This window comes from Chryseobacterium sp. Marseille-Q3244, assembly GCF_940807095.1.
Taxonomy (GTDB): domain Bacteria; phylum Bacteroidota; class Bacteroidia; order Flavobacteriales; family Weeksellaceae; genus Chryseobacterium.
On the sequence record NZ_CALNWX010000004.1, the window covers coordinates 1 to 57,671 of the forward strand.

The 57,671-nt window shown below is 35.3% G+C and carries 62 protein-coding genes (1 of these 62 running past the window's edge); 13 read left to right on the forward strand and 49 right to left on the reverse strand.

Annotated elements, in window-relative coordinates; translation table 11 throughout:
- Positions 1–3: 3 nt before the first annotated feature.
- Positions 4–138, forward strand: coding sequence for an MBL fold metallo-hydrolase (locus NBX25_RS08135; protein ID WP_284346220.1), 135 nt, complete (start codon positions 4–6; stop codon positions 136–138).
- A 74-nt stretch (positions 139–212) separates the two neighbouring features.
- On the opposite strand, the gene NBX25_RS08140 is transcribed toward NBX25_RS08135, so the two are convergent.
- Positions 213–896: an SMODS-associated NUDIX domain-containing protein gene (locus NBX25_RS08140; protein ID WP_002978680.1), complete on the reverse strand. Its 684-nt coding sequence runs from the start codon at positions 894–896 to the stop codon at positions 213–215.
- A 181-nt stretch (positions 897–1,077) separates the two neighbouring features.
- Here NBX25_RS08140 and NBX25_RS08145 point away from each other — a divergent pair, with 181 nt between their 5' ends.
- From NBX25_RS08145 to NBX25_RS08165, 5 genes are all read left to right on the forward strand, one after another.
- Positions 1,078–2,565 (forward strand): MFS transporter, encoded by a 1,488-nt coding sequence (locus NBX25_RS08145; RefSeq protein WP_047096974.1) that lies wholly within the window; start codon positions 1,078–1,080, stop codon positions 2,563–2,565.
- 29 nt (positions 2,566–2,594) lie between these two features.
- Entirely contained in the window at positions 2,595–3,926 is a 1,332-nt protein-coding gene (locus tag NBX25_RS08150) for an MFS transporter (protein WP_002978678.1), read from the forward strand.
- A 39-nt stretch (positions 3,927–3,965) separates the two neighbouring features.
- The gene (locus NBX25_RS08155) at positions 3,966–4,430 is read left to right on the forward strand and encodes a hypothetical protein (RefSeq protein WP_002978677.1); all 465 of its coding nucleotides are present in this window, start codon (positions 3,966–3,968) and stop codon (positions 4,428–4,430) included.
- Between the two features lie 7 nt (positions 4,431–4,437).
- Positions 4,438–5,724, forward strand: coding sequence for an alginate export family protein (locus tag NBX25_RS08160; RefSeq protein WP_002978676.1), 1,287 nt, complete (start codon positions 4,438–4,440; stop codon positions 5,722–5,724).
- Positions 5,725–6,022: 298 nt separating this feature from the next.
- Complete coding sequence (locus NBX25_RS08165; protein ID WP_002978675.1) at positions 6,023–6,460, forward strand: RrF2 family transcriptional regulator; 438 nt, start codon at positions 6,023–6,025, stop codon at positions 6,458–6,460.
- 9 nt (positions 6,461–6,469) lie between these two features.
- On the opposite strand, the gene NBX25_RS08170 is transcribed toward NBX25_RS08165, so the two are convergent.
- The 34 genes from NBX25_RS08170 to NBX25_RS08330 form a co-directional block, all read right to left on the reverse strand.
- A complete protein-coding gene (locus NBX25_RS08170) occupies positions 6,470–8,272 on the reverse strand; it encodes a hypothetical protein (RefSeq protein ID WP_002978674.1) in 1,803 nt (600 codons plus the stop codon).
- A 260-nt stretch (positions 8,273–8,532) separates the two neighbouring features.
- On the reverse strand, positions 8,533–9,654 hold the full coding sequence (locus NBX25_RS08175; protein ID WP_041461449.1) for a hypothetical protein: 1,122 nt from the start codon (positions 9,652–9,654) through the stop codon (positions 8,533–8,535).
- An 87-nt stretch (positions 9,655–9,741) separates the two neighbouring features.
- Positions 9,742–10,008: a hypothetical protein gene (locus NBX25_RS08180; RefSeq protein WP_047096971.1), complete on the reverse strand. Its 267-nt coding sequence runs from the start codon at positions 10,006–10,008 to the stop codon at positions 9,742–9,744.
- 169 nt (positions 10,009–10,177) lie between these two features.
- Positions 10,178–10,801, reverse strand: coding sequence for an ATP-binding cassette domain-containing protein (locus tag NBX25_RS08185; protein WP_002978671.1), 624 nt, complete (start codon positions 10,799–10,801; stop codon positions 10,178–10,180).
- Positions 10,798–11,481 (reverse strand): molybdate ABC transporter permease subunit, encoded by a 684-nt coding sequence (gene modB / locus NBX25_RS08190; protein WP_002978670.1) that lies wholly within the window; start codon positions 11,479–11,481, stop codon positions 10,798–10,800. The genes NBX25_RS08185 and modB overlap by 4 nt, the downstream gene beginning before the upstream one ends.
- A gap of 18 nt (positions 11,482–11,499) precedes the next feature.
- On the reverse strand, positions 11,500–12,231 hold the full coding sequence (gene modA / locus NBX25_RS08195; protein WP_228464178.1) for a molybdate ABC transporter substrate-binding protein: 732 nt from the start codon (positions 12,229–12,231) through the stop codon (positions 11,500–11,502).
- 156 nt (positions 12,232–12,387) lie between these two features.
- A complete protein-coding gene (locus NBX25_RS08200) occupies positions 12,388–12,600 on the reverse strand; it encodes a hypothetical protein (RefSeq protein ID WP_002978668.1) in 213 nt (70 codons plus the stop codon).
- Between the two features lie 51 nt (positions 12,601–12,651).
- On the reverse strand, positions 12,652–13,020 hold the full coding sequence (locus NBX25_RS08205; protein ID WP_002978667.1) for a DUF488 domain-containing protein: 369 nt from the start codon (positions 13,018–13,020) through the stop codon (positions 12,652–12,654).
- A gap of 24 nt (positions 13,021–13,044) precedes the next feature.
- Positions 13,045–13,497: a hemerythrin domain-containing protein gene (locus NBX25_RS08210; protein WP_002978666.1), complete on the reverse strand. Its 453-nt coding sequence runs from the start codon at positions 13,495–13,497 to the stop codon at positions 13,045–13,047.
- Positions 13,498–13,586: 89 nt separating this feature from the next.
- Positions 13,587–15,836: a nitric-oxide reductase large subunit gene (locus NBX25_RS08215; protein ID WP_002978665.1), complete on the reverse strand. Its 2,250-nt coding sequence runs from the start codon at positions 15,834–15,836 to the stop codon at positions 13,587–13,589.
- Between the two features lie 18 nt (positions 15,837–15,854).
- Positions 15,855–16,580: an iron-sulfur cluster repair di-iron protein gene (gene ric / locus NBX25_RS08220; RefSeq protein WP_002978664.1), complete on the reverse strand. Its 726-nt coding sequence runs from the start codon at positions 16,578–16,580 to the stop codon at positions 15,855–15,857.
- Positions 16,581–16,831: 251 nt separating this feature from the next.
- Positions 16,832–17,257, reverse strand: a complete 426-nt coding sequence (locus NBX25_RS08225; RefSeq protein ID WP_002978663.1) for a c-type cytochrome — start codon at positions 17,255–17,257, stop codon at positions 16,832–16,834.
- A 19-nt stretch (positions 17,258–17,276) separates the two neighbouring features.
- A complete protein-coding gene (locus NBX25_RS08230; RefSeq protein ID WP_002978662.1) occupies positions 17,277–17,840 on the reverse strand; it encodes an SCO family protein in 564 nt (187 codons plus the stop codon).
- Between the two features lie 5 nt (positions 17,841–17,845).
- Entirely contained in the window at positions 17,846–18,682 is an 837-nt protein-coding gene (locus NBX25_RS08235; protein ID WP_002978660.1) for a formylglycine-generating enzyme family protein, read from the reverse strand.
- 41 nt (positions 18,683–18,723) lie between these two features.
- Positions 18,724–19,761, reverse strand: coding sequence for a copper-containing nitrite reductase (gene nirK / locus NBX25_RS08240; protein WP_002978658.1), 1,038 nt, complete (start codon positions 19,759–19,761; stop codon positions 18,724–18,726).
- Between the two features lie 83 nt (positions 19,762–19,844).
- Positions 19,845–20,276, reverse strand: a complete 432-nt coding sequence (locus NBX25_RS08245; protein ID WP_002978656.1) for an RrF2 family transcriptional regulator — start codon at positions 20,274–20,276, stop codon at positions 19,845–19,847.
- Positions 20,277–20,354: 78 nt separating this feature from the next.
- Positions 20,355–21,311, reverse strand: a complete 957-nt coding sequence (locus tag NBX25_RS08250; protein WP_002978654.1) for a DUF438 domain-containing protein — start codon at positions 21,309–21,311, stop codon at positions 20,355–20,357.
- A 168-nt stretch (positions 21,312–21,479) separates the two neighbouring features.
- On the reverse strand, positions 21,480–22,385 hold the full coding sequence (gene moaCB, locus NBX25_RS08255) for a bifunctional molybdenum cofactor biosynthesis protein MoaC/MoaB (RefSeq protein WP_002978652.1): 906 nt from the start codon (positions 22,383–22,385) through the stop codon (positions 21,480–21,482).
- A 4-nt stretch (positions 22,386–22,389) separates the two neighbouring features.
- Positions 22,390–22,830, reverse strand: coding sequence for a molybdenum cofactor biosynthesis protein MoaE (locus tag NBX25_RS08260; protein ID WP_002978650.1), 441 nt, complete (start codon positions 22,828–22,830; stop codon positions 22,390–22,392).
- Positions 22,827–23,912: a HesA/MoeB/ThiF family protein gene (locus NBX25_RS08265; RefSeq protein WP_002978648.1), complete on the reverse strand. Its 1,086-nt coding sequence runs from the start codon at positions 23,910–23,912 to the stop codon at positions 22,827–22,829. Before NBX25_RS08265 ends, NBX25_RS08260 begins: the two co-directional genes overlap by 4 nt.
- A gap of 12 nt (positions 23,913–23,924) precedes the next feature.
- Positions 23,925–24,158 (reverse strand): MoaD/ThiS family protein, encoded by a 234-nt coding sequence (locus NBX25_RS08270; RefSeq protein WP_002978646.1) that lies wholly within the window; start codon positions 24,156–24,158, stop codon positions 23,925–23,927.
- An 11-nt stretch (positions 24,159–24,169) separates the two neighbouring features.
- Complete coding sequence (locus NBX25_RS08275) at positions 24,170–24,592, reverse strand: TonB-dependent receptor (protein WP_164465341.1); 423 nt, start codon at positions 24,590–24,592, stop codon at positions 24,170–24,172.
- Complete coding sequence (locus NBX25_RS08280; protein ID WP_002978642.1) at positions 24,549–25,034, reverse strand: Plug domain-containing protein; 486 nt, start codon at positions 25,032–25,034, stop codon at positions 24,549–24,551. The genes NBX25_RS08275 and NBX25_RS08280 overlap by 44 nt, the downstream gene beginning before the upstream one ends.
- A gap of 2 nt (positions 25,035–25,036) precedes the next feature.
- Positions 25,037–25,600: a molybdenum cofactor guanylyltransferase gene (locus tag NBX25_RS08285; RefSeq protein ID WP_002978641.1), complete on the reverse strand. Its 564-nt coding sequence runs from the start codon at positions 25,598–25,600 to the stop codon at positions 25,037–25,039.
- Between the two features lie 222 nt (positions 25,601–25,822).
- Positions 25,823–25,957 carry a hypothetical protein gene (locus tag NBX25_RS24675; RefSeq protein WP_002978637.1) on the reverse strand — a complete coding sequence of 45 codons (135 nt, stop codon included), beginning with the start codon at positions 25,955–25,957 and terminating at the stop codon, positions 25,823–25,825.
- A complete protein-coding gene (locus NBX25_RS08290; RefSeq protein ID WP_002978635.1) occupies positions 25,945–27,141 on the reverse strand; it encodes a molybdopterin molybdotransferase MoeA in 1,197 nt (398 codons plus the stop codon). The genes NBX25_RS24675 and NBX25_RS08290 overlap by 13 nt, the downstream gene beginning before the upstream one ends.
- A gap of 71 nt (positions 27,142–27,212) precedes the next feature.
- Positions 27,213–27,821 (reverse strand): molybdopterin-dependent oxidoreductase, encoded by a 609-nt coding sequence (locus tag NBX25_RS08295; protein WP_002978633.1) that lies wholly within the window; start codon positions 27,819–27,821, stop codon positions 27,213–27,215.
- A 70-nt stretch (positions 27,822–27,891) separates the two neighbouring features.
- The gene (gene moaA / locus NBX25_RS08300) at positions 27,892–28,890 is read right to left on the reverse strand and encodes a GTP 3',8-cyclase MoaA (RefSeq protein WP_041461448.1); all 999 of its coding nucleotides are present in this window, start codon (positions 28,888–28,890) and stop codon (positions 27,892–27,894) included.
- Positions 28,874–29,158, reverse strand: coding sequence for a DUF6755 family protein (locus tag NBX25_RS08305; RefSeq protein WP_002978629.1), 285 nt, complete (start codon positions 29,156–29,158; stop codon positions 28,874–28,876). Before NBX25_RS08305 ends, moaA begins: the two co-directional genes overlap by 17 nt.
- Positions 29,159–29,324: 166 nt before the next feature.
- Positions 29,325–29,852 carry a QcrA and Rieske domain-containing protein gene (locus tag NBX25_RS08310; protein WP_002978627.1) on the reverse strand — a complete coding sequence of 176 codons (528 nt, stop codon included), beginning with the start codon at positions 29,850–29,852 and terminating at the stop codon, positions 29,325–29,327.
- 10 nt (positions 29,853–29,862) lie between these two features.
- Positions 29,863–30,438, reverse strand: a complete 576-nt coding sequence (locus tag NBX25_RS08315; protein WP_002978625.1) for a 4Fe-4S dicluster domain-containing protein — start codon at positions 30,436–30,438, stop codon at positions 29,863–29,865.
- Positions 30,439–30,451: 13 nt separating this feature from the next.
- Positions 30,452–32,683, reverse strand: coding sequence for a molybdopterin oxidoreductase family protein (locus NBX25_RS08320; RefSeq protein ID WP_002978623.1), 2,232 nt, complete (start codon positions 32,681–32,683; stop codon positions 30,452–30,454).
- 13 nt (positions 32,684–32,696) lie between these two features.
- Positions 32,697–33,752, reverse strand: a complete 1,056-nt coding sequence (locus tag NBX25_RS08325) for a hypothetical protein (protein WP_029292686.1) — start codon at positions 33,750–33,752, stop codon at positions 32,697–32,699.
- 278 nt (positions 33,753–34,030) lie between these two features.
- Positions 34,031–34,711 (reverse strand): Crp/Fnr family transcriptional regulator, encoded by a 681-nt coding sequence (locus NBX25_RS08330; RefSeq protein ID WP_041461447.1) that lies wholly within the window; start codon positions 34,709–34,711, stop codon positions 34,031–34,033.
- 535 nt (positions 34,712–35,246) lie between these two features.
- On the opposite strand from NBX25_RS08330, the gene NBX25_RS08335 reads away from it, so the two are divergent.
- Positions 35,247–35,825 (forward strand): hypothetical protein, encoded by a 579-nt coding sequence (locus NBX25_RS08335; protein ID WP_002978616.1) that lies wholly within the window; start codon positions 35,247–35,249, stop codon positions 35,823–35,825.
- A 225-nt stretch (positions 35,826–36,050) separates the two neighbouring features.
- Here the strand turns inward: NBX25_RS08335 and NBX25_RS08340 are convergent, their stop codons facing one another.
- The 5 genes from NBX25_RS08340 to NBX25_RS08360 form a co-directional block, all read right to left on the reverse strand.
- Positions 36,051–36,272, reverse strand: a complete 222-nt coding sequence (locus tag NBX25_RS08340; RefSeq protein ID WP_002978614.1) for a hypothetical protein — start codon at positions 36,270–36,272, stop codon at positions 36,051–36,053.
- 468 nt (positions 36,273–36,740) lie between these two features.
- Positions 36,741–38,453, reverse strand: coding sequence for a hypothetical protein (locus NBX25_RS08345; protein WP_002978612.1), 1,713 nt, complete (start codon positions 38,451–38,453; stop codon positions 36,741–36,743).
- A gap of 122 nt (positions 38,454–38,575) precedes the next feature.
- The gene (locus tag NBX25_RS08350; RefSeq protein ID WP_250253404.1) at positions 38,576–42,841 is read right to left on the reverse strand and encodes an NACHT domain-containing protein; all 4,266 of its coding nucleotides are present in this window, start codon (positions 42,839–42,841) and stop codon (positions 38,576–38,578) included.
- Between the two features lie 149 nt (positions 42,842–42,990).
- Entirely contained in the window at positions 42,991–44,085 is a 1,095-nt protein-coding gene (locus tag NBX25_RS08355; RefSeq protein ID WP_002978609.1) for a putative phage abortive infection protein, read from the reverse strand.
- Positions 44,086–44,145: 60 nt separating this feature from the next.
- Positions 44,146–45,189 (reverse strand): hypothetical protein, encoded by a 1,044-nt coding sequence (locus tag NBX25_RS08360; RefSeq protein ID WP_002978608.1) that lies wholly within the window; start codon positions 45,187–45,189, stop codon positions 44,146–44,148.
- A 1,837-nt stretch (positions 45,190–47,026) separates the two neighbouring features.
- On the opposite strand from NBX25_RS08360, the gene NBX25_RS08365 reads away from it, so the two are divergent.
- From NBX25_RS08365 to NBX25_RS08380, 6 genes are all read left to right on the forward strand, one after another.
- On the forward strand, positions 47,027–47,779 hold the full coding sequence (locus NBX25_RS08365) for a helix-turn-helix domain-containing protein (RefSeq protein WP_002978605.1): 753 nt from the start codon (positions 47,027–47,029) through the stop codon (positions 47,777–47,779).
- A gap of 31 nt (positions 47,780–47,810) precedes the next feature.
- The gene (locus NBX25_RS08370; protein WP_002978604.1) at positions 47,811–48,893 is read left to right on the forward strand and encodes an FAD-dependent oxidoreductase; all 1,083 of its coding nucleotides are present in this window, start codon (positions 47,811–47,813) and stop codon (positions 48,891–48,893) included.
- A gap of 27 nt (positions 48,894–48,920) precedes the next feature.
- Complete coding sequence (locus tag NBX25_RS24680; protein WP_002978603.1) at positions 48,921–49,298, forward strand: MFS transporter; 378 nt, start codon at positions 48,921–48,923, stop codon at positions 49,296–49,298.
- On the forward strand, positions 49,183–49,560 hold the full coding sequence (locus NBX25_RS24775; protein WP_237730167.1) for an MFS transporter: 378 nt from the start codon (positions 49,183–49,185) through the stop codon (positions 49,558–49,560). The genes NBX25_RS24680 and NBX25_RS24775 overlap by 116 nt, the downstream gene beginning before the upstream one ends.
- Positions 49,561–49,571: 11 nt before the next feature.
- Positions 49,572–50,114, forward strand: a complete 543-nt coding sequence (locus NBX25_RS24690; protein ID WP_198418454.1) for an MFS transporter — start codon at positions 49,572–49,574, stop codon at positions 50,112–50,114.
- 204 nt (positions 50,115–50,318) lie between these two features.
- On the forward strand, positions 50,319–50,600 hold the full coding sequence (locus NBX25_RS08380) for a hypothetical protein (RefSeq protein WP_002978600.1): 282 nt from the start codon (positions 50,319–50,321) through the stop codon (positions 50,598–50,600).
- 550 nt (positions 50,601–51,150) lie between these two features.
- Here the strand turns inward: NBX25_RS08380 and NBX25_RS08385 are convergent.
- The 9 genes from NBX25_RS08385 to NBX25_RS08425 form a co-directional block, all read right to left on the reverse strand.
- Positions 51,151–52,335, reverse strand: coding sequence for a type II toxin-antitoxin system HipA family toxin (locus tag NBX25_RS08385; protein WP_228370518.1), 1,185 nt, complete (start codon positions 52,333–52,335; stop codon positions 51,151–51,153).
- 41 nt (positions 52,336–52,376) lie between these two features.
- On the reverse strand, positions 52,377–52,682 hold the full coding sequence (locus NBX25_RS08390; protein WP_041461446.1) for a helix-turn-helix domain-containing protein: 306 nt from the start codon (positions 52,680–52,682) through the stop codon (positions 52,377–52,379).
- 629 nt (positions 52,683–53,311) lie between these two features.
- The gene (locus NBX25_RS08395) at positions 53,312–54,007 is read right to left on the reverse strand and encodes a VIT1/CCC1 transporter family protein (protein ID WP_002978596.1); all 696 of its coding nucleotides are present in this window, start codon (positions 54,005–54,007) and stop codon (positions 53,312–53,314) included.
- Between the two features lie 67 nt (positions 54,008–54,074).
- A complete protein-coding gene (locus tag NBX25_RS08400) occupies positions 54,075–55,265 on the reverse strand; it encodes a DUF3570 domain-containing protein (protein ID WP_002978595.1) in 1,191 nt (396 codons plus the stop codon).
- A 35-nt stretch (positions 55,266–55,300) separates the two neighbouring features.
- Positions 55,301–55,657, reverse strand: a complete 357-nt coding sequence (locus NBX25_RS24880) for a DUF4266 domain-containing protein (protein ID WP_002978594.1) — start codon at positions 55,655–55,657, stop codon at positions 55,301–55,303.
- On the reverse strand, positions 55,654–56,580 hold the full coding sequence (locus NBX25_RS08410; RefSeq protein ID WP_002978593.1) for an FAD:protein FMN transferase: 927 nt from the start codon (positions 56,578–56,580) through the stop codon (positions 55,654–55,656). Before NBX25_RS08410 ends, NBX25_RS24880 begins: the two co-directional genes overlap by 4 nt.
- 6 nt (positions 56,581–56,586) lie before the next feature.
- Complete coding sequence (locus NBX25_RS08415; protein ID WP_002978592.1) at positions 56,587–57,033, reverse strand: thioredoxin family protein; 447 nt, start codon at positions 57,031–57,033, stop codon at positions 56,587–56,589.
- 66 nt (positions 57,034–57,099) lie between these two features.
- Entirely contained in the window at positions 57,100–57,489 is a 390-nt protein-coding gene (locus tag NBX25_RS08420; protein WP_002978591.1) for a hypothetical protein, read from the reverse strand.
- 41 nt (positions 57,490–57,530) lie between these two features.
- A protein-coding gene (locus tag NBX25_RS08425; protein ID WP_002978590.1) for a cation-translocating P-type ATPase crosses the window boundary here: on the reverse strand, positions 57,531–57,671 show its final stretch. The gene runs 2,367 nt beyond the window's last position; 141 of the gene's 2,508 nt are visible here — the last part of the coding sequence; its start codon lies beyond the right edge, outside the window; it ends in the stop codon at positions 57,531–57,533.

The window sequence follows — 57,671 nt, forward strand, 5'->3', positions numbered from 1 at the left end:
GAGCTGGATGGAGAGAAATTTAAAATTTATCACGATCCTGGACATTCTCCGGGAAGTGTTGTTTATCACAACGAAAATCAGAAATTCATGATCTCCGGTGATGTATTGTTTGAAGGCAGTATCGGCAATAATTGTTAAAAAAAAGAGTTACATAGAAAAATCTTTAAATAAAAGTATTTAAAGGTTTTTCTATGTAAATGGTAGTTGATGTTTTATTTACTCCATTTTAAGTTTTGTGCATACTTTGTATGTGGTCCAATTTCATGTGGAAAAGATTTCGAACCCCTCTCATCACCTAGTGTTTGAATAACTTCATCCGTAACCCAGATGTAATTTTCAGATGTTTTATTCTTTAAATCTTTAAGTAATGGCATTTGGTCATCATTAATTACTAAATCAAAAACTTCATAAATAAAAAGACCTTTACCTCCCATATCCAAATCAATTATAGGTGATTGACTTTTTTTCTTAAATCTATAGTCGATGTATCTAAAAGGCCGCCAGTTTAAAATTTCTGTTGCAATTAATTCTTCACAAAATTCTCTCCAAGGCGAACAGACATCATCTCCCCAGTTCTGACTTTTAACAACACTGATGAGCTTTGCTTCAATCTGTAAAGCGTTATCATACTCGGCAGTTACACCATTTGTTCGCAGGTATAGCTCACAGCGTGGAATACCATTTCCCCTATCAGGATGAGGCATAAAATCCTTCAGAATTTTTACAATACCATCATTGGGCATCAATCCTAATTTGCAGTGATCAGATAGGATAAATTCTGTCATCCCCGGAACATTAATATGAGGCTTCCTTCGAAATAAGGCAGTATAGAATTCTGTGCTTCTTTTTTGATCATGTACATATAGTATGATTTTGATTCCGACGATTTGCATCATATTTAAAGTTTTAATGGAGACATTACACACAATAAACAAAATCCTGTATCAGCTTCCTGTAGGATAACGAGCAGTATGATTTATGACACAAAAATAGAAAAAAAAATCAAAATAAGACAAAAATGTCTTATTTATAATATCTTTGCTGAAGAAATAATAAACATCTAAAAAAAGACAATCAATGGATGCAAATTTATCTTCCGCTCACAAAATTCTAGTATTAAATACACTGGCTTTTACCATTTGTTTTGCTTGCTGGACATTGAACGGAGTTCTCGTAACTTATCTCGTAGATAATAATATTTTCAATTGGTCAGTCGTCGAAACTGGCTGGCTGCTCGGAATTCCCATTCTTACGGGCTCCATTATGAGATTACCCTTGGGAATTTTAACTGATAAATACGGTGGAAAACCTGTATTTTCAACCCTACTACTTCTTTGCAGTGTTCCATTGTTCCTACTCTATTTTGCAGATTCCTATTGGATCTACTTTCTGCTAAGTGCCTTATTCGGAATGATTGGGACAGGTTTTGCCGTAGGAATTGCCTTTACATCAGCTTGGTATCCAAAAGAATGGCAGGGACGTGCCTTGGGAATATTTGGGATGGGAAATTCAGGCGCTGCCTTAACCACATTTTTTGCCCCCACTCTACTTAATTATCTATCTGCCGAAGACCCAGAGAATGGATGGAGAATGCTTCCCATACTCTATGGAATTACATTGGTCATCATAGGATGCATCTTTCTACTCTTTGTGAAAAATAAGAAAGTTACCGCACAAAACAAGTCTACAAAACAACTTCTCGAACCTCTCTCGAACATGAGAGTCTGGCGATTTGGTCTTTATTATTTTTTAGTATTCGGCTTATTTGTCGCTTTCTCTCAGTGGTTGATGCCTTACTATGTGAGTGTCTACAAAACCTCATTGGTTTTAGGAGGACTTTTGGCATCAGCCTTCAGCTTACCCAGTGGCGTTATCCGCGCTTTTGGCGGTTATCTTTCAGATAAATTCGGTGCTAGAAAAGTGATGTACTGGGTCTTATACTCTTCACTGATTTTAAGCGGACTTCTGATGCTTCCGAAAATGGAGATTCTAACTCCCGGAAAAGGCATCACAGCAAAAAAAACAGGAATCGTAAAAAGTTTTGGAAATGAAAAGATCATTCTTGATAATGCCGAATTTGCTATTAGTGCAAAACCAGAGATTCCCCAACAAACTTCAGTATTACCCGAATCCTTTTCATGGCAGGAAATTTTAGTAAAACAAAACGAGCGCGTACAGAAAAAGCAGCTTTTGGCACAAGGTGTCACATTGATCAAATTTGAAGCACACATCTGGGTTTTCTCAATCTTGGTGATTCTCATCGGCATTATGTGGGGAATCGGTAAAGCAGCAGTTTATAAACATATCCCTGAATATTTTCCGAATGAAGTCGGTGTTGTCGGCGGAATGGTTGGATTAATTGGTGGTCTAGGCGGATTTATTGGTCCTATCCTTTTTGGATATTTATTAGATTTTTCAGGGTTATGGACCAGTTCATGGATTTTCGTATTTCTCATTTCCGCTATCTCATTGTTCTGGATGAATCAGGTTATTAAAAAAATGACAAACAATGCTGCACCGCATCTTAAAGACAGAATTGAGCACGTCAACAACAACAAAGATTAAAATAAACTAAAAGAATAAATTACTACAATATGAACGAGTCAAATTGGTTAACGGACTACGATCCGTCAAATGAAGAATTTTGGAAACGCAGTGGGAAAAAGATAGCTTGGAAAACTTTGGCCATCACCACAGCTGCACTTACTTTCTCTTTCGCAACCTGGTTTCTTTACAGTGTTATCGTTATCAAACTTCCGCACATCGGTTTTCAATTCACAGATGACCAGCTCTTCTGGATGGCCGCTATGCCCGGACTGGCGGGTGGTATTCTAAGAATCGTCAATACATTTCTAATTCCCATATACGGAACAAGAAAAGTTATTTCAATCAGTTCACTGATCAAAATAATTCCTCTTTTAATGTTAGGATTTGCTGTGATGAATCCCCAAACATCATTCACTTATTTTATGCTGATAGGATTCTTATTAGGGATTGGAGGTGGAGATTTTTCATCCTTCATGCCGTCTACTTCATTATTTTTCCCTAAAAAGGAGGTAGGAACAGCACTCGGAATCCAGGCAGGTGTCGGTAATTTTGGGGTAAGTCTGGTACAGCTACTCTCTCCTTTGATTATGAGTCTTACACTGTTCTCATTTTTAGGCGGCGGTGAAATCATCGTGGAAACCGGAAAAACGATCTACCTGGAAAATACTGCATTTATCTATGTGATTCCTTTATTGATCGTTGGAATTTGGGCTTGGTTTTCATTAAAAAGTATTCCCGTAAAAGCTTCTTTCAAAGAGCAGCTGGATATTTTCAAAGACCGTCACACCTTGTATTGTACGATGACCTACATAATGACCTTCGGAATTTTTGCAGGATTTTCTGCGGCCTTCCCCCTGATGATAAAAAATCTTTACACGCCTTTGGATAAAAGCATTGACCCTTTGCAGTTCGCTTTCTACGGTCCCCTTATCGGTTCAGCATCCAGAGTTATTTTTGGAAAAGTTGCGGACAAGATCGGTGGAGCATATCTGACCCATTTTACAGGAATATCATTGATAATTTTAATTTCCAGATTGATTCTTGGCGGTTACCTGACCCCAACTTCACCGGATCAATTTCAGGGATTTCTTCTCATAGTATTAGCCATATTTTTCTTCACAGGTATAGGTAATGCAGCGACTTTCAAACAGTTTCCAGTTATTTTTTCAGAATCACCGAGAAAAGCAGCAGGTGTTATCGGCTGGACAGCAGCAGTGGCTGCATTTGGTCCTTTCGTATTTAATATTTTGATCACACAATCCAGAGCATTGACTGGAGATTCCAGATTATTCTTTTGGTTTTTGGTGGTAGGATGTGTTTGTGCAACCGCCGTCAACTGGCATTTCTATACAAAAAAAGGATGTGAAAGACCTTGCTAGTATTTCCTTTAAGCTCGTTTATTAATTTAAAAAATTGTAATGCAAAAGAAAATAACTTCAGTTTTACTGTTGATATCTATCGCTCTGAATGCGGGATTGATCTATCAATTTTTTTACAAGGGTGAAAAGGTAATTGCTGAAAAAGAGGGAAGATATGAAATCAAAATGGCAAAAGAAAACCGGGAGTTTGTTATGGCAGAAATGAGAGGTTTTCTGGAAAGCGTCCAAAAGATCAACGAAGGAATTGCTAAAAATGATCCTGAAATCATTGCAAAAGTCGGACAACAATCCGGAACCTGCAAAGTGGATGCGGTGCCACAAGGTCTTGTAAAATCTTTACCGTTTGAATTTAAACAAATGGGCTTTCAAACTCACGAACTTTTTGATGTGATGGCAAAAATGGCAAAAAAGAAATACGACCGCCAACTAACTCAGGAAAAGCTCAATCAATTGCTCAACAACTGTGTTGCTTGTCATAAAACCTATAAAATAACCACCGAATAATAAGAAGATGTATAAAACTAAAATCGCCATCAGCTTTCTGGTCTTTGCTTTTGGAATCACAAATGCACAAGTCGACAGCCTGAAAATGAACATTGACCTCAGAACAAGAGCCGAACTGGATAACGGAGCAAGAACGCTAATCCCAAAAGGAAAATCAGCAGAAACGACGGTTGTATCAAGAGCTCGTTTCGGAATTAATTATTACTATAAAAATCTGGAAGTTTACATTTCTGCACAAGACGTAAGAACTTGGGGTGAATCCTCTTCTACTGCAAGTAAAAATCAGAATTTTATTCTGAATGAGGCTTGGGCCAATTATCAATTTTCAGAACGATTTGCCTTAAAATTGGGACGGCAAATTCTTTCTTACGACAACGAACGATTAATTGGGGCATTGGATTGGGCAATGCAGGGACGAAGTTTTGATGCTTTAAAAGGTATTTTCAAATTAACTCCGAGTTCAAAATTAGAAACCGTTATTACTTACAATAATGACGACAATGACGCGAATGACCTTCCCGACAAAGAAGTTTATAATATTACAGAAGCCGGAGAAATCACAAAATCTCTACAAATCATCCATTACCAATACACAGGAAAAAACAAGTTACAGTTCTCCGCAATCGCTTTGAACCAGGTTTTACAAAACCCGTCTGGTACACATTACGATATGTTGACCGTAGGAATTAACTCAAAAAAATATTTTGAAAATTTCGGTTTTTTTGGTTCTGCTTATTATCAAACCGGAAAAAATACAGCCGCTCAAAGTAAATCTGCTTATCAATTTTCTGTAAATTCAGACTTCATCATCATACCGAAATTTAACGTGGTTTTGGGAACAGAATGGCTTTCCGGAAGAAGTTTTGATACGGAAGCCGGCAAGAATAGATCTTTCAGTCCTCTGTACGGAACTAATCATCTTTATAATGGTTTTATGGATTATTTTTATTTCGGGACAAATCATTTCAACAGTTTTGGCTTGAACGATTATTATCTGAAATCTACTTATAAATTTAACTCAAATTCTAATCTTCAAGCCGATTTTCACGCATTTACATCCAATGGAAAATTGGGCTTAAATAATTTGGGAGAAAAATATTCCAATTATTTAGGAACCGAATTAGATTTGGTTTTCACGCAAAAAGTTGGGAAAGTCATCACAGCTAATCTAGGACATTCGTTTATGTTTTCAGGAGAAAGTATGAAGTTTCTTAAAAATGTTCCGGAACCAAAAAACTTACAAACCTGGACTTGGATCGGTTTGAAGATTGCACCGAATTTCAGGCTGAAATAACCTTTATTACATTCCTTTCTTTCAACAAAAAAATCGACCAAAAGTTTTGGTGGATTTTTTTGTTATCTAGTGTATCGATTTAAGATCCGTATATAAATTTACCATCACATTCTTAACATCGAAATTATATGCGGAATTAAAATAATGTTAAACATGCTGAAGATTCGTTCAATTGATTTAAAACTTTACTCACATCTAACAAACAGGAAAATCATAGATAAAGATTTTGTATTTTTACATTCTATTCTGTTCAGAGTAATAAATCCGAGGGTCTAGATTAAATTATTAATTAAAATCAATGTTGATATTTTCCAATACTTGTCAATACGCAATTAAAGCCTGTATAGTTCTTGCAACCGAGAGGAAAAAGATAGGAATTATTGATATTTCAGAACAAATAGGAACGCCCACTTATTTTACTTCAAAAATTTTGCAGCAGCTGACCAAAAAACAATTGATTTCTTCAGGAAAAGGAAAAGGGGGCGGTTTTTTTCTGACTGATGAACAATTTGAAAACCTGACAATCAAAGATATTTATGAAAATTTCGAGGGAAAAGAAGTTCTTACTTCCTGCCTCTTAGGACTTAAACAGTGTAATGGAGATAACCCTTGCCCTATCCACCATCTTGCGGTTGCTGTAAAAGAAAAGGTACTGATTATGTTCAAGTACAAAATCAAAGATTTAAAAGATCTTGGAAGCGTGATGCAGATGATGGGTGTGCCAAGTGATTTATGAATTCAGTTATTATAATTGAGGAATTTTGATTTGATTCAATTTCAGTTTGAAAGATTTTAAGTCAGAAAAAATAGAATCTAATTTTGGTTTGAAATAATTGGTTTCGGCAAAAAGTTCTTCGTAATAAGCAATTCCTTTCAGCAAATTTCCTTTGAAAATCTCCCACTTTTTCACCTGAGATTTGGTGATTTCTTCAGAGAATTCCAGAATTTCATTCTTAAAATAATCGACATATAGTTTCAATTCATTGATGAATAAATGAGGACGTCGATCATCTGATAAAACATTCTCATAACCATAAATATGACGAACCATTTTCGAAAGTGAAACCTCTTTATCAAAAAAACTAAGATTCGGTCCCGGACAAATAACAACAACTTGCTTCTCCCCTTTTACCAGGATATCTAACTCCAAATATGCAGAATTTGCAAGTCCAACACAAAGACAAGATTTTTCTGTAATGTTTTGCTTCTGTTTCTCGTATTGTTTATCAGTCAATTTTAACCTGTTAGTTTTCAATTCACTCAGTTTTATATCCTGATATTTTTTGGAAGCCGTACAAGTTCCTTTAGGTGTAAATTCTTTGCTGAGCGCCAAAAATTTCTTTGGACAAGAACTCCCAAATTTTTGATTTGAAATATTCATATCCTTGATTTCATCATTGCTCGTGCCTCTGATTGTGTTAAACGGAACTCCCAATGGCGACATATTGCTCAGGTAATAATCTTCTTCTTTTGCATTTATCAAAAGGTTCCTGGTCTCCTGATCCACAGAAGTTGCCTCTGGAACCAGCAAAAATGGCGAACCCCAACCCACACTGTCCGCATTATATGTGGTCAAAAGAAACTCGTGTTCTTCAGAAGTTCCAACACCACCTTGCACAGAAATTCCGGTTTCCAAAGGTTCGGAAGTTGTCATTTTCCCTTTCTGCTCCAAGGCTGATTTCCAGAGAGCAAAAGCCGAAGCTTGAAGCTCGTTTTTCTTTTGTTTGAATTCTTCCATAATTGGCCCCATAAGAAGTCCGTCGGTTGCGAAGGCGTGTCCACCGCAGTTTAGTCCAGATTCAATTCTGTATTCTGAAACCCAAAGTCCTTTTTTCGCAAGAAAATTCCCCTGAATCATCGCAGAGCGAAAATCGCTGACTTTAAGAATGATTTTCTTTTTCAATTCGCCATTTTCATTAGGAAAAAAATCTTCAAACTCTTCCAGATAACTATACAATCTTGGATTCATTCCGGCAGAAAAAATGACGGATGACGACAATTTGCTATTGGCAAAACCTCGCAAAGAAGAGTGTGCATCATTATAAATAGTCGAAAGCTGAACATTTTTCACAAAATTATCCTTGTCTACTTTCGTCATAATATTCACATCTATTTCACCTGGATTTAAATGATTATCAACGAAATTTTTGATGCTTTCCGCCAGATTATCTTTTTTGTTGAGGATATTTTGCAAACCATCTCTCAAGCCAGAAGTACTTGGCAACATTCCGATAAACTGTTTGAGACTTTCTGTATTTTTTGAAATTTCATGTTTGAAATCTTTAAATTTTTTGGTCACAATTTCATCCATCATATCCAGATAAGCCGTGATTCTCTCCGCTCTGTGGTCTTCAGATTTAATTGAAATTTCTTTAAAATCGAAATTGAATTTTTTACTGTAAAAATCTCGCATTCTCTCAACAATTTCGTCATCTATAATTGAAACTACAGATGAAATCCCAAATTGAGCAACACGGATTGGACTATCGATTGTGTAAGCGAGTCCCATCACAGGAATATAAAAGTTGTGTGCAGGTTTTTTGTTCATTATTTATAAATTGAATTAATTGTTTGAGTTCCGAGATTTCATAGTAGTTACAAGAGAAAATAACCGTGCTGAAAGTCCTAACAAATTTAAGATTTTCAGAGGTTGTTATGTCAAGAATAGCAACATTTTTTAAGCACGAAAAAAAGGATTTATATCATACTAATTTCACCATCAAAACCATCGATAATTCAATAAAAATAATATGAGAAAATTGACGATAACATCAATGAGAATCAAAAGATTATGAAATTACCAAAAAGTTAGTCTACTTTTAAAGATTTGATAAAAGAACCGATTGAAATCATAATGATAACTGAGGCAAATAGCAACCAATATTTTGCACTCAAAAACGGAATATAAAAGATGGAAAAAATAGCTGCGAATGACAAGATGATTTCATTTAAAACAATACCGAAAACCATTAATAAAATACCACAATTCACTGTTTTATCAAATTTAAAATAGTCCAAATCTACTATTTTCCATATTAGAAAAAGACTAATTCCCAATAGTAAAACCAAATGCAAATACGCAATGACAATATTGATGCTGTTGAATGCATAAATGCCTAAAGACGGGATAGCAGAAGCAATTTGCAAGATAAACTTCATTAAAAAAGAAAATCCGACAACTGCCAATAATAATTTTTGAATGAAATGATTTTCTGAGAATTTCGATCGATTTTTCCAAACAAAACTCCAAAGTTTCCACGCTCCTAAAAGTTGAATGAGTGAAACTATGGTAAAAAATCCATACAACAAATCAGGAATTTCTGTCCATAAAATTGAAAGTCCGTAACCGAAAAAACAACCGATGAATAAAAGGAAAAATATAGTTTTATTCAAGTTTTCTGAGATTTGAATGCCGTACTTTTTTAATGAAATCATAAGCAAACCGACACACGAAAACAGAAAAAATCCATTGTACTGATAATGCAGATAAAAATAAGTTGAGGCTCTAAAAAGCACTTCAAATTCATCTTTTCGGGAAGAAAAATAAGCCAACCCAAAAATTCCAATTGCAGAAATTGTGGTAAAAAAAGCACCTGATTTTAACCAGATTATTTCAGGATTTCTATTTGATTTTGTATCAATTAATAAAAATATAAAATACGCAAATCCCGTAAACAAAGCAATTGACGCAAATATGATTGACAACCAAAAATAGCCTCCATAAAGAAAAGTGAACAACATTCCATACGAACCGATTTGGTTAGCAATCATTAAAAATTGGTATTTTTTGAAGTTTATTTTTTCGGAAATTTCACTCAAATATTTCGTAACAAAAAGATAAATACTTGCTGAAACCCAGCCATAAAAAGCAAAATGCGAGTGCGCTTCCTGCGTAAATTTGTGCGTTAATCCTGGTAAAGAAAAAGCCATATTGTACCTCATCATCACGCCGACAACCGACACAACAAAGAAATTGAAAACGCAAAGTTTTAACCAAATACTAAAATTCTTCATTAATTACTCAGGGATATAAATAATTTCTCCATTTTCCAATTCGTAAGCGATAATGTCCCAATTTTTGTCAGCTTGAACATCGGTAACGGTTACAATTTCATTTTTTGAAAATGAAAAATAAACCCAATTGGTATAAGATCTGGCATCTAAAACCTGATGCGTTTTGATTTCTCCTGCTGATGCAATGTCTTCTTCTCTATCATCACTACTGTTACAAGAACTAAAAATGAATAAGCCCAATACAAGAGCTACAAGTGATTTTACTTTCATAAGTATAAATTTTTTTACAAAGAAATAGTTTTTATTATACTGAATAAAAATAAAGATGTGATAGAAATCAAAAATAAGACATTTTTGTCTTATTTTAATTTTTAACAATTAATTTTGTTAAAATCCTTGGATTTTTAATGGAATCTAAAGCTGAAAATTATGATTTTAATTAAATGATATTCAAATTGTATGTTGAAAAACTTTCAAATTCCTCTTCACTATGACTGATGACAAATAATGTGGAATTATTGTTTTTATTAAACTCCAATAATTCATTTAACATCACTTTTCGCATCGCAATATCTACTGCAGAAAATGGTTCATCGAGCAAAACAATTTCAGCATTTTGGGCTAAAGTTCTTGCCAATGCAACCCTTTGCTGTTGTCCGCCAGAAAGTTTAGAAGGCGATGTATTCTCGAAGGTTTTGAGGGCAAAATTTTCTAATAATTCATCAACGATATTTTCGTCTTTTTCCGTTTGTGCGAAAGCGATATTTTGTTTCACATTCATATTTGGGAACAAGGCGTAATTCTGAAACATCAGTGAAATATTTCGTTTTTGAGGTGGTAGAAATATTTTATTGGCAGTATCCAGCAAGATTTTATCATTTAATTTAATGAAACCAAAATCCGGATCAATCAATCCCGAAAGTATTTTGAAAAAAGTGGTTTTTCCAATCCCGGAATCGCCTGAAACGTGCACAAAACTTCCTTCTGAAATCCGCTCATTCACCTCAAGAAATTTATTTCCTGACGAAGTAAAAATTTGATGTCTTATCTGAATTTCAATCATCGGAATGTGGTAAAATTAGTTTTTCGGTTAATGCTGTAAATCAACAATAAAATAAGAAAGGAAAGGATGAAAAGCACGAATGCATAACGGTTAGCAGCCTCAAAATTGAGCGCCTGAACCTGGTCGTAAATCGCAACTGAAGCGATCCTGGTTTCTTTGGGAATATTTCCGCCAACCATAATCACGATGCCAAATTCGCCGATACAGTGGGCAAAAGTGAGCGCAATTCCAGTGATAACAGATTTTTTTATATTTGGAATAAGGACTTTGAACAAAGTAACTATTTTCGATTTTCCCATTGTGTAGGAAGCTTGTCGCAAATCATCATTCAAAGCCGAAAACCCGTTCTGCAATGGCTGAATCATAAACGGAAGATTGGCAATGATACTTGCAATCACAATTCCCTGGAACGAAAAAGCGAGCCGAACATCACAATATTTTTGAAGAAAATTCCCGAAAGCATTTTCCGGACTGAAGGCGACCAAAAGATAATATCCCATCACTGTTGGTGGCAAAACCATCGGCATTGAAATTAAAGTTTCTGCAATGAATTTCAGTTTAAACCGAGAATAGGAAAGCCAATACGCAACCGGAATTCCAATGAGAATGAGGATTACCGTGGTAATTAGCGCTAATTTCCCAGTGAGGAGCAAGGTGTAAATGAAGTCTTGGTCAAGCATTTATTTTGAAATTTTGGTTTAATAACCGTAACGTTTCCAAATTTCATTTGCTTTTTCCGAATTGATGAAATCAAAAAAATCTTGAGATTCAGTTTGGCTTTTGCCTTTCAAAACGATTCCGCTTTGGGCAATCGGCGCGCATTCTTTTTCAGATAATTCATAGAAATTTCCTCGCCTCATCATTTCTTTATTTTTAGCATTGGAAAGTGCGATGAAACCTACATCTGCGTTTCCTGTCGACGCAAATTGTGCGACTTGACTGATGTTTTCTGCCCAAACGATTTTGTTTTCAATTTTGGAATATAATCCTGATTTTTTTAAAGCTTCGACTGTATTTTTTCCATATGGAGCGAGCTCAGGATTTGCGATGGCAATTTTATTTATTTCAGGATTTTGCAACAAATCCAAACCTTTAGAAACGTCCTTTTTGAAGCTCCACAAAACGACCTTTCCATAAGCGTAAATTTTAGGATTTCCATAATTTTTCCCAGCACTTTTTAATTTTTCCGGAAATTGAGTATCGGCAGATAAAAACAAATCGAAAGGTGCACCATTTAAGATCTGCTGAACCAGCAAACCAGAAGAACCAAAAGTAATTTCTACTTTTTTATCAGGATTTTCTTTGATGTAAATTTGTTTTAAATCTTCTAAAACGTCCCTAAGATTAGCTGCCGCCGCAACGGAAATGAAAGAATTTTGAGTGGATTTTTCAGATGAATTTGGTTCTTTTTTTTTACAATTCAACATCATAACTGACATTAAAATTGTACAGACTAACAGTTTCAAATATATCCAATTGCTCATAAATTATGCGAAAAGAAAGATTCAAAATAAGACTTTCTTATCCTTTTCAAAGGTATGATTATCGATTGAAAATCCAAAAACAAATGATCGAAAAATGAAGATTTAAACTTGTCTTTCTAAAGTCTTGCATTTTTCTTTGTCACCAGATTTTACGACTGAAACATCAATATATTTTACTTTTCCTTGGCTTGCTTCTTCGAACTGTTTTGCTTTTTTGTCGGCATATTCGTAGGTGTATCCAATTCCCATTACCACTTTGTGCCCGTTGCACTCTCCCATTGCCAGATAAAGATATTCTCCTAAAGTATGATTCATTTCAGTTAAAGTTTTTAATTTAATATCAAAGTTTTTAATTTAATATCAAAGTTATTTTTTTGATTTGTTGTTGAGCAATTGTTCCAGATAGTCTTTCAAAACCAAAGGATGACAATGTTTTTCATCCCTTGCTGCATAAACCAGCGTTATTTTTTCCTGTTGCCCATTTTTTTCCAGGAAAGGTTTTCCGGGATTTTGCTCCAAAAGTTCTTCTTTATATTTCCGGGAAAACTCTTCCCAAAGCAAAGGATCGTGATGAAACCACTCCCGAAGCGCTGTTGATGGTGCAAGATCTTTGTCCCATTCATCCAAAGCGGCTTTTTCTTTTGAGATTCCTCTTGGCCAAATCCGATCTACCAAAACACGGTAACCATCTTCGGGAGAAGCATCTTCGTACACTCTTTTTAATACGATTTCCATTGATTTATTTTTTAAAATTGATAATCATTTCCAAAATTCATCCTCATAATCATCATCTTCTTTGTGATGATGTTGGTTTAATTCTAAACCTATTGTATCCATCTGTTCATCGGAAAGATGTTCTTCAAGATAAGGAAAAACACTTCTTTCCTCAAAACGGATATATTTGTATAAAGCATCAGCAAAATCTGATAGCAACTGTTGGTTATTTGATTGATTGATACTTCCAATTAAACAGCTAATTTCGCGATGTTCTTTCTCCATTTGGTTCTGTAAACCCTCGTTCGACAATTCTGGAAGCACATCATCTTCAGTCTTGAAATGGTTATGAAGATTCTTTTCCCAATAATAATTAATGTAATTCTTGATGCGTTCGTAAGAAACCTCTTTTTTGATGCCCTGGCGGATTTTCCAGCAACAAAGCAAACCAAAATGATGGTCTCGGGATAAGGGTACGAGATTTTCGTTTCTTTTCATAGGATTGAATTTTTATTGATATTTTATCTTTAAAATTAATGAAAAAGAACCGCCAAAATAAGATGACGGTTCCTGCTTTTAATCATATTTTATCTTTTCTCTTTAAGCGACCAGCCGGTTTTCAGTCCGATAATGAAAATTACCAACAGCATCTCTCCTAGCGCCAGTAAAATGTCACCGGGAACACGTAGCCAACGTAAAGTATGCATCATATCGGTCTGCATAAATTCTGCGGAACGAGCGTACCAATATCCTTCTTTAATAGAGGCTACGGATTGCATAATTCCTATCGGCAACAAACTGATGGTTACCATTACTAACAATCCGATATTTGTTAGCCAAAATGCCCAGCCGATGAGTTTATCATTCCATTCTCTGTCAGGATATAATCCTCTCAACATAAACATCATCAAACCAATTCCCAAGATTCCATACACTCCGAACAGTGCGGCGTGGCCGTGAACTGCGGTTGTATTGAGTCCTTGAATATAGTACAATGCAATCGGTGGATTGATGGCAAACCCGAAAATACCTGCACCAAGGAAATTCCAAAAACACATGGCGATGAAACAGTAGATTGGCCATTTGTATGCTTTGATCCATTTGGTAGATTTACTGATCTGATAATTTTGATAAGCTTCAAACCCAATTAAAACCAAAGGAACAATTTCAAGTGCGCTGAATGTAGCTCCCAAAGCCAAAACTGCTGTTGGCGTCGCACTGAAATACAAGTGGTGGAACGTTCCCAAAATACCTCCCGCTAGGAAAATAATGGTTGAAAATAATACAGCATGAGTTGCTGCCTTTAATCTTAATAATCCCAATCTTGTAAATAAAAAGGCTGCTACAACGGTTGCAAAAACTTCGAAGAATCCTTCTACCCAAAGGTGAACCACCCACCATCTCCAGTATTCTGCAATGGCCATATGGGTTTGTCTTCCGTACATCAATCCGGCTCCATAGAATAGGGCAATTGCTACTGCGGAAAGTGTGAACAATAATAGTAAATGTCTGTCACCATCTTTCTTTTTCAATGCGGGTAAAAGTGCTCTTACCATAAGAATTAACCAAAGAATTAATCCTACTAACAATAAGATCTGCCAAATTCTACCCAGTTCTACATATTCGTAACCGGAATGTCCCCAAAGGAAATTATCTACATAACCTAATTTCTGCATCACGCCAAGCCATTGTCCCGCCAAAGAACCGAAAACCACAATCAGCAACGCTCCGAACAATACATTGACACCTAAAACCTGATATTTCGGTTCGTAACCCGAAACGGCAGGAGCAATATATAAACCAGTAGCGAGCCAGGAAGTTGCAATCCAGAAAATCGCCAACTGAACGTGCCAGCTTCTGGAAATGGATTGCGGAAGAACCTCATCCAACGGAATACCGTAAAAAGCACTGCCTTCTACTCCGTAATGGGCAGTAATAACGCCTGCAAGCATCTGAACCAAAATCAGTAATGCCACTACCCAAATATATTTCAGCGTTGCTCTCATAGAAGGTGTTGGTTTCATATTTCTGAGCGGATCTTCCAAAGGCAGCATCTCGCTTGAATTGATTTCTTCCTCCTTGTTTCGGGCGTGGTAAAATACCAGCAGACCTACACAACCCAGCAACATCAGCACACTGAAACCGGACCAAAGGTGTAACGATGGCGGTGGTACATTGCCAATCAGTTCATCGTGTGGCCAGTTGTTGGTGTACGTTACATCGTCACCAGGACGATCCGTGATGCAAACCCAGGCTGCCCAAGAGAAAAAGGCATTCATTTTTGCCATTCTTTCCGGAGTTTTTACCGTATTTTTCGGGATGGCGTACTGATCTCTCAGTTTTGCCATTTCCGGAGCATTCATAAATATTTTAGCGTAATAATCTGCCAGTTCTGCCTGTACTTTTGCTCTTTCAGGAGAAATCACAATTGTATTGGTGGCTTCGTCTAAGGTATTTTTACGAAGTTCTTTTTTCAGTAATACCTGATATTTTGCCTGCTCGTCATCCGGTAAATCTTTATAGACTTTCCCCTCTTTTTTAGCCAGTTCTTCCAGAAGAAGCAAAGATTCACGATGGAGATAATCGGCACTCCAATCGGGTGCAATATAGGCTCCGTGTCCCCAAATACTACCGACAGTCTGCCCGCCGATAGATTGCCAAACATTCTGACCGTCTTTGATGTCTTGTCCGGTAGCTATCACTTTACCATCGGTGGTCACCACATTATCGGGAACGGGCGGAATTTTCCTGTAAATCTCCACGCCGAAGAAAATGAGGACAGCAAAGGAACCAATAATAACGGCTGCAAGCCACGTCCATAACTTTTTAGGTGTCATATATTTTTGTTTTGATGCTTAATGTTCCACTGAAAACTCTTTCTCCAACTCGATAGATTTTGGGAAAAGGATATTATTTTCCAGATGGATATGTTGGTGTAAATCGTTCTCGAAATCCTGAAGCATTGCAAATGTCACTTTGTAGGTGTTGCAGGCATCGGCTGGCGGCGTATATTCGTTTGTGAGTTCTGCAATTTGTCGTAGGCGTTCCCCTTCCACGGTATGTTCGTGCTTCATCATATTTACCGGATTTTCTACTGTTCCGAAAGGCGGCTGCGGAATAGCACTGCCATCAATCTTGGCTTTCACCATATTTTTGATGAATGGGAAAAGCATCAGTTCCTCTTTTTTCAGATGTGCGCCCAGATCCTGTGCAGAAGCATCAAACAATTCTTTAATTTCGAATAATTCCGGATGACGACCGCCGTGCACTTTACAAAGTTTGTCTAAGAAAGCCTGTAAAATAGGCGTTTTTTCATACACGTAGCGGTGATGGATTTTCTCTACATAATCTGCCAGCAAGTCCAGTGGCCAGCTTTTAAAATCGATGGAGCCACCATTATCCTGAGGAAGATTTTCAATCTCTGCATAAATTGAATTGGCATCCAGCATTTTGTTTTCGCAGGCAACCTCTATGGTTCTTCCGCCTTTGCAGCAAAAATCGATACCATTTTTTTTGAAAATAGCTGCCGTTCTGAAATCTTCAGCTACAATCTCTCCTATAAAATCTGTCTTGATATTCATAATTAAATACTTTTTTATCTTTTATTATTTTAAAATTTTTTTATTTTGATTTTCTGGTTTTTAGTTTTCTGATTGGATATAGTTCATTATCAATAAATCTCCTATTTTACTATAAACAACTCTGCTTTTTAGTTTGTTCAAGCCTATTATTTGTCATTCCGAAGGAATCCATTCAGAATAAGTCCTTAATTCCTCATCAGTAAATTGAGATTCCTACGGAATGACAAAATAGTATTGAATAAGTTGTTAATCTATTTTTTAAGTGAAAGGATATATTTTACCATTTTCTGAGCGTTCTCTTTGCTGAGTCCGGCGTGCGGTGTCATCGGGATATCGCCCCAAACACCTTTTCCGCCATCAATCACTTTTTGTGCAAGATGGTCGATATCGGCTTCGGTATATTTTGCTGCTACGTCCTGATAAGCCGGTCCCACCAATTTAGAATCTACCTTGTGACAAGACAGGCAGTCTGCGCCTTCTACAAGAGCTTTGCCTTCGTCTTCGGGCTTTGCTGCGGCTGTTGTTGAAGCAGTATCAGCAGATGCTGCAGGTTTTGGTTCCTCCATCATTGTATTGGATTCTGTTGTGGGCTGCTGTTCTGCTACTTGTTCTTTTTTTTCTGAGCAAGAAGTGATGGTAAGAGAGAGCAAAATTGCTGTAAAAAATAAGTTTTTCATTACTAAAGATTTTTATGGATTATAATTCTATTTGTTTTTTAATTTCTTTTACAAGGTCATCATCGCCGGAGTCCAAACCTTCTTTTTGATAAGCTAAAGTTCCTTTTTTGGAATAGACACTGATGATATTGGAGTGGGAAAACTCTATCGGGGAGATTTCTTTGTATTTAACAGCCATTACGTTGGCGAGTTCCCGCGTATCATCTTCATTGCTGCGGATAAATGTCCATTGTTTTTCATCGAATTTATTGGTATCCAGATAAGCTTTCATTACCTGCGGTGTATCGTTTTTCGGATCAATGGAAATCAAAACATACTGGATGTCTTCCGGATTGGTTTTTCCTACTTTTTGGGAGATGGTTCTCATCTCGGCAGTGAGTCTCGGGCAAGCGGTTTTACACGATGTAAAAATCATTGCAGTAACCAGAACTTTCCCTTTCATATCAGAAAACGTAATGGTTTTACCGTCCTGTTTCTCCCATTTGGAACTGACATTATAAATGGAATCCGGACTTATTTCTTCGTTTTTTTTGCTGCAGGACAAACTTGCCATTGCCAACAAAATATAAAGTAAGTTTTTCATTTTTTTTAATTTTTAAAATCTCTTGCACATCGGAAACCGAGATTGTTGAGACAGTTGTTAGCTTTGATACTTCCGCGAAGTGCATAACGCACAAAGGCAGCATAATTTCTAAGATCCGAAGCGGTAATGGCGCCACCGGCACAAAACAAAGACTCGTTGGTGGTATTGTCTTTTCTGGATTCTCCGCTCATCATCACCGAGTTGAAATCGTACGTCCATTCCCAAACCATTCCGTACATATCGTAAACGCCGTAAAAATTGGGTTCACCTTGTCTTACAACTTTATTCATATTGCTTTTCCGCTGTTGGTATTCTCTAAGTATAAAATCTGTAAAATGAGGTTTATCAGAAGCATTTTTAGAACTGCGGTCTGCAAGTCCTACATATTCCCATTCTTCTATTGTTGGAAGCCTTTTGCCCACACTTTTGGCATACGCTTCTGCGGCAAACCAGGAAACATTGGTTACGGGAGCGTCGGGATTTATTTTTTCCGGAAGCTGATAATCGCCTTTCCAATGTTTGAGGTAAGTGCTGTCTGCGTATAACCGAAGCACTTTGCTTCTGGTCCATTGAGGATTAGCTTTCAGAAATGTGAGATATTCTGCATTGGTCACCGGGCTGTTATCAATATAAAAAGATTTTACTTTAATAATATTGTTAGAATCTTTTCCGATAAAAGCTCTGTACGATCCGCTGTCTATTTTCATCATTTTTTTTGAACTGGAAATGAATTCTAACTGATGATCTGCTATAGACGTACTCTGATGACTTTTGGGAGTTTGTGAACAGGAAGCTAAACCCAAATTCAGGATGACTGCACAAATGATGATAAAAACTCTCATTGCTTTGTATTTGCTAAACCTCAATGAAACAAGAAAAAAAATTATGGATTCTTTTTATAAACTGCAGGATTATCCGGTCCTGTAACTTTAATTTTGCCTAAAGCTCCTTTGTTGAAAGCTCTGAAAATTGCGTGGTCAACAATCACATATTCACCGGGAACGGTTGCTTTGAACTCTACAATAGACGCTCCACCAGGAGGAATAACCGTGGTCTGTACATTTTCATTGATTTTGCTGCCGCCTTCCATATACACTCTGTCGAAGATTTCCCCGATCACGTGGAAAGAAGACGTAAGGTTCGGACCACCGTTTCCTACGAAAAAACGTACAGTTTCACCTACTTTTGCCTGCAATTCGCCATCGCCCAAAAGAGCTCCGGTTTTTCCGTTAAATACAACATATTCCGGATGTTCTGAAATGGCTTTATCCATATCGAATTCCTGAAGACCTTTGTCACCAAATTTCCCTTTGGTGTAGAAATCGCCCTGCATAATGTAGTATTCTTTGTCCACTTTTGGCAGTCCGCCTTCCGGTTCGATAAGGATGAGACCGTACATTCCGTTGGCAATGTGCATTCCTACAGGAGCTGTGGCACAATGGTAAACATAAAGTCCGGGATTCAGTGCTTTAAAATTGAAAACTTTTTCCGTTCCCGGCGCTACGAAAGTGGCTTCTGCACCGCCACCGGGACCATTAACAGCGTGGAGGTCGATGTTGTGAGGGAATGTATTGTTTTCATTATTTTTTAAGTGAAGTTCGATTTCATCGCCTACCCTTGCACGGATAAAACTTCCCGGAACCGTTCCGTTGAAAGTCCAGAAATTATATTGCGTACCGTCTGCCAATTCGCCGGTCTTCTCGATAGTTTCCAGACGAACGACAACTTTCTTTGCTACACGATCTCCAACGGGAGCCGGCACGTTGGGCGGTGCTACAGATTTTTGCTGTTCTACGGAACCGTCTGTTTTAATTTTTTCTGTATCTGAATTATTTTCAGAGCTTGTAGAATTGTTTTGTTTACAGGAATTCAGACTGATGAAAGCTGATAAAACTGTTGCGATGATGAATGTCTTTTTCATAACTGAAATATTTGAGTAACATTTAGTACCAATAAATTAAAAAGATAAAAACACCTTTTAGTATTTTATTGTAATAATTTTTTTTATTGTTTTAGGAATGTCAGTTTTAAATCCAGATTTTCTACAAAAAGTTGAATTCTAGATTCTTCCAACATTGTTTTTATTTCCTGTCGTATGTGTTTAAAATCATTATGGATAGGACAAGGGTGATCTTCCGAACATTCTTTAAGACCAAGACCGCAACCCGAAAATAGTTTGTCACCATCTATTTCTCTCACAATATCAGCTACAGACTGTTCAAGATTGGCATCATCCATATAGAAACCACCGTTGGGTCCTTTTGCCGATTGCACAAAACCTTTTCTACTGAGATCCTGAAGTATTTTTGCAATGAAATATTCCGGAGAATCTATACCCGATGAAATATCTTTGATGCCTATCCGACTTCCATCTTTCGATTTCTGCGCAATAAAGATCAAGGCTCGTATGGCGTATTCACAGGTTTTAGAAAACATTTGTTATTTTTATAAAACAAAGATAAAAATATTAAGACAAATAAAAGACAAATTAGTATTTTATTTAATTGATATTTATCATTCCCATTCCAACAGTCTCCTTTCGCCTTCTATTTTTTTCGTTTCAGAAATATCCTGAGACATTTCAATTACACCCCGGTAATTTTTCTGAGCATCCCGAACAGCAAAATATCGAACATAAATCAACTTCTCTTTATAGTTAAACCAAAATGATGCTTCATTTTGTTCTCCTTTCCGAAATGCCTCTACTATTTTCAATACTGTATCAACACTTTTTGGAGGATGGCAGAATTTTACCTCCCTTCCGATGATCCCCGCACTTCTGGGGAAAACACGTTCTTCTCCTCGATTATAGAAGATCACTCTGTCATTTTCATCGACATAGGTCAAATCTAAAGGTAAAGTTCTAAATAATAGATTCACTTGTTCAATTGTCATATATCCTTCGTCGAAATGTGATGCATTTTCATCAAAAACGACATCGGTTCTTACGACTGTATCTTCTGATGGATGTACATATTGATTGTCTTCAGGATATTTTGCGGGAGGCTTGCTAAGCATCCAGCCGATCTCATCTTCTCCTTCACGCATTTTGATCCATTCATCCTCTGTAAGAATATCCAAAGCGTTAGGAAACAAAACTGTTTTCTCAACCGCTATTAGATTCCTCAAATTCTGTCCTGCATACTCTGTATTTTCCATCGCAGAATCCAGATCTTTTTCATCGATATTTTTTCTGATGATCCTGAAAATTTCCCTTATTGTATCGTGGAAAGACCACATATTTCTGGAAGGCCCTGTCCATCCTTTCTGCTCTAAAAACGGAAACAGTTGATTTTCTTTTCTTTCAAATCGTCTTTCAACGGTTGCCAGTTGATTGAAAAGATTGTAAAACTTCTGAAATTCTTCGTTTGCATTTGTATTGTTCAGTTCTTCTAACAAAGAAATAATTATTTCTTCTTCGATCAAATAAGTTTGAACAGGATGTCCTGATTTAAATTGATTTTTATCCATTTATTTTTTAATAAAATATTAATATCTTTTTATCTTCTATTTAAAAATAAAAAAACTTTTCTAACTAGGCGTTTTGTTCTTTAATAATAGAATTACGACAAATTTAAGATTAGAATTTCAAATAAAAGAGTGTTTTGTCTTTTATTATTCTGATTTATGTCATTTGATTTAATGCTTGCCTCCATTTATTATTTTATAGATATGTAAAATTCCAGGAAATATCGCATCCATTGACTCCTCCGCTCCTTTTGTAGAACCAGGAAGTGCAATGACCAATGTCTCACCAATCATTCCGGCAATACTTCTGGAAAGCATTGAATAAGGAGTTCGTAATTGTCCGTAATTTCTAATGGCTTCTGCAACTCCGGGAATTTCTCTTTCTAAAAGCGGACGAACTGCTTCCGGTGTTACATCTCTTTTCGAAAGTCCTGTTCCTCCAGTGATCATTACAAGGGAAATTCCGTTTTGGACGTAAAAGTTTATTTTGCTTTGAATTTCCACAATCTCGTCAGGAATAATGATATAATCATCAATACTCACGAGGTTTTTCTCCAATGCTGAAATAATCGCCTTTCCTGCTTTATCTTCTTTTTTCCCTGCAAAAATACTGTCTGAACAAACTATTACGGAAGCGTTAATTCCCACTCCAGAATCCTTGAGGTCTGATTTACCACCTTTTTTCTCGATCAGTCTGATATTTCTGATTTCTATATTTTTATCAATCGGTTTCAGCATATCATACATTGTGAGTGCCACAACAGAAGCTGAATGCATCGCCTCGACTTCTACCCCGGTTTTATAAATTGTATGAATTTCAGATGTGATATAAATTTCCAAATCTCTGATCTCAAATTGTATGGAAGTATATTCTATCGGAATAGGATGACAATCAGGAATAACATCACTGGTTTTTTTGGCAGCAAATAATCCCGCCGTTTTTGACATCTCAAAAACATTGCCCTTCGGAACAGAATTGTTGACAATCGCATCAATCGTTTCTTGTGAACTAACGCTCAGGACAGCCTCAGCCATAGCTTTTCTGAGGGTATTATTTTTATGAGTAATATTAACCATATACTTATTGCTTATTTTCTTTCCAAGTGTGAGAGTTATCTTCCAGTATTTCTTTGCCCCATAAAGGAACTTCTTTCTTAATCCTATCAACCATTTCATCACAGGCGTTGATGGCTTCCTTACGATGCGCAGCTGAAGTGAAAACGAAGAGGCAGATTTCACCCACCTTGATTTCCCCCAACGAATGGTAAATATGTGCACAGGTTAACCCATATTTTGCAATAATCTCTTCACGGATCTCATGTGCCTTTTCAAGAGCCATTTCTTTGTAAGCTGTAAAATGTATTGCTTGAACTTTTTTCTTGTCAATCATATCTTCGCGGATCTGACCAAGAAAAATACTGTGTCCGCCAATCGTGGTTTTGACCGTATGCTTGGTAATGCTTTCAGCAACGAATATTGGATTGATAGGACCTTCGATAAAAATATCTTTGATTTTTTTCATTGTAAAATTGATTTTATGCCTGATTTAAAATGTTTTATTTCTTTATCCGGAAAATGACTTTTTAAAAGTTTTACCGCTTTCTGACTCCTGATTCCTGAAACACATACAAAACAGATCGATGTATAGCCATTCAATCTTTCCAAATTTTCTTCAAGTGTGCCAAATGGAAGTTCTAAAATCTTCATTGCTGAAATTTTAGGCTGTTCGTCCTCTTCTCTTACATCGATCAAAATGCTTTTGTCATGATTTAAAAACGATTGAAGTTCTGAAAATGAATTTATTTCATCATTTTTATTAAGACTACAGAATTCTTCATAATCAAAATTTTGAAATTCTTCGATGGTTTTTGGTCCCGCTTTTTCTTGATTTTCATTAAATTTAATTTTCATTGATTGATAATTTTTGGTATTAAAAATCAGTAACTGATGAATCAAAGTCTCGGCTGAACCGCTTAATAACTTGATGACTTCATTCGCCTGAAAAGTTCCGATAACAGCCGAATGCGTAGGCAAAACTCCCGCTTCATTACAATTTGGAACTTCACTCTGATTGGGCGGAACCGGAAATAAATCTCTATAATTGGTCATTTGATCTTCCTTCTCCACATTGAAGACCGAAACCTGACCTTCATCTCGAAAAAGAGATGCATAGACCAAAGGTTTTTTCATCAGATAGCAGGCGTCGTTCAATAAATACCTTGTGGCAAAATTATCTGTACAGTCTACCACTACATCAAAATTATGGATGATCGACAAAACATTTTTATTTGTTATCATTTCCTGAAATGCTATAATATCGATCTCAGAGTTGATTTTACTTAAATGTTCTACAGCAGCAATAACCTTAGGCACTCCTACATCCTGTTCACTATATAAATACTGACGATGAAGATTCTCAAATTCTATGGTGTCAAAATCCGCTACTCCAACCACTCCTACTCCCGTAGATACCAAAATCTGCATCACAGGACATCCCAGGCCACCCGCTCCGACCACCAAAACCGAAGATCTTGAAAGTTTTTCCTGTGTAGAAATTCCGAAACCCGGAAGTATGATCTGTCTGTTATATCTTTTTATATTCATTTTAATTAAATTTTAACCACCTGAATACGGCGGTAATAATGCGATTTCAGATGTATCAGATATCAGTTGGTTATTATCTGCTTTTAATCCGTCAACAGCAACCAAAAAAGTAGTTTCTTTTAATCTTGGAAATTCTTTATCAAGCATCAATTTCAGCTCAGCGATGGATATATTGTTTTCCAAAGAAAAATTATATTCATCGGTATTAAAGATCTCCGTAAGTTTTCCAAATATTTTTAGTTTCATTTTAATTAAATTTAAAAATGATAATTCACTGCTGTAATGAAGTTTCTGCCCTCTTTTGGATAGCCATAAGAAAGGTAATAATTTCGATCGAATAAATTTCTAACACCAAAATCGAAGTTGACTTCTTTGACAATATTTACCGATAATTTTGCATTAAGCGTGTATCCGAATTTTGCACTCAATCTCACATCCATAGATTCAGAATTCACTCTTTCTAATGATGGTTGCAACTGTGTTCTGTCAAATTTTCTTGAAATCAGATAATTATCAACTTTCAATAAAGAAGCAGAACCCATTATGTAAAATTTATCTTGTCTGGTTCCGATGTTGAGCGCCGTAAAATAAGAATTCACACCCGTTCCGTCTGCAAAACCAACGCCCGATTGACCATCAATATCCAAAGCTTTGATAGGTTTTCTGGATACTATGTTCACAGCTCCACCCATCGTATTTGATCCGTATTGCACGCAAACCAAACCTTTTTTCCACAGAAATACTGTTAATGTCAAAAGTCGTAAAACGGCTCAAATCAAAATTGCCATCATAAGGCGTGTAAATAGGAATGCCATCAAAAAAAACAGGCGTTCTTAGCGAGTTGAATCCCCTAACCAAAATACTTCCCTCGTTTCTTGCATCCATTTGCGTAATGCTTACTCCGGGTAAAAGATTGACCGCATCTACAACATTCGTTTTATTAAAATCCTGAATCAACTGCGTATCAATCTTATGAATTGGGCCTTCATTTTTCTCTTTTCCAAAGATATTCACTTCCTGGATTTCGTAATAATTCTTTACAGAATCTACCTTTGTTTTTTCCTGTGCGAACACGTTCAATGATAGCAGAATTGCTCCTGCCACTGCATAATTCTTATTCATTGCTATAAATTTTTGTTGAATATAATTTCTGCATTCCGGAAGTTTTCGGGCGTATTTATATTTAAAAGTTGATGCTCAAAACTGTCTTCGAAATCTATGTAATGAGCGTTTTGTTGTTCCAGAAAGCTCGTCATTCTGAGGTTTCCGTTGTCGATGGTTTTCTTTAAATCATTCAGAATAGAAAAAGGATAAATGCCCAAAACCGGATATATTTTTTCGCCAAAACGCACGACATTAATTCTGTATTCTACTTTTTTTTGAAGAATATTTTCAATCAAATCCGAAGAAACGAAGGGCATATCGCAACTGCAAACAAAAATATCTTCCTGGCAAAATTCTAAGGCGGAGCGAATTCCACCCATCGGACCTTTTTGTGTTGTAACATCTTTAATAATGCCCTTCGAAATTGGATAATTTGAATGATTTCCTGAAATAAAAATCTCATCAAAAACAAAAGACAAATTATCGATAATGTGCTGTATCAAGGTTTTTCTGCCCAAAATCATCGAGGCTTTATCTTGTCCCATTCTGGAGCTTTTGCCTCCTGCTATAATGATGGCTTTCATTTTTTTGATTTTATTTAAAATTTTTAAACATCAAAAAATCTCATCTTCAGAAAATTTCATAAAATATTCCTCGGCTGTTTTGAATTTTTCCACAATTTTTTTTCCGTAATCTGTGAGTGAACTTTTTCCACCGGATTTCCCACCCGCTTCTTTGATGACGATTTCTTTGGACGAATTGGCGTTGATGTCCCGCACAATTCCCCACGCCTTTCGATACGGAATTTACAAAATTTTTGAGGCTTCTGTGATAGAACCCAACTCGTCAATTTGTTCTAAAAGTCGGGCTCTTCCGATGCCGATATTCAGTCCGGATTCGGTTTCAATCCAGATTCTGCCTTTGATTTTCAGACTTTCCATATTTTGACTTTTTCTCCGATGTTGATTTCAGTTGCGCCGTCGGGAAACTCCACCAAACAGTTGGCTTGTGCTACAGAATCCATTTTATAAGATTCCTGTGCGTTGAGAATGAGCACTTTTCCTTTTGTGTAAAATGCTTTCAGAAACTGGGTTTGATCCTTGTTTTTCTTCTTTGCAAAAGATTCCGAAATGGCAAAATCTTGTTCTTCATCAAACTCTTTTCGTCCAAAACAACCGAGCAAAAACGGCTTCACATATTGATGATAGCAGGAGAAAACAGAAGCGGGATTTCCGGGCAACGCAAAAACAAATTTCTCTTCAAGTTTTCCGAAGTACAAAGGTTTTCCGGGTTTCTGTCTTATTTTATAAAATAATTCTGAAACACCTATTTTTTCCAAAGCCGGTTTCACATAATCATAATCTCCGACAGAAATCCCACCGGTAATTAATAAAATATCCACCGTTTCTAAGCCATTTTTTATAGCAGAAAAAGTTGCTTCTTCAGTATCTCCTACGTGATAGACGAACGAAAACTGATGATTGATTTCAGATAAAGCTGATTGAAGTGTGTACGTATTAGAATTGTAAATTTCGCCATCCAGAAGTGGTTTTCCTATTTCTACTAACTCATTTCCGGTATACAAAAGTCCTATATTTAATTTTTTGTAAACTCCTATTTTCTCAATTCCAAATCCTGCCAAAAACCCGATGACTGCGTGATTGACCAACGTATTTTCTTCAATTATTTTTGTTCCGACTTTGGTTTGAGAACCTTTCAAACGAATATTTTCACCTTTTGAAATTTCATCATCATTAAATTGAATTCGGTCGACAATTCTGGTCGTTTTTTCCTGCATAATCACGGTATCGACACCATCAGGAATTTTTGCTCCCGTAAAAATGCGCACGGCTTCTCCTCTATTCAAAACAAAATCGATTTTTGAAATCCCAGCTGGAATAATTTCAGTGACATTTAATTCTGAAAAATCTGCCAAATCATCAAATCGAAATCCATAACCATCCATCGCAGAATTGTCGAAAGACGGAACATCTAATGTTGCAAAAATCGGTTCTGAGGTGTAAGAACCTTGTGCTTCTAAAATTGAGAGCGTCACTTTTTCTGTACGAAAAATTTGTGTTTCGATTATTTTTTTAGCTTCAGAAACGGAGATGAAATGGTTCATTTTTGATGAATGTTGAATGTTTGATGATGGAAGATGGAAGTCTTTAAGGTAATTTCTTACACAATTTCGACTTATTTCACTCGGGTTACTTCGATGCTTTTCAGCCATTTTACGTGGCGCGAACCGGTTTTCGTATCAGTCATACTTACTAAAATCATTTCTCCTTTTTCTTTCAGCGGTTTTCCGTTTTGCTCAAACAATACGAATACTTTTTCGCCAGTCGGATTGTTGAATAATTCTGCCCAGGAAAAGGTGGCTTTGTAATCGTCTGAAGCTCTTGCAACGATGTAGAAATTGCGGTCTTTATGCTCTTGTTGTGCGATTTTTGCTTTTTCCAAAATGTCGGTTAGCAAAACTCCTTTTGTAGATTCTACGCTATCTTTGGTCAATCCTGTCTGGCAAACAATTTTGAAATCGTTGAGTTCTACGACTTTCATTTTTTTCAAAGAATCGACCGTTAAAGTCAATGGTGTTACGACATCCCCTGTTACTTTTATTTCTTTACTCACATATTTTAAATCATCTTTCTCGTCGTGTTTGTGGTTTTCTTTTTCTTCAGAATGTTTTTGAGAAGTTTTTGCAGAATTATCCGTCGCTGGATTGGTTGCTTCAGATTTTTTGCATTGTACCATTGTGACTGCAATCATCACAATCGTAATCAAATTGGATAATATTTTCATTGGTAATTATTTACGAATTGTCTGAAATCTTATCGTTATGTTTTTTTTATCCTATCGGTTGGCAAAATTTTTATCCGCCAATTTTTATCATACTTCTGTTGATGATTTTTTGGTTGTTTACATTTTCCATTTCGGAGAATTGTCCGCCTTTTTCTTTATGTTTTTTGATGATTCCCAATTTGATCAGTTCAGTTAAACTTTCATTATTTCTGAAAGATTTTAACAAATCAAATTCATCTGCGCCGAAAAGACAATTTTTCATTTTTCCGTCGGATGTGATGCGGATTCGGTTACAACCAGCACAAAATGAGTTGCTCATTGTGGAAATCAAACCAAAAACGCCCTTACTTTCTGCATCAATTCTGTATTTTCTTGACGTATCATTTTTATGGTCTTCCACCTTTTCGAAAGTGAAATGTTCTGAAACCAAAGTGAGCATTTCGGAAATCGGAATGACTTTATTTTTCTCCCAAGAATTCCCTGTGAAAGGCATAAATTCTATAAACCTCAACTCAATCGGATAATGATGAGAAAGTGCGATAAATTCTGGGATTTCGTCTTCATTAAAACCTCGCATTACAACAACATTTAGTTTTACATTGAACCCACGTTTTATGCTTTCTTTAATATTGTCCCAAACCGTTTGAAAAAGATCTCTTTTTGTAATATATTTAAACTTTTCCCGGTCGAGCGAATCGATACTGATATTGAGATTTTTGATGTTACATTCAGCAAGCAAATCAAAATATTTATGAAGCAGCACACCATTGGTTGTAATCCCAATATTCGCTCCCAATGTAGAAAGTTGTTTAATAATGGTCTCAAAATCATTTCTTACCAAAGGTTCACCACCTGTAATTCTGATCTTATTGATATTAAATTGTTGTACAAAAATTTTAGAAATTTCGAAAATTTCCTGACTGTTCATCAACTCGATGGATGGTGTGCTTTTGAACGGTTCATCGGGCATACAATACAGACATCGGAAATTGCAACTATCGGTAATCGAGAGTCGGAGATAATCATGTTTTCGTCCGAAGGAATCGAGTAAATCAGTAGGCTTTGTCATCGTTTTCAGCTTCTGAATTTTTGATTTGTCCAGTCGGAATATCGGGTACATATCTCAAAAAGAAAATAGTACACAGAAATATAACAACAGAACCGATTGCGGAATACCAAGCAAAATCGATATGTTCTTTGTCTAAAGCTTTGTTAATGGTTCCGAACAAAAGCCACATCTGCATACTGACCAACAAGATGTAAATGCTGATGATGGCAACCAACATCTCGTTGACGCGGAATGTTACTTTTTTGATGGGTTTCTTTCGTATTGACATTTTGTTATTTTTTAATTTATTTTGAACCGTCGAATTGTTGCAACCCGGCTTAACGGTAATCCTTTTTTCGTTGAGAAAAGCCTATGCAAAAAAGATTGACTTCCTCGAACCACTTTCGTAGGTCTGGGAGTGAAATACGGAAATTGTTGCCTAAATAATCATCGTTCTATCCGTGACCGTGCGTTTCCTTGGCTTCTTTGATGAAATCTGTCACGAAAATTTTATCATCTTTGATGACAACCGTTAATTGTGGAAGAGGTCTTGGTGGCGGGCCTTGAATGACAGAACCATCGTCGGGATTGAAAAAACCGTGATGACAAGGACATTCTATTACTTTTTCATCGTGATTGTATAGAACGGAACACGAAAGATGCGTGCATTTTTGCTCGAAAACCTTCCATTTGTCTTCGGCTAATCTGATAAGCATGTAAGGATTTCTGTGATCTTCGTTGATGTAGAAAGTCCGCATTCCTCCAATATTAAGGTCGGTGGTCAATCCCACGAAATATTCGCCGAGTTTTTCTTCTTTTTTGAAATAATTAAACACCGGAATCGCCACATTTGCTAATGCTAAAGTCCCAGAAAAAAAGGTAATGAGTTTGATGAATTCTTTGCGGGAAACGTAAGCTGCCTCTCGTTTTTTGATGGGGAAATCGGCTTTCCAGGCGGGGATTTTTTTATTATCTTCTGACATAGTACTATGATTAAAAAACTTTTAATTCTTCGCTGCCTTTCGGCATCATTATATTCACTTTGGTATTCACGACTTCTTTCCCGAAAATAAAGCGGTTGACTGGCGAACTGTTTGGTCTTTTCTTCGCAACATTTTCTCTGGTATCAAAGGTTAATGCGCCACTCGGACAAACTGTTGCACACATTGGCTTGAGTCCAGTACTTGTTCTGTCGTAGCACATGTTGCATTTCATCATCAGCATTGCGCTTTGGTCCGGAATCTGTGGAACTCCGAACGGACAACCGATGACACAATTGGCACAACCGATGCATTTGGAAGTATCTGCCGTGTGTACGATTCCATATTCGTCTTTTGTGATTGCGTCTGCCGGACAAACGTTTGCGCAAATCGGGTCTTCGCAGTGCATACAAACCTGAACTGTGGTCTGAATCGTCTCTGCTCTGTCAACATAATGAATATGAATCATCGAGGTTTCTCCGTTGGTTTCACACTCCGCACAAGCCATCTCGCACGAGTGACAGCCGATGCATCGCTGCATATCCACGAAAAACTCCATATCATTAAATTTTTCAAATTGCTCCGCCATAATTTTTTAAAATTTAATATTGAATATCTCTACTTTGGTTGGCAAATTCTTTTGAATTTTCACCTTTTTTTCGTCCTGTTTTTTCCACTTTGCAGGCACAAACTTTAAACTCGGGAATTTTTGAAACCGGGTCCAAAGCATCGACCGTTAATTGGTTTGCAGAATTGACTCCGCCCCAATGATAAGGAATGAAAACAGTGTCTTGTCTGATGGTCTCCACCACATTTGCAGGAAATAATGCGCTTCCTCGTCTTGTAGAAACTTTAATTAAATCATTTTCTTCGATGCCATATTTCGCTGCCAGTTTTGGATGGATTTCCAATAATGGTTCGGGATACAAATCAACTAATTTCCCAATTCTTCTTGTCTGAGAACCGCTTAAATATTGGCTTACAACTCTACCCGTTGTCAACACAATCGGATAATCTTCGTCTGGTTCTTCGGTTGGTTTTTTATAAGGCGTTGGGTTGAAATGCGCTTTTTTATCATTGGTATTGAAAACCTTGTCTTCCCAAAGTCTCGGTGTTCCGGGATGATCTTCGGTAGGACAAGGCCAGAAAATTCCGAGATTTTTTTCTACTCTTTCGTAAGTAATTCCGTAATAATCTGCGGCGCTTCCCCTGGATGCAACTCTTAATTCATTAAAAGTTTCTTCGCTGTTTTTATAATTAAATTTATCTCCTTCGCCTAATCTTCTGGCGAGTTCCATTAAAATTTCGCTGTCCCGTTTTGCTTTTCCGGGTGGATCAACTACTGCACGGATTCTGATAACGCGACCTTCTGCAGAAGTTGTTGTTCCTTCTTCCTCTTCCTGCAATGAACCAGCGAGAATAATGTTGGCGTGGCGCAAAGTTTCTGATAAAAAGAAATCAATTCCGGCGTAAAACTCTAATTTTTCTAATGCTGCACGAACGTTACTGTTATTTGGCAAAGAAACCAAAGGATTAAAACAAATTGAAAGTAAACCTTTAATCTCGCCTCGGTTGATAGCTTCAATAATTTCATAAGCACTTAAACCTTTTCCGGGCATATCTTCTTCTTTGATTCCCCAGACATTGGCAACAAATTTTCGATGTTCGGGATTTTCGATGTCTCTGTTTCCTGGAAGTTGGTCGCATTTGTGACCGTGTTCACGACCGCCTTGTCCGTTCCCTTGCCCTGTAATCGTCCCGTAACCGCAATAAGGTTTCCCGATTCTACCGGTTGCTAAAACTAAATTGATACAGCTTGAAACATTTTGAACGCCTTTAGAATGATGTTCGATTCCACGAGCGTGCATCAGAAAACTTGTTTTGGCTTTACCCCACATTTCTGCGGCTTTATAAATTAATTCTTTCGGAATTCCGGTTACTTCTTCTCCCCATTCCAAAGTGCAATCTTTTACAGCTTCGGCAGTTTCTTCAAATCCTGAAGTGTAATTATGAATAAAATCGTTATCCAGCCAATTATTATCAATTAAAACTTTCAACATTGTATTCGTCAATGCAGAATCGGTTCCGGGTCTCAATGGCAGATGAATATCGGCAGTTCTGGCAATCGGAATCTGACGTGGGTCGATGACAATCAATTTGGCTCCGTTATCACGAGCTTCCCAGATTTTATGGGTTAAAACTGGGAAACATTCGCTCACATTTGCTCCGGTAATGATGATGACTTCTGCGTGCGCCAAATCTGCCCAACTGTTGGAAGACCTGTCCATTCCAAAGGCTTTTTTGTTTCCTGCACCTGCACTCACCATACAAAGACGACCGTTGTAATCGAGGTTTGCGGTTTTCAAAGCAACTCGGGCAAATTTCCCGATCATATAACTTTTCTCATTGGTAAGAGAAACGCCGGACAACATTGCGAAAGAATTTTTTCCGTATTTTTCCTGTATTCTTTTAATTTCATTAATCACAACATCGTACGCTTCATCCCATTCTATCGGCACAAAACCTTTACCTTCTACTCTTTTGTATGGCGAAAGCAAACGGTCCGGATGATTATCCTGCATATAGCGCTGAACACCTTTTGGACAAAGTCTACCCTCATTAAAAGGGAAATCGTTCCAAGGTTCAAAACCTACGACTTTTTTGTCTTTTACTTTTAATTGAATGCCACATTGCAAACCACAAAAACAGCAATGCGTTTTTACCAAAGCATCAGGATTTTGAGGATTAGACCTCACTGTACCTTTGTTTGGATAATGTTTGTGCGGTCCGAAAACATTGATGATTTCGTCGGCTGTTACAGGTAATTTTGCCATTTTATTTTAAATTTTAACCAAAATAAGTTCCAGATTCTTGTCGTGCTTTTAGATGTGCTTTTGCAAGCATTGCCCGTTTTCCTTCCGGGCTGAAATCTAAATAACTTTTCCCCTCTTCATTTTCTAAATCGAATCCCATTTCCTGGGTTATTTCTTTTAAATCTTCGATGTGCATTGAAGTTGTGTATTCGTCGCCTGTGTGTGGACAAGTTTGCATTCCACGGCGCTTTCCTTCTATTTTATAGATATTTGCACCAACTTGTGCCGGTCTTTGAAAAATGTGAAAAAACTTCCCGAACGGAATCCACATCAGAAACATTGCAACCGTAATTGCGTGTGTGATTGCCATAAACTGGCTCATTTTTCCTTCGAGATAAGAGTAATCAAACCAAATTCCCAAACCAGTGACGGAAACTGCAACGAGTAAAATCAATGGAAGCCAATCTCTTTCGAACCATTGTGTTGCGATTAATCCCTCGTCTACAAATCTTCTGTGCATCATAATTAAGCAACCTATTATCACCATAATAGCAGTCCAAACCAAAATATGGAAAAGGATAAGTGCCATCACAGTATTAAGTGGAAAAGTCATTACTGTAATCCCCATCATATGGGTTTCATACATATCCGTTGTTCCAGCTTTTAACGTAAAGTGCATCCAGCCAAAGGTGAGCCCGAAAGTAACTCCGAAAGAAATTAAACATCCCGTTGCTAAAAGAAAGTGACCTAGCCATCGCATTCTTCCTCTTGGCATAATAAACCTTTGAAAGAGAATGTTGCGTACAGAAAGACGAATCACCTCTTTCATATAGATTGGATAATCTTTACTGAAGATAAATTCCCAGGTGCGTTTCCAATACTTTTGTGTAGCCGGACGCTGCTTCCAAACAGAATGATGGTAAACTACGCCAAAGGTCATACTTATTGTTCCGAAAAAGTATATGATCAAGGCTGCGTCAAAATTCTGTAAATTCAGAGAGCCTATCACTGTGATAGCAATTACAACGAACGTTGCAATAATAGCATTGAAAAATGCTTTCTTATTTATATTTGTAAAAATACTGAACATGTGCAAAGTTTTAAATGATAACTCACTTACAATCAAGAACCACTTTTTTTTCTTAAACAAAGATACAATAACCAATTTTTAAATAAGATACAGATGTCTTATTTAAAATCATTCAAAATAAATGATGTAAATAATATAAAATACCTAATTGATTAACAATAACTTGTATTTAATATGATTTACATCATATTTTAAAAATGAGTTGAAATTTCCCTTTTAATCTAGTTCCTATAAAAAAAACACCTCAAAAAAGGTGTTAAATGATGATAATATAAAAGTTAAACAAAATCTAACTTCAATTTCTCTAAGTCTGCAATCTTTATTCGTTTTCCTGAAAATATGAGGATATTTTCGTTTACCATTTCTGAAATTACCCGGTGCATAGTTTCATAGGTTGTTCCTATATATGCCGCCAAATCTGTCTTGGTTAGTTCAGCTTTTAAAACATTGTCTTTATCAAGTCCTAAATGATCAATAAGATATAAAAGGTTAATGATAAAACGTTTCTTTACAGACAACTGAAATAAACTTGCCATCTTTTGTTCAGACCAGTGCAGTTCCTCTGCGTAAAACATCATCAATTCATAAGCAAAAGTATTATTGGTTTTCAACAAGGTTTTAAAAAAATCCAGTTCTACAAAGCAGAGAACAGAATCTATCATTGCCGTGGCAGAAATTGGAGAAAGTAAATTAGCCGTCGAAATTCCGCGGTGTCCGACTATATCGCCTTTTTTACCAAATCTCACAATCATTTCACGCTCTTCCCAATGCTTATGAACTTTTACAAAACCATCCTGTATAAAGTAAACTCCTGACATCTCATTCCCTTCCTCTATGAATTTTTGCCCCTTTTTAACCTTGATCAAAAACCTTTTTAGGTCAATCATCTGCCACCAATCCTGCGTTATGTTTTGACACATAAAACACGTATGACTACATTCACTTAATTTTTTATTCATAGTTGAAAACTGAAGGATGTACTGCAAATGTAGATGAATACACTTTGAATAACAAATAAACACATTAAAATGCGTCTTGGCTTAAAAGATTAGTGAAGAAAATATTTGTTTAATATTTCTCCAGATCTTAAATCTTTTAATATTTGATTCGTTTTTAACTTATCGAGTCCACCTAAACTTGAAATCCATTTTCCAGTTTTAATGAAATCTAGAATATTTAATGATTCAGGGTATTTTCTTTGGATTTGTTTTTCATTCAAACCCGTGTACAAAGCGACTTTTAAACGAAATTTTTTTTACGATATTTATTAAAATTAGCAATTCCAAACAACTCCATTCTCCACCCATAAAAATTACACATGTAATTGTTTCACTATATTTTAAAAGTAATTTTTCAAACGTCTCGGGATTTAGTATTTTTCCATTTTCTGGATTCCAGAGATGCTCAGAATGACAAAGAGGAAAGAAAAATGTTTATTATTACTACCATTGTAATTCCAAATGTGGTTACAGGCATAGTTCCAGTAAAGTAAACTTGGCATTTGAAAATGAACTCCCTAAATACGAATATCATGATGGAATTAATAAATTACTAAAAGAAGTCATCTTAACAAATTTTAAATACATACAGAAAAATATTGATCTTCAGAAAAAAGAAATTTCTGAGCAGATTGTTAATTTGAATAATCGTTTAGATAGCGCAAGAGAAAAATATTTACAAGATCGATTAGATTTTGATGATTATCAGATTATCAAAAATGAAAGTAAGCAGAAAATTGATAATTTAGAAATGGCCTTGCAAAATCAAAAACTTTCAAGTAAAAATACTGATATAAAAGTTAAACTTGAACAAGTACTGGATATTTTGCCAAACCTTTCTCAACTGTATATAAAAGGCGATAATTATACAAAAAGTTCGATATTGTGTTCGATATTGGCTGAAAAATTGGAATTTCAAGAAACAGCATTTCGAACACCTAAATTGAATTCAGCATTAGCTCAAATACTATTGATTAGCAATCAATTACGAAGTAAAAAAAAAGGAAAAACCACTCCTAAAAGTAATTTTTCCCGCCAAGTGACTCAAAGGTACATTTTCCAAAAAATTTTGTAGAAGATTTAAATGAAATTGCGAAACTCGTAGTACTCTTGCCATATTAAATCTACAATGAGCAAAGTAACAAAAAGAACAAAGTTAAAAATTATATTATTTCTACTCTGCATAATCTAACTAGGGAGCGAAGCGATTTTCTGAAAAAACTAATTAAGCAGACAAAAAATACAATTCTTAGCTAGTTCCGTTAAAAGTTCAATGATGAATAAATTTAAAATTAAGAAATTAATCTTTATCTAATAAAAAATCTCTAATTGTAATTTTTGCAAGTGCATGAAGAAATTCTAAAATTTCAGAAGCCTCGTCTTTTGAGACACTTATCCCAGAATCTTTAAGTATTTTAATTGCTTGATCCAAGGATATTTCACGAAACTTCATAAATGATGACAGATCAGATTTGTTTGAACTGTCGATAAATAATTGTTTATTTATTTTGCCGTTAGACACTATTGATTATTATTTATTTAAAAGAAAGAGACTTACTTTCCATCAATTATAAAAGTTGTTGATAAAAGCTTACAATTCTCTTTTAATTCTCAATAAAAATCGACAATAAATCCGAAAGAAAATACTATCATTAAGATCAAAATATTATTCAAGATTCATATGGTATAACAATGTCTTGATAGAGATGATTTTGGTATAAAGAATAATATTCTAGATATAGAAAGACTAAGATTATGGCTACAAAAAATCCTCTAAAGCTATCGTTGTTATAGGATTAATATTGTCAAAACGTCGCCAAAATGATGTAGCATTTTATCTAATTGCACGTCCCATTACCAATATTGTTAAAAATTGTAAATACGCTGGAATATTTTATGCAGAATTGCTGGCACTTGATATATTTTAACTCCTAGCCTGTAATAGCCAAAATATCTAAGTATTTTATGCATTTTCAAATATAGAAACAGTTTAAGCCTTTCCTCTAAGCTTGAAAAAGTCATCCGGCATGGCTTTGATATCTTCATTATCATCAAAGTTTGTAGACTTTAAAAATTGGGTAATAAAATCTCCATTCTTTACTACATCAGTTTTGACAAAAGTATCTCTAAAAGAAGGATAATTAGGAACGATAACATTCTCGTTAAATTTGCTTTTTTTCAAGGCATATTCTTTAAGGCATTTAACTAAATCAAACTGGTTATTATAATATATTAATTCAACCAAAGAATTTAAGTCAAGCATTGTTAAATTATGAACTTTCTTAAAGCCAGTGTCTAATTCTTTCATTTTTTCAGACATTTTAATTCCTAAATAATGTTCTAATGAAGGGATATTATAAAACGCATTTGAAACAACCAAAACTGGGTATATTTCAATAGTATGGGTTTTAATTTTTTTATTGATGATAAATTCATCAAAATAGCTATTACCTTTGAGTCTTTTAATCATTGAAATTAATTGAGAAACACCTTTCTTTTCAACAAAATTTTTATCTAATATTTTCTCAACCTCATCGTAGTTATAAATGGAATCCAATTTATTGATACTTTCATAATCCTTAAATTCAAATAAGAAAATATGCCTATTATTAAATATCATACCATCTATCAATGACTTATCAGTATCATTAAATATAATTTTGTAATATTTATTTTTTAAAGACTGTTGAATAAGGTTTCTGAATAATATCTCTTCTCCACCCTTTTCAGCATATTCGGAGGAGAAATCATTATAAGAATTAAAAGCATTATATTCTTCAGTCAAAAACTGGAAAGCTTTGAACTTAATCTTATGATAAAAGTATAGAAACAAGTAGGCTTTATTTAATACGAAATAACCATTCTGATCATCAGAGTCTTTAAGCAATGGAAAATATTTGAGCTCAATTTTATTCTTATTGAATAAGCTGTTTATACATAGCTCTTCACAAAATTCTTTTATTTGAATTTCATTTGAGTTTTCTGGATTAAGACGTATATAGTTTTTATCGTCTAGATAGTTTAATAAAGATAGCTGGTCAAAAATGTATTTATCTAGACCATTAATATTATATTTTTCTTCAAACTTCTGTAGAAAGCCTGAGTAATTTCTGCACAAGTATTCAAATAAAGATCGTAACCTAGCAAAGATAAAGAGCTGATGGTATACAAAATCGAAATCTATGGTTTTTGCAGTAATAATAAATTGAGATAAACTTTTAAAATACGCTGGTGGAATATCATCCATAAATTTGTTTCCAGGATAAACTTCTGTATTAAAAAGTAAATACGCTTTAATAAAAGGAAATGACTCAAAGTCAGGGTCTGCTTTTTCTTTCAGATAAACATAATTTTCAACAATTTTTTTGATTAACAAACTATTTGCTTTCGTATTAAAAATACATTTTTCTTCATTAATACTGGAGTCAGAGTTCTTTTTATCTAAGATACTTAATATCCTACTGATTTCGTGCCTATATTTCTTTTTCTCAGCATTTGATAATGACTGTATTAGGTTATCTTCAAAAGACTCTCCCTCATCAAGAGATTGATTTATAGCACAAACAGTTATTAGTAAAACATCAGGATCTATTCCTGTTAAAAAGTCTAAGACATTTCTTTTTTCGATTTTTTCTGGAAAAATATCTTTCCAACCAAGAGCAACAACTAATTTTAAGTATCTTCGACTTTTCAATTTTCTCATTTTTGATTTCAGTGGTAACAACAATAAATTAAGTATATTAAGTCTTTAGACATCAAAAATATTAATACTTTAACTATTGAGATTTTAAGATTATTATTGATAAGCAAAATTATGGCTACTTACTAACGTAAAATCTTTGCCACTTCTCTTAACGCAGTTTTCAAATCTCCTTTTTGAGACTGGGATAAATAAAATTGATGCTCTAACCTCTCAATGAATGGATAGAAAAAATTAATATGTTCAATTTTTCCTTGGTTTTCTACTATAAATAAATTTAAGGCTTCTGTTACTTTGTATAACCCCTCCTCACTTTCACTAGCCATATTTGTGAGCACCTCAGTAACATAGTTTTCAAGACGGTCAAATTCATCCCTGTCTTTTTGGGTTTTAGATATTTTTAGTAAGTCCATCATTTTTGGCAAATAAACCAAATCCCTAATATTTTTCAGATATGCTGCATCGTAATAAAAATCAAATTCATCTTCGCTATCGTCATCACTATGGTTTAACATATAGTTTAGATAATACAATGTCCCATCAAAATCTCCAACTCTTGTTAGCTGTTGTGAAGCACGATATTTCTCTTGTTCAGGTTCTTCATCATTGTCAATTATGTTCGTAAGAAATGCTGTGATTTCATTTTTGCAGCTTTCTTTTAAAAGAATTAAATTTATAATTTCCCATCTAATTGTATCATTTGCTACAACATATAGCAGCGTTAGCAAATCTTTAGGATCATCTACAAATTTATCAAAAGTCCGCAGAACCTCATTTTTAGCATACTCATCATATGTAGTACCAGCCAAAGCAGCAAAAATAAATTGGTAAGCGCCCTCCAATCCATTTTCAATAGCATAAATAGCATTATTTTTCCAAGAAGCATCATAATCAATATCTTTCTCAAGATTTTCAATGACTCTTTTGGCTACTTCTTCCTTTCCTACTTGTTTTTCTATCACATTAAAGTCTAGTGAATCAGAATTTCTATTTAAATCATAGTGGGTTGTAAAATCAAGAATTTTTTCTTTACCTATTTTTATTTCAAACCTAGAAATATAATACCATAGATTTTGAACTTGTCTATCAAATGTTGCTCTTTGTCTGCCAGAACTACTAACAGTAATTGCATTTTTTATATCAGCTTTAGAAACCCTATCCCTTACCCAATCAGCAAGCTGATTTATCTGCATCTCGTTTAATTCTATGTTAGGATCACCTGTCAATTTGTCTTTCAGACTTGTGAAAAGATAATCTTCAAATTTATCCGTTTGCTCAACAAAAGCTAAAACCTGTTCAACAGTGACCTCATTATTTCCTCTGGTAAAATCTGCAAGAAGCTCGAATGGTCCATTAAGAATATCTGTTTCATCATACTTTCTATGCTGATATAGCAAATCCCAATCTAGCTTTTCAATATTATGCTGATCAAAAAAGTGAATTAATTCCTGTTTGAATAGCTCTTTTGAGAAGAAAACATCAGTGTTCTTCTGCGCCCACTCATTATTTTGTTGTACAATAGTAGGTTCACTTACATTGTCCAATACCTTTGAATTTTCCCTGATCTGTTGTTCCAGATAGTTAAATTCTTCCTTAATTTGTTGGCTTCCATACCACTTCACTTCTTTGTAAAATGATAACAGGTCTTCATTTGTTAAATTATGCTCTTTATACAATCCAATAACATAATCTATAGCATCTTTATTTACAAGTCTTTTGTAAAGATGGGCTCTTTCATATGATAAAATTGCACTATTGCCAAAAATCTCTTTAAATATTCTTAACGAAGTTTCGGTTTTGTTAAAAAAGCTACTTAAAATATCTAAACTTTTTTCATCACCTAAACGAATATTATGTTTGTACGCTTTATTAATAAGATCATATAAATCAGGGTATTGATTATATAGTTCTGCTGATTGATCGATAATACTTTTAAGTACTTTTTCTCGATTATCTAGCCTAAACAACACTCTACTATTAGTATCGTCAGAAAGATATTTTAGTATTTTTTTAAGGGCTTCAATTCCAAAATTGGCAGAAAAAACTTCAGTAAGCTGCATCTCTTCATCTAATAAGTTGACCTTATCCCTATCTTTATCTTGTTCCGAAATATCCAGTCCTTGTATTAAATAATCAACATATTCACTCTCGAGCTGGGCTTTATGTATCAGCCTGTACATAGCCGAACGGATATATTGATTATTTTTTTTTCCATAAACTTTCATCAATTCATCAATTACAGCTCGGTTTGCATACCCAAGTGTTCCTAGTGCATAGGCTGCCGCATTAAAATAATGAACATCAGTAGTTTCTTCAAGTATAAAAGATAAAAGAGCTTCTTTTGTTTTTACATTTTCTTGAGCTCCAAGATGCTGATCATCGATCAGATGAAGCGCATTCAATCTCGTATATCTGCTATTATTTTTATCTAAGAGCTCTTTAAGGAGAAATTCATTAGCAGATTCCATTGGCGCAAAACGTGCAAGTTCTATTGCAGTGAACTTGTTTGATCTTAGCCATACCCCTTGTTTTTTATAATGATTGAAGATATTTTTAAAAATTTCAAATCTTATCTGCGGATCTATTTTATCTGGTTCTATCTTGACCAAAATTTCCGGTTCTATCTTCAGTATCCATTCGATTAATCCTTTTCTTTTGTTATCATCAATTATGCTCATCAAAAAGAACAAAGTATTTACCCAACTGGGTTTAATAATCTTACCTTTAAAAGAAATTGTTTCCTTTATTTCTTCAATTGACATTTCATGTAATGAGCTTGCTGCTAAAAATTCCTGAATATTATTATGTTCAAAACCCCACACTGCAGGATCATCATCAAAATTTTTAAACGTGGTAGAATATCTAATTAAATCTAGATCAGCAGGATCAGGTAAAATTTGGCTTAGTTGATCAAAAGAAACATAATTTTTACCCATAAATTCCATAGTTAGGGCAACTTTTCGCAATAATTCCATCACCCTATTCTTCTGCAACTTTAAGTTAGTTGTCCCATTAAAATGTATTTGATCAAAGTCGAACCTTTTCTCAATGAATTCATTTAGTAAATCGGCCTTACTAATTTCTAAGTCTGCATTTAATTTATATTTTTCCAGCAAAATCTGAAGGAAAAAGGGCTGTATGATAAGATCTTTGAAACCTTTATTATAGGCTTCTTTTATAAATTCACCCCCGTTAATTTGATATTCTTCATGCGCATATGTTCGAATGTCCTTAACATCGATATCATCAAATAAGTAGACATCAAAATCGGAAAGTGTACCTCCTGAAATGTCTGATGGAAATTCATAAAAATTAGTTCGACAAGAGATAACAATATGAATGCTTGGAAACTTACTTGAAAAAGAACTTATCTTTCTTACCGCAGTATTAAAATTTACAGGCTCAATCTCATCCAGACCATCCAGAATTACTAAACAAATATTTTCGGGTATTTTGTTCCAATCTCTTGGTAGAAAATCTTCTATATTTTCATTTACGTAGGTGTTCATCTTTTGAAAAACAGGAACAAATGGGGAATTTGGAACTGAATAGTGTGCTACCAGATTAGATAATTCGGTAGACTTTCCGGATCCTGCACCACCTAACACTACTATCCTTGTTTCTTCTGCAGCTAATTCAGCTAATGTTTTTCTATTTGATGTATCAAAAAAACTATCTATAGAATCAGCATTTGAATCATACGGACTTAAAGTACGATGTATAACTTTTTTGTAGGGCACTATACCAATAATAAAATTGGAAAAATCAATAGATTCCGCAGTTGCTGTGGTTACTTGGTTTTCTTTAAAAAATTCATTTTTTTCTTCTACTCTCTTTTTTTGTTCTACCTCCCATACCCAATCATTAAGCACTTGATGGATTTTATTGACAAAACTAGTCTTATCCGCCAAATCAGGAAACGTATGTACCCAACCACTATCTTGAATTTCTGTCTTAAATTTCTGGACCTTGAGCAAATCCTCCGTTTCTTTAATACTGGTGGATTTCCTTGGCTCTTTGAAGAAAAAATAAATGGCAATCTTTTGGCCATCTTTAAACTTTTGGACAGCTAACCGAAACTCCTCTTCTGTACCAGATCCATATGGTTTTCCGGTTGCCGGATCATCTGCTCCAGAAGCTGTACCATACTTCATCCACAATAATCCTATATAAATGTCATACCCTGAAAATCTAAAGTTAATTTCCTCTTGTGATCTGTTTCCCCAGGGAGCCACAATATCTTTAAAGTCTAAAACTTCAAAAAAAATCCCTCGATCTTTTATAGAGAGTTGATGGTTTAAAGATTTACAAACCTCTTTTATAATATTTTTTTCATCATTTACATCTCCAGGACAGGAAACAAAAACTCGTATCTGTGTACTATTTAACATGAAAATCTGTTTGTGTAAATTTAGCAAATCTTAAAATTAAAGCAAGACATACTAACTATTATTCATAAGAATAAAGCAATCCGATTAATAAAATATTTTTTTTTGAAAATTCAAAAAAAAATCAAGAACTAGGATCCATCCTACGTAATTTATGCAAGCGAGTTCCTTAACGTTAACCAATCAAAAAAGTTAGGATCATCTGATATTTCAGCTTTAAACTTTTCTTCAGGTTGTATTCCAAAGTCAGCAAATGAAAGAGGTAAATTAGTCAACAAGTGATAATCTTTAATATAATCATTTGTAATCCAAGCACTACCAAGAACACATATTGAGTTATAATATAAAATTACTTGTTCAAAATTTGATAGCTGCGCACGCACCATTTTTACATAATCATATTTTACATCATCAGTAAATAATTCATTTTCTTGAGAATGTACATACTTCACTGTTTGAAATAAGTGTCGATAATAATGACCTATCTTGGTACCATGCCCTGTAAAAGGCTCATAGTATTGTATAAAAACAGCGTTTTTCCCCTTATGTGTAATTTCAAGATTTTTCAGCTTTAAAACTTTGTAGCCCGTTTGATTTTCGTATTTTTTCTTATCATTTAAAAAATGAGCGTATGTGAGTTTTTCACTTTCTAATCTCTTGAGAGTATTTTTAAAAAATTCAGTAGAATTAATTTTTGGCGCAATATGAGAAAAGACACCATCACTCGCATGCCCAATTCCGTAGAAAAAAATCAAATATGCTAAATTGGTTAATTGTTCTTTATCTAGTACAATACTTTTATCCGATTTATCATAATTGTGTTCAAGCACAAAATAAATATATCTTAACTCAAAATAATAGGTTGTAAAAGCTTTTCTACCAATAACAACATTTTGTATATTTTGCTCTTCAACATTTTCTCGGTGAATTCTTATTAACTCAAAGAACCTGTTTTCAAACCTTTCTATCACGGTATCATCGGCTTGCTTTGCAAACTGGTCTCTTTGTTCTTTATTTGCCTCATACTGTATGTAAAAAGCCATAAAAGTTAAAATAGATGCAATCCACGCTATTATCGGTCCAGCAGTACCTCCGAATGCATCACCAATTGCACCTCTATCTCCCACATTTCCTTTATCGAAGTATCTCGATTGAATTAATTCGGGTCCGTTTTTGTATAGAAATATTGCTACAATTACCCCGATTAAACCTAATATTAATAAGCGATCTTTTGTTTTCTGTTCCAAAATTTAATACATAATTAGTTCTCGATATGATTAAGTTATTAGTCCCAATGCAATCTACATCTACCAAATAATATCCCCGTTACTTAATATATTCTTTGCATTGACTCTATTTTTAACTTTTGCGAGAGTTATAACTTCAGGATGATTCCTTACATATTCCTTTTCGTAATAAGATTCCTCAACTTCAAATTCAGTAATTTGAAATAATCCAAATTTACTTTCAACAGAATCAGGATGTACAGCCAAATTATCCGTCCCAAAATCATTTCCAACACTTGGATAAATAATACAATCAAAATTAAAAGAAGGATTTGGGTCAGTCCTCGTTCTAAGAATTCTTTCAGAAAAGATAGCACTAATTAAATATTCATAATGATGGGAAACAGGTTTTGTAAATTCTCTACCTAACAATTTAAAATAATGTCTTGACCATTCAACTAAAAGTTTGGAATGACTATCTCCATACTTTTCGAATGCTGCAGTTGCCTTCTGCACTCCTGGATTGACATACATTGCTCTATCGCTATGAGAAATTGGATAAGAAACAAGTTCTTTTTGTTCTTTAGGCTTCCATAATCCAACTGTAATCAATTTATTAATGGGAGGCTTTATTTCTTTTAAAGCTGAATCAATATTCTCGGTTGTATATAATACAGTCGTATTAGGAGTATTTGCTCTATTATATTTATTTATACTCTTTACAATGTCTATCGGTGGATATTTTAAAAAACTTATATTATTGAGTCTTTCATTTTTTTTTGAAACCCATTCATTAACCACCAATCTATATGTGTGAATTACTGATAACTTATTAGACATTAAGGGAATATAATTAAATGCGTAATCTATATAACTTTTGAAGTTGTCGAATTCGTTAGCATCAAATGATGAATAGTCCAATTTTTGGAGAGCAATATCAAGATCTTCGTAAAATTTAAAAAGACTTATAAAGTCATTTCGTTCATCATTTGAGATTTCCTGATGCTGTAATAATCTAAATGAAATATTTTGTTCTTTTGTGTAATGAGCTCCATCTATCCATCTTTTCAAAGGGGGAATTTCAGGTAAATCTCTGAATTTTAATTGCCAATTTGGTTTGATCATTAGTTTTATAGTTTGCAATTCTCAAATATACAAAATGGACATTAAAAAAAATATTGATATTACGAGATGCAAAATATTGCTAATATCCAGGGCAAGAGGTGACTGTTATCTTATTAGGAAAACTTATATCTTACATATTCAATAGGTAGTTTTGACCTTTCGTTACTTTTTTCTCGCTATCTATATATTCAATTACTTTTTTTGTCTCCGTGCCAACTCATTCTTTTATCAGTTGTTGAGTATTGTGGTTAGTACTGTTATGCATAAGAGGTAAAATTAAACAGAAAACTAAGGAGCGCACAGCATCGTAATGCTAGCAAAATAGGTTTTTTAATGGCGTTGTTTTTATACTACTAAATTTACGAAAATTTTGAATTAAAAATCCAAAAAATAATCTGGAGAACGGAAAGCATTGTTTGATTTCCTATTAACAATTTTTTTGGCAATGTTTCAGCAGATTTCTGCACAAAGCGATTATTATTTGGGTTTGTGGAACTGCCAATTCACCAGTCTGGAATACGAAAATGTAAAAGAATTTATCGATACAGTATCTAAGGAAGTGTTTATTAATGGTGGTTTACACAATACGAGGTGTACAAAAGTGGTACACGATTAAGATGCTGCAACATCTTTTTTTTTTACTTTTCCGCACGAATCTCGTCACGTTAAATGCTTGTAATCCAGTAATTTAAAATAAATAACGATAAATTTAAAAATACATTTGTACTACTTCCGTACACCTCCAACCTTATAAATTACTGTAAATTAAACAATTAACATTTCCCGAATGCGACAGTTATAATTGATACATTTCAGCTGTACATCTCAATTTCATATAATTTTAGGGCTAAACAAGACATACTTCTAAATAAGTCAGCTCAAATTTCATCTATTTCTAGTTGGTAAAAATAAGGACATAACTTAGCAAAATTTAATATTTATTTAGAGGTGTTTATGTTGGTAAATGTAAAATTTTGCTTTTTAATCTCATCACTAAATCTGATACATCTGTTATGATCATCAATTATTTGCGATATATTTTTTTTCAAAAATAAACAAGAGCATGGTGATACTGTTCTCATTTTAAAATTTTACATTTTATTTTAATTGATTTTCAATAAATTGACATCAAAAATTATAATCATCACTAATTTTGGAACATTACCTACAGTAGCTGTAATTACAGTGAATACATTAATTTCGCCATTTATTCATAATGATTTAAAGTAAATTAGTAACTCCACATCTGAACCATTACCCGCAATTGAAATTCAATGGACAGAGGATTATTGATAAGCAGCAAAAGAAGTAAAAATCGCTCAGAGCTGATTTTAAATTAAATATGAACTTGCTGGTACAGAACCCGAACTTTTTATTGGAAGATTTGAAGAAGTTAGTGTTGGTAATCACAAATAACATAGATAAGTCACTGACAATCACAAGCCAACGGCAAACAAATAGAAAAAGGCTTTGAATGAAACTTCAGTAGAGGGGAGTTGCAAGTGTCAAACCTTTTTGAAGATGTAACTGCAATATTGGCCATGGAAAACTTATTGGTCATTTCGCTAAGCTATTTATTGAAGTTACTCAAAACGTTGACAGGATGAACAACACAGCAACACATACACTATAAATTGATTGATAAAGCAAAGAAAAATTATCCCCGACAGACAAGACAATTAGTGAAATCATCTACGAGTTGAGCTTTGAGCATTTGCAGTCATTCAGCAAACTTTTTCAAGACGAAGACAAACGTTTCGTCTTTGGAGTTTAGACAGTCGTTTAACTAATGAAGTCGTATTTTTCGTTAAGTTTGTAATATTTTTATATGTAAAATATGCCAAATGCCAATATAAAATACCGTCTTATCAAACCCGAAGAAACGCTTGCGGATTTTGTCTATTGTTTTTCAGCTTTACAGGACGTGTCGCATATAGAGGAAGGCATTATTATTCCGAATGGAAAAGTTGATTTGATTTTTACCGTTACAGATAACGGTCAATTGCGTACTGCATTATTAGGATTAGAAACCAAGCCTAAAATAACAAATGTAAAAGTCTCAGCTTTTTTAGCAGTGAATTTCAATCCGCTTGCTGTAGAGTATGTTTTGCAGGATTCCATTGCCGATATAAGGAACAGCGGAAAAGGACTCCCCAACCATTTTTGGGATTTTACGGTGAATGATTTACACGATTTTGATGCCTTCTGCGAAAAAGCCACGCACAAAATCCTATCTGTGTTACCTGATAAAATTGATGAACGCAAACGCCAATTATTCAAACTGATTTTTGCTGCCAACGGAGAAATTTCGGTAAAAGAACTTTCCGAAAAGGTGCATTGGAGCGAGCGGCAAATTAACCGTTATTTCAATCAACAATTCGGACTTTCTTTAAAAGCGTATTGCAATATTCTCCGTTTTCAGGCTTCGCTTACCCATATTAAGAAAGGCGAATTATATCCACAACTCAATTTTACCGACCAATCCCATTTCATCAAAGAAATTAAAAAACTTTCGGGCGTTTCGCCCAAAGAACTTCACAAAAATGAAAACGACCGTTTTTTACAATTTTTAGTTCCGGCAGCAAAATAATTTTGCAGCATTAATTTTAATCACAAAAATTATGTTGTTACAAGATAAAAAAGTCGCTGTTATTGGTGCAGGTCCTGTTGGATTAACCTTTGCAAGATTGCTGCAACAGGAAGGAGTAAACGTAAGTGTTTATGAACGCGACATAAATCAATACGCCCGGATAAAAGGCGGTACGCTTGACTTGCTTAAAGATATGGGACAGGCTGTTTTTGAAAAAGCGGGATTATTAGCTGCTTATTTTGATAACGCAAGGCCAACAGCACGAAGAATTGCAGACATCCACGGGAACGTAGTTCAAACGCTTCCTATATCTGACAATCCGGAAATTGACAGAAACGATTTGAGAAGGATACTGCTTGAAAGCCTGCATCCTCAAACGGTCATTTGGGACAGAAAGTTTATCTCCATTGAAAAAAAAGAAGGAACATTCCTGCTGCATTTTGAAAATGACATCACAGAAACCGCAGATTTGGTAGTTGGCGCAAACGGCATTATGAGCAGGTTGAGAAAAGAAATGACCGAAGTGCCTGCAAGATATACAGGAACCATTACTATCACGGGCGAGGTGCTTGACTATGCATCCCAATGCCCCAATTTTAAAAATATATGTGCTGACGATAAAATAATAGCTAAGGATGACCGCATCTTTTTTCTTTCCCAACCCAAAACAAACGGTGAGCTATATTATTATGTTTGCTTTCGCCAACCTGAGAGTTGGTTAAAAAGTCATAACCTCAACCTCAATGATAATCAGCAAATAGCTGCTTTTTTAAGTAGCCTGTGCTATGAATGGGATGGTGCTTACAAAGAACTTTTTGCAGCAACAAGTGAGTTTACTTTATTGCCGATGTATCAGGTTCCCTTGGAAAATTGGCACAACCATAGCCATATCACTTTAATGGGCGATGCGGCGCACGGAATGCCGCCCTATGCAGGCGTAGGCGTAAATACAGGTTTATTGGACGCTTTGCATCTGGCAGAAAATTTGACCAATAGGGAATTTGAAAGTATCCAGGCTGCAATTGATGATTATGAAAGACAGATGTTTGCTTATGCTTCGGAGGCACAACAACAAACCGCATCCAACGAAGCTGCACTTTTTCCAAAAGAGTAGTGCATTTTAATATCCCTTATACAACAAATGAAGTCGAAGAAATATAATCTATGGATTATAGTCGGAATTGTGTTGTTAAACTCCATTGGACTTTCGATTGTAATTCCGTTGTTGCCCTTTTTGATTGGAAACTATTTGCCGCAACAACAAATAGTTGTAGGAATTAGTTTGCTGATGTCGATATACGCCGCCTGTACATTTTTTGCTGCACCTGTGTTTGGTGCGCTGAGCGACAGGTACGGAAGAAAAAAACTCCTGCTGATCAGTTTAGTCGGTTCGGTATTTGGCTATGTATTGTTTGGTATCGGTGGTGCATTATGGATTCTTTTTGTCGGAAGAATTATTGACGGGCTTACCGCAGGTAACATTACTATTTTATTACATAGCCGACTCCACAGAAGCTGATGAAAGAGCAAAATGGTACGGCTATATAGGTGCGGTTATGGGAATAGGAAAAATCGGCGGACCGGCACTCGGCGGTTTATTGGGAAGCATTTCAATAGGGCTCACTTTTTTTATAACAGCCGCTTTGATTTTTCTTTCAGCCGTTGCGGTTTATTTTCTGCTCCCCGAATCTTTACCAAAGGAAAAGCGAACAACACATTTATCGCTTAACAGCTTCAATACCTTTTCGCACTTCAAAGATATTTTTCTGTTAGAGGCTTGAAATTTTTTGTTTTGATAGGTCTGTTGTTTTATGTGGGGATAAATGTTTTTCAGTTCAACTTCACACTTTTTTTAAAAGATATTTATCATGGGACGCCTGTACTTATCGGCAGCATCTTAACTTTTGTGGGTATTTGCGAAATTATTACAAGAGCCATTTTACTGCCGTGGTTATTGAAGCTGTTTTCGGATAAAAATATTGGAACAGCAGGATTAATTATCGTGGGTATCGGCCTAGGTTTAATTCTCACGAGTATTTATGTAAATTCAGCCGTCGTTATTTCCCTTGCGGTAATTGCCATCATTTCAGGCGAAGGTTTATTCGACCCCATTTACAACGGAATACTATCGAAATCAGTCGAGGAAAACGAACAAGGAAAGTTGCAAGGCTTAAATCAAAGCCTGCAATCGGCAAACAATGTGCTGGTTCCGTTGGGCGTGGCTGCCATTTATTTTTACAGTCCTACCATTTTATATGCAACAGTAATGTTCATAGCCTTTGGTGCTGCTGTGATGTTTACCAATTATAATTCTTCGAATCAACAGCGGAAATAAATATAATTTGGACGAGACTATTTGCACAAACTGCGATAGCTTGATCCCTCCAATTGACCACCTTTAATCTATTGATCAGGTAACTCCAAAATTGGCAAAGATGGGTCAATTCAAATGGCTTATCAATTAACCAGCGGACAGCAGATTACGATATCCATCATTCACCTCACAAAAATGTTAAAAATGGCAAGAAAGCTTTGATATATGAACTCTGGAACTATTACAATTTTCTTATATCTTAGAAATGACTTTTCACAAACAAAAGTTGATCTAAAGCAATTACTTATATATTTTGCTTTAAAACAGATGTCTGATAAAACAAATTGGGAATTTGGACAACTTTACAACCCAAGAAGTGGACTAGCTTTTAAATTTGAACTTAAAGAACTTATTTCTAAAATATCTGGTGGAAAATCACAAAGCGAAGCATTTGAAAGTCTTTTAAATGGACTAGTGAGGAAGGTTCAAATAGATAGTAATTTTTAAAAATTTTAATATGGAAATACAAAGAACAATTCATAATGTAAGTCATAATTTCCACATATTATTTGATGTAAAAGATCATCGAAATGTTATTGGAAATATTGAGGTTAATAAAAATGTTGAAAACTTTAGGAGACTAGAAAATAGCTCTGAAATTTTAAAGAGCATTTTACATAAAGCATTGTACGAAAATTTTCAAGCAAGATGATACAGTATCTAAAGAAGTCTTTATTGATGGCTGTTTACATAGATCGAAGTGTACAAAAGTGGTGCACGATCAAGATGTTGCAACATCTTTTTTTCTACATTTCCGCAAGAATCCCGCCATATTAAACACTTACAGATCAGTGTTTTATATTTTTTTACAGATAAATTTAAAAATGCAATTGTACTATTTTACTACACCTCCAACCTTATAAATTACTGTAAATTGAAAAATTAACATTTTCGAATGCAACAGTGATAAATGATACATTTGGCCTGTATACCTCAATTTTCATTTATTTTAGGACAAAATAATTTAAAATGCTAACAAGTATCGTTTAAGCTTTTATTAAAATGTCTTAATTAATCTACCTATTAATTCTCTGTTGGATTTATTGACTCCAAAATCTTTTGATAGTCTTGACCATTTACTAATTGCTGATGTTGTTTGCTCAATAACATTCTCTATGAATTCTATTGATAGTTTAGCCTCCTTTCCTAATTTAACAAGATGTTTTGTTGTTACATTTTTGCCTTCTCCTAAAATCATGGTACTCTGCTCTCCGCCAGGACCTGCCGAAAATGTTAAATCGTAGGCAGGAGAAAGTTTCCAGTTGCCGTTTTCGTCCATTAAAAAGCTAAAGTTCTTTGCGTGGTCATCCCTGTTATGAGCCATTACATTGAAGACCGCCAGTCGATACATTTTTTCGACTTCACGAATATCCTTGGTCAGGGTTGCGGTCAAGTTCAGTAAATCTTCATAATCAAGCGAAGGTAGCCTGAAATTGCTATGCAGCAAACCACTTACAGTGTGCATATGTAATCTTCTATTTCCATCCCTATCGAATCTTTTTACTCCAAAATAACCGTTCCCATTTTGAGAGGGAAATAAATGCACGTCCGGCATTGAGATACCAGCTTCTGCAGCCATCAGCGCATAGACATATTCAATGGCTCCTGAACCGGGACCGTCCTGTGAATTAGAAAACTTAACCAACCAATGTTCAAAATTTTCGTCTAAGTTTTGAGCTCCGTATAAAATATTTTTACGTTCGCTATCTACGCCAATAAGTGCTTTTGGTCTGGCACCTGCCGAAGAACCATTTAAAGCTAACAGCTCAGTAATTACCTCTTCCGAACTTCCTTCCAGGACTTTTTCAGTTTGTACAGCCAGCAAATCCAGGTCGACTTTATCTTGCGGCACTTCAGGACTATTATCCGGCTCATAGACCAATGCTCCCATTCCGTGCATACCTACGTGAGCAAGGCGGTCCAGTGGTGAAACATCTGATGGCATCAATCCAAAGGTTCTGATCATCCTGTCAAATAGCAATCTTCCCCAGCCATCCGGCAAGCTGTCGCTGAATACCCCGGCCAATCCGTCAAATGGATGCAGAGGCAATTCACTAAGGCCTCTTTTCAAGGGCAGTCTGAAAGGAGATATTTCAATTCCTGCGTCGAGAAAATTGTCATCATATTGGAAATAGATGACACCGTTACGTATAGCAAGACGTCCAACATGCTGGACTGCCATGCCAAAATCTAACCCTACTTTTATTTCTGAAACAGGCTTAATCATTTTCTTCGACCTCTTTTTTTAATTATAGTATCATCTTGTTTCAAAACATCGTCTATTGAAGTAAAAGCTGGCTTATCTGGCTTAAGAGCATCAAGCATTTCTTCCAATCCTCCAACCACCATCAAGATCTTTAGAAAAGAGTCCAGCGAAATCAATCCTTTTTGCTCAAACTTCCTAAGGGTGGAAAGTGCTACACCTGAACGTTCAGCCAGACCTTCCTGAGTAAGCTCCATCAGAAGCCTCCGGTCACGAACGTGAGTAGCAATCATCTTTTGTGCCTTAGACATTGATATAAATAACATAACTGTATTATTTAACTATAATTACAAGCAATAATTATCATTATTGTATAACAAATATAAAAAATTGTAAGCTATAAAATCAACTAAAATATATTATCTTTTTATTTTGTTTTCGATCTGCTCATTAGTTTCATTTTGATAATTCATTCCAGACGTCAAAATTTTTATTAAATTCTGTTGTGAATGGTGTTTACTCTGCGCAGCTCGCTTTCGGAAATATACGAGAACTTCGCGGCAAGATCCTACATAATATCTTAAGAAAAACCTATGTTATATTAAATCCTTCTAAATTTACAATGGTAATTTCTCAGTCTTTGTTATCGAATTTTGAAAGGTCATAATCCTTTCCCAAATTTCCAAGAACATTGACTTTAGCATCGGGAATGGTTTAAATGATGGTTTCTACCTACAACAATCAGTTGCCTACTGAAGTTTCCCCGTTCCATCGATTCGTGCATCGATACCGTCCAAATAAGACGACAAAAACAACAAACCTAAACTGCGTCTTCTTTGGTAAAGAGATTGATGAAATCACAAGTCTTTTTTGATATCTGCTTTTCTTATCCCTGTTCCATACCACTTAATCATTATTAATACTTAATTTCAAAATTTCATCTACAATTATTACTTTAAGAAACCGTCACCCCGAAAAGATGTCCAATCAAAGCGGTAATTCCCATGGCAACCGTTCCCCAGAAACAGATTCTTAAAACAGCAATTCCGATTTTTGAACCGCCTGTTTTTGCTGAAATGGCTCCTAAAATCATTAAGAAAATGATAGAAAATCCATACTGAAAATAAACCATCTGTTTAATCGGAGCTAAAAGTGAAACCGCAAAAGGCAGCAATGCGCCCAAAGCAAACGAACCGAATGATGCAAACGCAGCCTGCAAAGGTTTTGCCTGTGTTATTTCATTGATTCCCAATTCGTCATGAGCGTGAGCAGCCAAAGCATCGTGCTCTGTGAGTTCGGTGGCAACTTTCAAAGCGGTTTCTTTACTTACACCGCGTCTCTCGTAGATCTTTGCCAATTCTCTCAACTCCACTTCCGGCATTTCTTCAAGCTCGCGTTTTTCTCTTAAAAGATCAGCTTTCTCGGTGTCTTCCTGCGAACTTACCGACACGTATTCTCCTGCTGCCATAGACATCGCTCCGGCGATCATTCCGGCTAAAGCGGCAAGAATAATGGTATTTCTGTCGGGATTGGCTGCAGCAACACCAATGACTATGCTTGTGGTAGACAATAATCCGTCATTTGCACCTAAAACCGCTGCACGAAGCCAGCCGACCCTATTCACATAATGTTTTTCCAATTGATGATGCATAAGCTTTATTTTTTTGTTTAAAAAATGACTTGCCAAACATCTTTAGCAAGTCAAATTTAAAATGATTTTATTTAAATCTCAAATTCAGGGAAATAATATCAGATTTCAATCCCACAGATTTCGTATAATGTCCGTATCTGATTTCCAGCATATTCAGCCTTTCGACACCAAATAAACCATTCTTCGGACTGATCCTGATTCCTGCCCCGTAAAAATTACTGCTGAATTTTGAAAGGTCATAATTACTTGTATAAAAGTCATCAAAAGCCGTATGCTCTTGATAAGGCGCAAAATATTTAGCCGCAGTCTGAGAATAATACCTGTAAAACGGACTTACCGAAACAAAAGGCGAAATTTTCACCGGCGTTTCCAGGCTGAAAGTATTAGATTTTAAGCCCCAATCGTCGGTATAATAACGATAATACGCTCTCAGAATCACTTTGTCCCCGAGGAAATAATTAGCTCTTACTCCCAAAGGAATTTTAAACCTTTTATCCGGCAAAGCTTCCTGATGAACTGAATTATCTTTGAAATAAACCCTGTGGAAAGGCAAACTTAAATATCCTGTCTGCTGAACACCGTCCGCCAAAAATTCAACCTGAAAATTCTGATTGATGATTTGCGAATAGGATAGAGACAGTGCATAAGTATTTCTTCCGCTGGTTCCGTAGTTTTCGTGTTCTCCTCCGGTGCTTCCGTTTGTTCTGAGCTCAATCGGAGCAATCAGTTTTACCTGATCCAGATAAGCCTGAAATTTTGCGGTAAACTCTCCCATTCTGTTTTTGGTCTTTTGCGAAAACCCGATGTTTGCACCGTAAGATGCATAATCGAATTCAAAAGAGGTAGAAATGCCCGCCATTAAAGTCGTTCCTTTTTCAGTGTTCTCACGGCTCCAGCTTAATGCAGGATAAATTCTGTTGTCTGCGTGGGAAGCGGATGAATTGGCTTTCAGATCGATCATATCCGACGAAGCGGAAGTATAATGATCGATCCCGACACTGAGATCGAATTTGTTTTTCCTGTCTTTCTTGTCGTATTTTACCATAGTTACATCGATGGTATTGGAAATGTCGGTCAGTTTTTCCGTCCCGATTCCTCCCGTCACTGCAGAATTGTTTCCGTTTTGTTTATAATAGCTTGAAACTAAATTAGCTTCATCAAAAGTCAGTTTTTTAGGCTGTTCATTATTTGTGTTTTCCTGTGCTTTTGCGTTGAAAATTCCGAAAAGAGCAATAACACTTACGATCAATTTTTTCATTTTTGAATCACAATTAAATTTTACGATTACTCTTTTTAGTTACATCCGCAACCACCGCCAACTTTTCCGGCATTTGCGCCCGAAGATCCTTCTCTGTAAGATTGAAAGCTGAGTTCAGTCTTTTCAATCGTTCTGTTTCCCAGAACCATTTCGGCGTCGTTCAGTTTATTTTTTTCGTACTCTTTTACAGTTGTACACGAGTTCAATAATGGAATTGTCAGTATCAAAAGAACAGCAATTGATCTGTAATTCAAAGCGTTGAATCTTCGCAGCCCGGCTTGAACGGAGCTCTTTTTGTGAGGAACGAACAAAAAAGCGGGAGTGGAAGACGGATAAAGCTGCCCAAACAAATATTCGACAAGCTTTTGACTGTTTTTTATAAGGTTTTTCATTTTAAATTAATGTTTTGAGATGAATAAATTTTGTCATGGTCATCAATAATGATGCATTCCAGATGATTGATCTGGTTGATCATATTGAGCGCCGCATCGATTCCCATAATGCTTACGGGAGTCGCCATTGCATCGGCAATTTCTGCGTTGGGACAAAAAATAGTAACACTTTTCACGCCCGAAACAGGCATTCCTGTTTTAGGATTAATGGTATGAGAATATTTTTTACCGTTAATCATAACGAATTTTTCATAATTCCCGGAAGTTGCAACCGCCATATTGGTGATATTCATGTAGGAAAACGGCTGTTTTGCGTTGTCTGGATCGGCAATTCCGACAGTCCAGGGTTTTCCGTCTGCTTGATTTCCCCAGGTCGTTAAATCACCCGAAGCATTCACAATTCCGGAAGTTACACCTCTGTTTTGAAGCATTTGTTTTGCCATTTCTGCAGCGTAGCCCTTCCCGATTCCTCCGAAACCGATCCGCATTCCTTTTTCTTTGAGGAAAACGGTTTGATTTTCGCGATCAAGAATAATGTTCTGATAATTAACGAGTTTCAGATGTTCTTTAATCAGTTCAGGATTGGGAAGCTGTTGCATCTGCCGGTCAAAATTCCAGAAGCTTTTGTCGATTCCACCGTAAGAAATATCAAAATATCCGTCTGTAACTTTACTGATTCTCAAACTTCTTTCAATTAAACCAAAGATTTCCCCATCCACTTTCACAGGTTTTATGCCTGCGTTTTTATTGATGAGATTGGTCTGGCTTTCCTCACTGAAAGTCGTCAAAAGCTTTTCGATCCTCCTGATTTCGTCAATCGCTGCATCAATATGCTGATTTGCAGAATTTTCATCATTGCTTACAACGGTAATTTCAAAAGCATTCCCCATTAATTTCTGAGGTCTTTTGAACTCTCTCAACATATGATCTTATTTATTTTGGTTTTCTTTAATATCCCGTACTTCTTTGGTGAAAGCTAAAGCATTTTCAGATGGAAGTCCCTCCCAGCTTTTCAGGATTTTGCCTTCCGAATTCAGCAACAATGTGTAAGGAAATAATCCTTTTTTATTGTACTGATCAGCAAGCGCTGCATTTTCTTTTTTCAATTCCGGAGAAAGCTGATTCTTTTTGTTTCTTGGAAAATCTGCATTGATGTAAACAGCGATATTTTCTATTTCCAGCTTTTTAAATTCATCGGTTTCGATGATAATCTTATGAAGTTTGATGCATGGAATACACCAATCTGAACCTGAAAAGTTCAGTAAAATAAGTTCTTTATTTTGGGACGCCATTTTTTTGGCACTTTCCCAACGGCTCTGCGCATGAATGCCAACAGCGAATACAACCATTAATATGGCTGAAAATAGTGTTTTCATTAATTTTTATAATGTTTTTAGAGAATAATGATGTTGTTTGATTGCAGATCAATCAAATTAAATAGATTATATGGACAAAGATTTCGGTGGTTCCCAGACGGATCCTGTAAATCCTTTGTAACAAAAATCTTCATCTTTTGAAGGAACTTTATGAGATTGTAATGGTCTGAAGCTTTCAGCTTTTGCTTCAAAATAAAAGCTTGGGTGAATCGTGAATATCAAAGTTAATGGGGCAGAATGAATTACAAACGGCAGTTTCTGATCTTTACCATAATCTCCGTCTTTAACGGGATTTTCATAATGGGTTTTCAGAAACGCTGTAAGAGACATTTCCGGATTCAACTTTTTGTGTTCCCAATAATGTTCTATCAAAGTCGGAATTTTCAACAGCTGATATACTTCAGTTGTTGAAATTAAATACAGTGACAATAACAGTATGGAAATCAATTTTTTCACAAATCAAAATTATAAAATATTTTATTAAGAATGATTATTTTTTATTTCCTTTCCAAAAGCCTTTTTAGAAGCTTATAGATCTCAAACCACAGCACAGAAACTGCAGCAGTAAGGAATGTAAATCCTAATTCTTTTACTGTAAGAGGCGCTACACTAAAGAATCCTGATACCGGCTTTACGTA

Bases quoted from the DNA above. Each gene is read 5' to 3' on its own strand.
- NBX25_RS08140 (WP_002978680.1), bottom strand. From the start codon at position 896: ATGATGCAAATCGTCGGAATCAAAATCATACTATATGTACATGATCAA.
- NBX25_RS08145 (WP_047096974.1), top strand. From the start codon at position 1,078: ATGGATGCAAATTTATCTTCCGCTCACAAAATTCTAGTATTAAATACA.
- NBX25_RS08150 (WP_002978678.1), top strand. From the start codon at position 2,595: ATGAACGAGTCAAATTGGTTAACGGACTACGATCCGTCAAATGAAGAA.
- NBX25_RS08155 (WP_002978677.1), top strand. From the start codon at position 3,966: ATGCAAAAGAAAATAACTTCAGTTTTACTGTTGATATCTATCGCTCTG.
- NBX25_RS08160 (WP_002978676.1), top strand. From the start codon at position 4,438: ATGTATAAAACTAAAATCGCCATCAGCTTTCTGGTCTTTGCTTTTGGA.
- NBX25_RS08165 (WP_002978675.1), top strand. From the start codon at position 6,023: ATGTTGATATTTTCCAATACTTGTCAATACGCAATTAAAGCCTGTATA.
- NBX25_RS08170 (WP_002978674.1), bottom strand. From the start codon at position 8,272: ATGAACAAAAAACCTGCACACAACTTTTATATTCCTGTGATGGGACTC.
- NBX25_RS08175 (WP_041461449.1), bottom strand. From the start codon at position 9,654: ATGGCTTTTTCTTTACCAGGATTAACGCACAAATTTACGCAGGAAGCG.
- NBX25_RS08180 (WP_047096971.1), bottom strand. From the start codon at position 10,008: ATGAAAGTAAAATCACTTGTAGCTCTTGTATTGGGCTTATTCATTTTT.
- NBX25_RS08185 (WP_002978671.1), bottom strand. From the start codon at position 10,801: ATGATTGAAATTCAGATAAGACATCAAATTTTTACTTCGTCAGGAAAT.
- modB (WP_002978670.1), bottom strand. From the start codon at position 11,481: ATGCTTGACCAAGACTTCATTTACACCTTGCTCCTCACTGGGAAATTA.
- modA (WP_228464178.1), bottom strand. From the start codon at position 12,231: ATGATGTTGAATTGTAAAAAAAAAGAACCAAATTCATCTGAAAAATCC.
- NBX25_RS08200 (WP_002978668.1), bottom strand. From the start codon at position 12,600: ATGAATCATACTTTAGGAGAATATCTTTATCTGGCAATGGGAGAGTGC.
- NBX25_RS08205 (WP_002978667.1), bottom strand. From the start codon at position 13,020: ATGGAAATCGTATTAAAAAGAGTGTACGAAGATGCTTCTCCCGAAGAT.
- NBX25_RS08210 (WP_002978666.1), bottom strand. From the start codon at position 13,497: ATGAAAAGAAACGAAAATCTCGTACCCTTATCCCGAGACCATCATTTT.
- NBX25_RS08215 (WP_002978665.1), bottom strand. From the start codon at position 15,836: ATGACACCTAAAAAGTTATGGACGTGGCTTGCAGCCGTTATTATTGGT.
- ric (WP_002978664.1), bottom strand. From the start codon at position 16,580: ATGAATATCAAGACAGATTTTATAGGAGAGATTGTAGCTGAAGATTTC.
- NBX25_RS08225 (WP_002978663.1), bottom strand. From the start codon at position 17,257: ATGAAAAACTTATTTTTTACAGCAATTTTGCTCTCTCTTACCATCACT.
- NBX25_RS08230 (WP_002978662.1), bottom strand. From the start codon at position 17,840: ATGAAAAACTTACTTTATATTTTGTTGGCAATGGCAAGTTTGTCCTGC.
- NBX25_RS08235 (WP_002978660.1), bottom strand. From the start codon at position 18,682: ATGAGAGTTTTTATCATCATTTGTGCAGTCATCCTGAATTTGGGTTTA.
- nirK (WP_002978658.1), bottom strand. From the start codon at position 19,761: ATGAAAAAGACATTCATCATCGCAACAGTTTTATCAGCTTTCATCAGT.
- NBX25_RS08245 (WP_002978656.1), bottom strand. From the start codon at position 20,276: ATGTTTTCTAAAACCTGTGAATACGCCATACGAGCCTTGATCTTTATT.
- NBX25_RS08250 (WP_002978654.1), bottom strand. From the start codon at position 21,311: ATGGATAAAAATCAATTTAAATCAGGACATCCTGTTCAAACTTATTTG.
- moaCB (WP_002978652.1), bottom strand. From the start codon at position 22,385: ATGGTTAATATTACTCATAAAAATAATACCCTCAGAAAAGCTATGGCT.
- NBX25_RS08260 (WP_002978650.1), bottom strand. From the start codon at position 22,830: ATGAAAAAAATCAAAGATATTTTTATCGAAGGTCCTATCAATCCAATA.
- NBX25_RS08265 (WP_002978648.1), bottom strand. From the start codon at position 23,912: ATGAATATAAAAAGATATAACAGACAGATCATACTTCCGGGTTTCGGA.
- NBX25_RS08270 (WP_002978646.1), bottom strand. From the start codon at position 24,158: ATGAAACTAAAAATATTTGGAAAACTTACGGAGATCTTTAATACCGAT.
- NBX25_RS08280 (WP_002978642.1), bottom strand. From the start codon at position 25,034: ATGAATAAGAATTATGCAGTGGCAGGAGCAATTCTGCTATCATTGAAC.
- NBX25_RS08285 (WP_002978641.1), bottom strand. From the start codon at position 25,600: ATGAAAGCCATCATTATAGCAGGAGGCAAAAGCTCCAGAATGGGACAA.
- NBX25_RS24675 (WP_002978637.1), bottom strand. From the start codon at position 25,957: ATGGAAAGTCTGAAAATCAAAGGCAGAATCTGGATTGAAACCGAATCC.
- NBX25_RS08290 (WP_002978635.1), bottom strand. From the start codon at position 27,141: ATGAACCATTTCATCTCCGTTTCTGAAGCTAAAAAAATAATCGAAACA.
- NBX25_RS08295 (WP_002978633.1), bottom strand. From the start codon at position 27,821: ATGAAAATATTATCCAATTTGATTACGATTGTGATGATTGCAGTCACA.
- moaA (WP_041461448.1), bottom strand. From the start codon at position 28,890: ATGACAAAGCCTACTGATTTACTCGATTCCTTCGGACGAAAACATGAT.
- NBX25_RS08305 (WP_002978629.1), bottom strand. From the start codon at position 29,158: ATGTCAATACGAAAGAAACCCATCAAAAAAGTAACATTCCGCGTCAAC.
- NBX25_RS08310 (WP_002978627.1), bottom strand. From the start codon at position 29,852: ATGTCAGAAGATAATAAAAAAATCCCCGCCTGGAAAGCCGATTTCCCC.
- NBX25_RS08315 (WP_002978625.1), bottom strand. From the start codon at position 30,438: ATGGCGGAGCAATTTGAAAAATTTAATGATATGGAGTTTTTCGTGGAT.
- NBX25_RS08320 (WP_002978623.1), bottom strand. From the start codon at position 32,683: ATGGCAAAATTACCTGTAACAGCCGACGAAATCATCAATGTTTTCGGA.
- NBX25_RS08325 (WP_029292686.1), bottom strand. From the start codon at position 33,752: ATGTTCAGTATTTTTACAAATATAAATAAGAAAGCATTTTTCAATGCT.
- NBX25_RS08330 (WP_041461447.1), bottom strand. From the start codon at position 34,711: ATGAATAAAAAATTAAGTGAATGTAGTCATACGTGTTTTATGTGTCAA.
- NBX25_RS08345 (WP_002978612.1), bottom strand. From the start codon at position 38,453: ATGAGAAAATTGAAAAGTCGAAGATACTTAAAATTAGTTGTTGCTCTT.
- NBX25_RS08350 (WP_250253404.1), bottom strand. From the start codon at position 42,841: ATGTTAAATAGTACACAGATACGAGTTTTTGTTTCCTGTCCTGGAGAT.
- NBX25_RS08360 (WP_002978608.1), bottom strand. From the start codon at position 45,189: ATGATCAAACCAAATTGGCAATTAAAATTCAGAGATTTACCTGAAATT.
- NBX25_RS08365 (WP_002978605.1), top strand. From the start codon at position 47,027: ATGCCAAATGCCAATATAAAATACCGTCTTATCAAACCCGAAGAAACG.
- NBX25_RS08370 (WP_002978604.1), top strand. From the start codon at position 47,811: ATGTTGTTACAAGATAAAAAAGTCGCTGTTATTGGTGCAGGTCCTGTT.
- NBX25_RS24680 (WP_002978603.1), top strand. From the start codon at position 48,921: ATGAAGTCGAAGAAATATAATCTATGGATTATAGTCGGAATTGTGTTG.
- NBX25_RS24775 (WP_237730167.1), top strand. From the start codon at position 49,183: ATGTATTGTTTGGTATCGGTGGTGCATTATGGATTCTTTTTGTCGGAA.
- NBX25_RS08380 (WP_002978600.1), top strand. From the start codon at position 50,319: ATGAACTCTGGAACTATTACAATTTTCTTATATCTTAGAAATGACTTT.
- NBX25_RS08385 (WP_228370518.1), bottom strand. From the start codon at position 52,335: ATGGCAGTCCAGCATGTTGGACGTCTTGCTATACGTAACGGTGTCATC.
- NBX25_RS08390 (WP_041461446.1), bottom strand. From the start codon at position 52,682: ATGTTATTTATATCAATGTCTAAGGCACAAAAGATGATTGCTACTCAC.
- NBX25_RS08395 (WP_002978596.1), bottom strand. From the start codon at position 54,007: ATGCATCATCAATTGGAAAAACATTATGTGAATAGGGTCGGCTGGCTT.
- NBX25_RS08400 (WP_002978595.1), bottom strand. From the start codon at position 55,265: ATGAAAAAATTGATCGTAAGTGTTATTGCTCTTTTCGGAATTTTCAAC.
- NBX25_RS24880 (WP_002978594.1), bottom strand. From the start codon at position 55,657: ATGAAAAACCTTATAAAAAACAGTCAAAAGCTTGTCGAATATTTGTTT.
- NBX25_RS08410 (WP_002978593.1), bottom strand. From the start codon at position 56,580: ATGTTGAGAGAGTTCAAAAGACCTCAGAAATTAATGGGGAATGCTTTT.
- NBX25_RS08415 (WP_002978592.1), bottom strand. From the start codon at position 57,033: ATGAAAACACTATTTTCAGCCATATTAATGGTTGTATTCGCTGTTGGC.